The organism is Paenibacillus cymbidii, from assembly GCF_004764705.1.
GTDB classification, from domain to species: Bacteria; Bacillota; Bacilli; order Paenibacillales; family NBRC-103111; genus Paenibacillus_AN; species Paenibacillus_AN cymbidii.
The window spans coordinates 1-56,841 of sequence record NZ_SHLX01000039.1; the positions used below are offsets into that span (position 1 = coordinate 1).

The 56,841-nt window shown below is 59.6% G+C and carries 57 protein-coding genes (1 of these 57 only partly in view); 9 read left to right on the forward strand and 48 right to left on the reverse strand.

All coding sequences use genetic code 11. The annotated features are described in order from the left end of the window. Both EXY20_RS39590 and EXY20_RS33735 read right to left on the reverse strand, forming a co-directional pair. On the reverse strand, positions 1-241 hold a 241-nt coding region (locus EXY20_RS39590), incomplete at its 3' end, for a hypothetical protein (RefSeq protein WP_207671376.1). A 214-nt stretch (positions 242-455) separates the two neighbouring features. Next, positions 456-1,325: a nucleotidyltransferase-like protein gene (locus EXY20_RS33735; RefSeq protein WP_135556836.1), complete on the reverse strand. Its 870-nt coding sequence runs from the start codon at positions 1,323-1,325 to the stop codon at positions 456-458. Positions 1,326-1,432: 107 nt separating this feature from the next. On the opposite strand from EXY20_RS33735, the gene EXY20_RS33740 reads away from it, so the two are divergent. Further along, on the forward strand, positions 1,433-1,816 hold the full coding sequence (locus tag EXY20_RS33740; protein ID WP_135556837.1) for a DUF2614 family zinc ribbon-containing protein: 384 nt from the start codon (positions 1,433-1,435) through the stop codon (positions 1,814-1,816). Between the two features lie 71 nt (positions 1,817-1,887). Here EXY20_RS33740 and EXY20_RS33745 read toward each other — a convergent pair whose 3' ends face one another. From EXY20_RS33745 to sigY, 17 genes are all read right to left on the reverse strand, one after another. Continuing rightward, positions 1,888-3,648 carry a glycosyl hydrolase family 18 protein gene (locus EXY20_RS33745; protein WP_135556838.1) on the reverse strand — a complete coding sequence of 587 codons (1,761 nt, stop codon included), beginning with the start codon at positions 3,646-3,648 and terminating at the stop codon, positions 1,888-1,890. 142 nt (positions 3,649-3,790) lie between these two features. After that, positions 3,791-4,225, reverse strand: coding sequence for a Fur family transcriptional regulator (locus EXY20_RS33750; RefSeq protein WP_135556839.1), 435 nt, complete (start codon positions 4,223-4,225; stop codon positions 3,791-3,793). Between the two features lie 139 nt (positions 4,226-4,364). Then, complete coding sequence (locus tag EXY20_RS33755) at positions 4,365-5,609, reverse strand: DUF4097 family beta strand repeat-containing protein (protein ID WP_135556840.1); 1,245 nt, start codon at positions 5,607-5,609, stop codon at positions 4,365-4,367. Positions 5,610-5,645: 36 nt separating this feature from the next. Beyond that, positions 5,646-6,284 carry a hypothetical protein gene (locus EXY20_RS33760; protein WP_135556841.1) on the reverse strand — a complete coding sequence of 213 codons (639 nt, stop codon included), beginning with the start codon at positions 6,282-6,284 and terminating at the stop codon, positions 5,646-5,648. A 29-nt stretch (positions 6,285-6,313) separates the two neighbouring features. After that, positions 6,314-6,739, reverse strand: coding sequence for an anti-sigma factor (locus EXY20_RS33765; protein WP_135556842.1), 426 nt, complete (start codon positions 6,737-6,739; stop codon positions 6,314-6,316). After that, a complete protein-coding gene (locus EXY20_RS33770; protein ID WP_135556843.1) occupies positions 6,666-7,292 on the reverse strand; it encodes an RNA polymerase sigma factor in 627 nt (208 codons plus the stop codon). The genes EXY20_RS33765 and EXY20_RS33770 overlap by 74 nt, the downstream gene beginning before the upstream one ends. Positions 7,293-7,425: 133 nt before the next feature. Continuing rightward, positions 7,426-8,115, reverse strand: coding sequence for an MgtC/SapB family protein (locus EXY20_RS33775; RefSeq protein WP_235886327.1), 690 nt, complete (start codon positions 8,113-8,115; stop codon positions 7,426-7,428). 215 nt (positions 8,116-8,330) lie between these two features. After that, on the reverse strand, positions 8,331-9,779 hold the full coding sequence (gene gatB / locus EXY20_RS33780; protein WP_135556844.1) for an Asp-tRNA(Asn)/Glu-tRNA(Gln) amidotransferase subunit GatB: 1,449 nt from the start codon (positions 9,777-9,779) through the stop codon (positions 8,331-8,333). After that, positions 9,776-11,248 (reverse strand): Asp-tRNA(Asn)/Glu-tRNA(Gln) amidotransferase subunit GatA, encoded by a 1,473-nt coding sequence (gene gatA / locus EXY20_RS33785; RefSeq protein ID WP_135556845.1) that lies wholly within the window; start codon positions 11,246-11,248, stop codon positions 9,776-9,778. The genes gatB and gatA overlap by 4 nt, the downstream gene beginning before the upstream one ends. A gap of 78 nt (positions 11,249-11,326) precedes the next feature. Then, positions 11,327-11,614, reverse strand: a complete 288-nt coding sequence (gene gatC / locus EXY20_RS33790) for an Asp-tRNA(Asn)/Glu-tRNA(Gln) amidotransferase subunit GatC (protein ID WP_135556846.1) — start codon at positions 11,612-11,614, stop codon at positions 11,327-11,329. Positions 11,615-11,768: 154 nt separating this feature from the next. After that, positions 11,769-12,146, reverse strand: a complete 378-nt coding sequence (locus EXY20_RS33795) for an ATPase (protein WP_135556847.1) — start codon at positions 12,144-12,146, stop codon at positions 11,769-11,771. A 206-nt stretch (positions 12,147-12,352) separates the two neighbouring features. Next, positions 12,353-13,135 carry an ABC transporter permease gene (locus EXY20_RS33800; RefSeq protein WP_135556848.1) on the reverse strand — a complete coding sequence of 261 codons (783 nt, stop codon included), beginning with the start codon at positions 13,133-13,135 and terminating at the stop codon, positions 12,353-12,355. Continuing rightward, entirely contained in the window at positions 13,132-14,040 is a 909-nt protein-coding gene (locus tag EXY20_RS33805) for an ABC transporter ATP-binding protein (RefSeq protein WP_135556849.1), read from the reverse strand. Before EXY20_RS33805 ends, EXY20_RS33800 begins: the two co-directional genes overlap by 4 nt. Next, positions 14,040-14,228 carry a PLD nuclease N-terminal domain-containing protein gene (locus EXY20_RS33810; RefSeq protein ID WP_235886332.1) on the reverse strand — a complete coding sequence of 63 codons (189 nt, stop codon included), beginning with the start codon at positions 14,226-14,228 and terminating at the stop codon, positions 14,040-14,042. Before EXY20_RS33810 ends, EXY20_RS33805 begins: the two co-directional genes overlap by 1 nt. Before the next feature lie 78 nt (positions 14,229-14,306). After that, entirely contained in the window at positions 14,307-14,525 is a 219-nt protein-coding gene (locus tag EXY20_RS33815) for a sigmaY antisigma factor component (RefSeq protein WP_328592615.1), read from the reverse strand. Next, positions 14,522-14,881, reverse strand: coding sequence for a DUF5345 family protein (locus EXY20_RS33820; RefSeq protein ID WP_135556851.1), 360 nt, complete (start codon positions 14,879-14,881; stop codon positions 14,522-14,524). Before EXY20_RS33820 ends, EXY20_RS33815 begins: the two co-directional genes overlap by 4 nt. Beyond that, on the reverse strand, positions 14,868-15,431 hold the full coding sequence (gene sigY / locus EXY20_RS33825) for an RNA polymerase sigma factor SigY (RefSeq protein WP_135556852.1): 564 nt from the start codon (positions 15,429-15,431) through the stop codon (positions 14,868-14,870). Before sigY ends, EXY20_RS33820 begins: the two co-directional genes overlap by 14 nt. A 206-nt stretch (positions 15,432-15,637) precedes the next feature. Between sigY and EXY20_RS33830 the strand changes: the two genes are divergently transcribed. Continuing rightward, on the forward strand, positions 15,638-15,910 hold the full coding sequence (locus EXY20_RS33830; protein ID WP_135556853.1) for a type II toxin-antitoxin system Phd/YefM family antitoxin: 273 nt from the start codon (positions 15,638-15,640) through the stop codon (positions 15,908-15,910). Further along, positions 15,894-16,214 (forward strand): type II toxin-antitoxin system RelE/ParE family toxin, encoded by a 321-nt coding sequence (locus tag EXY20_RS33835; protein WP_135556854.1) that lies wholly within the window; start codon positions 15,894-15,896, stop codon positions 16,212-16,214. Before EXY20_RS33830 ends, EXY20_RS33835 begins: the two co-directional genes overlap by 17 nt. 31 nt (positions 16,215-16,245) lie before the next feature. On the opposite strand, the gene EXY20_RS33840 is transcribed toward EXY20_RS33835, so the two are convergent. The 7 genes from EXY20_RS33840 to EXY20_RS33875 all read right to left on the reverse strand — a co-directional run bounded on the left by EXY20_RS33840 (position 16,246) and on the right by EXY20_RS33875 (position 25,824). Next, a complete protein-coding gene (locus EXY20_RS33840; RefSeq protein ID WP_135556855.1) occupies positions 16,246-17,229 on the reverse strand; it encodes a diaminopimelate dehydrogenase in 984 nt (327 codons plus the stop codon). Between the two features lie 233 nt (positions 17,230-17,462). Then, positions 17,463-18,335 (reverse strand): ROK family protein, encoded by an 873-nt coding sequence (locus EXY20_RS33850; protein ID WP_135556856.1) that lies wholly within the window; start codon positions 18,333-18,335, stop codon positions 17,463-17,465. 92 nt (positions 18,336-18,427) lie between these two features. Further along, entirely contained in the window at positions 18,428-20,647 is a 2,220-nt protein-coding gene (locus tag EXY20_RS33855; protein WP_135556857.1) for a helix-turn-helix domain-containing protein, read from the reverse strand. Between the two features lie 177 nt (positions 20,648-20,824). Then, on the reverse strand, positions 20,825-22,507 hold the full coding sequence (locus EXY20_RS33860) for an extracellular solute-binding protein (protein ID WP_135556858.1): 1,683 nt from the start codon (positions 22,505-22,507) through the stop codon (positions 20,825-20,827). 171 nt (positions 22,508-22,678) lie between these two features. Next, positions 22,679-23,554, reverse strand: a complete 876-nt coding sequence (locus EXY20_RS33865) for a carbohydrate ABC transporter permease (protein WP_135556859.1) — start codon at positions 23,552-23,554, stop codon at positions 22,679-22,681. 19 nt (positions 23,555-23,573) lie between these two features. Beyond that, entirely contained in the window at positions 23,574-24,506 is a 933-nt protein-coding gene (locus EXY20_RS33870; RefSeq protein WP_135556860.1) for an ABC transporter permease, read from the reverse strand. Positions 24,507-24,693: 187 nt separating this feature from the next. Next, positions 24,694-25,824, reverse strand: a complete 1,131-nt coding sequence (locus tag EXY20_RS33875) for a glycoside hydrolase family 88 protein (protein ID WP_135556861.1) — start codon at positions 25,822-25,824, stop codon at positions 24,694-24,696. A gap of 938 nt (positions 25,825-26,762) precedes the next feature. Between EXY20_RS33875 and EXY20_RS33880 the strand changes: the two genes are divergently transcribed. Both EXY20_RS33880 and EXY20_RS33885 read left to right on the forward strand, forming a co-directional pair. Further along, positions 26,763-27,542, forward strand: a complete 780-nt coding sequence (locus EXY20_RS33880; protein WP_135556862.1) for an ankyrin repeat domain-containing protein — start codon at positions 26,763-26,765, stop codon at positions 27,540-27,542. Between the two features lie 123 nt (positions 27,543-27,665). Continuing rightward, complete coding sequence (locus EXY20_RS33885) at positions 27,666-28,526, forward strand: AraC family transcriptional regulator (protein WP_207671378.1); 861 nt, start codon at positions 27,666-27,668, stop codon at positions 28,524-28,526. Positions 28,527-28,620: 94 nt separating this feature from the next. Here EXY20_RS33885 and EXY20_RS33890 read toward each other — a convergent pair whose 3' ends face one another. From EXY20_RS33890 to EXY20_RS33925, 10 genes are all read right to left on the reverse strand, one after another. Continuing rightward, positions 28,621-29,817, reverse strand: coding sequence for a M24 family metallopeptidase (locus EXY20_RS33890; RefSeq protein ID WP_135556902.1), 1,197 nt, complete (start codon positions 29,815-29,817; stop codon positions 28,621-28,623). 104 nt (positions 29,818-29,921) lie between these two features. Beyond that, the gene (locus EXY20_RS33895; protein WP_135556863.1) at positions 29,922-30,404 is read right to left on the reverse strand and encodes a hypothetical protein; all 483 of its coding nucleotides are present in this window, start codon (positions 30,402-30,404) and stop codon (positions 29,922-29,924) included. Positions 30,405-30,866: 462 nt separating this feature from the next. Then, positions 30,867-31,295 carry a hypothetical protein gene (locus tag EXY20_RS33900; RefSeq protein WP_135556864.1) on the reverse strand — a complete coding sequence of 143 codons (429 nt, stop codon included), beginning with the start codon at positions 31,293-31,295 and terminating at the stop codon, positions 30,867-30,869. 33 nt (positions 31,296-31,328) lie between these two features. Then, on the reverse strand, positions 31,329-31,475 hold the full coding sequence (locus EXY20_RS39325) for a hypothetical protein (protein ID WP_167859712.1): 147 nt from the start codon (positions 31,473-31,475) through the stop codon (positions 31,329-31,331). A gap of 20 nt (positions 31,476-31,495) precedes the next feature. Next, positions 31,496-31,648, reverse strand: a complete 153-nt coding sequence (locus EXY20_RS39330; RefSeq protein WP_167859713.1) for a hypothetical protein — start codon at positions 31,646-31,648, stop codon at positions 31,496-31,498. A gap of 38 nt (positions 31,649-31,686) precedes the next feature. After that, positions 31,687-32,577: a hypothetical protein gene (locus EXY20_RS33905; RefSeq protein ID WP_135556865.1), complete on the reverse strand. Its 891-nt coding sequence runs from the start codon at positions 32,575-32,577 to the stop codon at positions 31,687-31,689. A 47-nt stretch (positions 32,578-32,624) separates the two neighbouring features. Further along, entirely contained in the window at positions 32,625-33,593 is a 969-nt protein-coding gene (locus EXY20_RS33910; RefSeq protein ID WP_135556866.1) for a type II secretion system F family protein, read from the reverse strand. Positions 33,594-33,597: 4 nt separating this feature from the next. Further along, positions 33,598-35,064 (reverse strand): ATPase, T2SS/T4P/T4SS family, encoded by a 1,467-nt coding sequence (locus tag EXY20_RS33915; RefSeq protein ID WP_235886329.1) that lies wholly within the window; start codon positions 35,062-35,064, stop codon positions 33,598-33,600. Positions 35,065-35,080: 16 nt separating this feature from the next. Continuing rightward, on the reverse strand, positions 35,081-35,938 hold the full coding sequence (locus EXY20_RS33920) for an AAA family ATPase (RefSeq protein WP_135556867.1): 858 nt from the start codon (positions 35,936-35,938) through the stop codon (positions 35,081-35,083). A gap of 47 nt (positions 35,939-35,985) precedes the next feature. Further along, on the reverse strand, positions 35,986-36,699 hold the full coding sequence (locus EXY20_RS33925) for a CpaB family protein (RefSeq protein ID WP_235886330.1): 714 nt from the start codon (positions 36,697-36,699) through the stop codon (positions 35,986-35,988). 330 nt (positions 36,700-37,029) lie between these two features. On the opposite strand from EXY20_RS33925, the gene EXY20_RS33930 reads away from it, so the two are divergent. Further along, the gene (locus EXY20_RS33930; protein WP_135556868.1) at positions 37,030-37,893 is read left to right on the forward strand and encodes a helix-turn-helix domain-containing protein; all 864 of its coding nucleotides are present in this window, start codon (positions 37,030-37,032) and stop codon (positions 37,891-37,893) included. 60 nt (positions 37,894-37,953) lie between these two features. On the opposite strand, the gene EXY20_RS33935 is transcribed toward EXY20_RS33930, so the two are convergent. The 3 genes from EXY20_RS33935 to EXY20_RS33945 all read right to left on the reverse strand — a co-directional run bounded on the left by EXY20_RS33935 (position 37,954) and on the right by EXY20_RS33945 (position 39,637). Then, positions 37,954-38,256, reverse strand: a complete 303-nt coding sequence (locus EXY20_RS33935) for a hypothetical protein (protein WP_135556869.1) — start codon at positions 38,254-38,256, stop codon at positions 37,954-37,956. A gap of 172 nt (positions 38,257-38,428) precedes the next feature. Next, positions 38,429-39,052 carry an MBL fold metallo-hydrolase gene (locus EXY20_RS33940; protein ID WP_135556870.1) on the reverse strand — a complete coding sequence of 208 codons (624 nt, stop codon included), beginning with the start codon at positions 39,050-39,052 and terminating at the stop codon, positions 38,429-38,431. A gap of 18 nt (positions 39,053-39,070) precedes the next feature. Beyond that, positions 39,071-39,637, reverse strand: coding sequence for a thioredoxin family protein (locus EXY20_RS33945; protein WP_135556871.1), 567 nt, complete (start codon positions 39,635-39,637; stop codon positions 39,071-39,073). A gap of 470 nt (positions 39,638-40,107) precedes the next feature. Between EXY20_RS33945 and EXY20_RS33960 the strand changes: the two genes are divergently transcribed. Continuing rightward, positions 40,108-41,499, forward strand: coding sequence for a C40 family peptidase (locus EXY20_RS33960; protein ID WP_207671379.1), 1,392 nt, complete (start codon positions 40,108-40,110; stop codon positions 41,497-41,499). A gap of 130 nt (positions 41,500-41,629) precedes the next feature. Here the strand turns inward: EXY20_RS33960 and EXY20_RS33965 are convergent, their stop codons facing one another. Both EXY20_RS33965 and ilvD read right to left on the reverse strand, forming a co-directional pair. Beyond that, positions 41,630-42,955 carry an FAD-dependent oxidoreductase gene (locus tag EXY20_RS33965; protein ID WP_135556872.1) on the reverse strand — a complete coding sequence of 442 codons (1,326 nt, stop codon included), beginning with the start codon at positions 42,953-42,955 and terminating at the stop codon, positions 41,630-41,632. 26 nt (positions 42,956-42,981) lie between these two features. Beyond that, complete coding sequence (gene ilvD, locus EXY20_RS33970; protein WP_135556873.1) at positions 42,982-44,694, reverse strand: dihydroxy-acid dehydratase; 1,713 nt, start codon at positions 44,692-44,694, stop codon at positions 42,982-42,984. Positions 44,695-44,857: 163 nt separating this feature from the next. Between ilvD and EXY20_RS33975 the strand changes: the two genes are divergently transcribed. Next, complete coding sequence (locus EXY20_RS33975; protein ID WP_135556874.1) at positions 44,858-45,481, forward strand: cupin domain-containing protein; 624 nt, start codon at positions 44,858-44,860, stop codon at positions 45,479-45,481. A gap of 571 nt (positions 45,482-46,052) precedes the next feature. Here EXY20_RS33975 and EXY20_RS33980 read toward each other — a convergent pair. From EXY20_RS33980 to EXY20_RS33990, 3 genes are all read right to left on the reverse strand, one after another. Continuing rightward, positions 46,053-47,375, reverse strand: coding sequence for a hypothetical protein (locus EXY20_RS33980; protein ID WP_135556875.1), 1,323 nt, complete (start codon positions 47,373-47,375; stop codon positions 46,053-46,055). Further along, complete coding sequence (locus EXY20_RS33985; RefSeq protein WP_135556876.1) at positions 47,372-48,574, reverse strand: DegT/DnrJ/EryC1/StrS family aminotransferase; 1,203 nt, start codon at positions 48,572-48,574, stop codon at positions 47,372-47,374. The genes EXY20_RS33980 and EXY20_RS33985 overlap by 4 nt, the downstream gene beginning before the upstream one ends. Before the next feature lie 71 nt (positions 48,575-48,645). Continuing rightward, positions 48,646-50,376 carry a polysaccharide deacetylase family protein gene (locus EXY20_RS33990; RefSeq protein ID WP_135556877.1) on the reverse strand — a complete coding sequence of 577 codons (1,731 nt, stop codon included), beginning with the start codon at positions 50,374-50,376 and terminating at the stop codon, positions 48,646-48,648. A 181-nt stretch (positions 50,377-50,557) separates the two neighbouring features. Here EXY20_RS33990 and EXY20_RS33995 point away from each other — a divergent pair, with 181 nt between their 5' ends. Continuing rightward, the gene (locus EXY20_RS33995; protein ID WP_135556878.1) at positions 50,558-51,949 is read left to right on the forward strand and encodes an extracellular solute-binding protein; all 1,392 of its coding nucleotides are present in this window, start codon (positions 50,558-50,560) and stop codon (positions 51,947-51,949) included. A 38-nt stretch (positions 51,950-51,987) separates the two neighbouring features. Here EXY20_RS33995 and EXY20_RS34000 read toward each other — a convergent pair whose 3' ends face one another. The 4 genes from EXY20_RS34000 to EXY20_RS34015 all read right to left on the reverse strand — a co-directional run. Continuing rightward, positions 51,988-52,878, reverse strand: coding sequence for a carbohydrate ABC transporter permease (locus EXY20_RS34000; RefSeq protein ID WP_135556879.1), 891 nt, complete (start codon positions 52,876-52,878; stop codon positions 51,988-51,990). Positions 52,879-52,890: 12 nt separating this feature from the next. After that, entirely contained in the window at positions 52,891-53,793 is a 903-nt protein-coding gene (locus EXY20_RS34005) for an ABC transporter permease (protein ID WP_135556880.1), read from the reverse strand. A 73-nt stretch (positions 53,794-53,866) separates the two neighbouring features. Continuing rightward, positions 53,867-55,492, reverse strand: a complete 1,626-nt coding sequence (locus EXY20_RS34010; RefSeq protein ID WP_135556881.1) for a type 2 periplasmic-binding domain-containing protein — start codon at positions 55,490-55,492, stop codon at positions 53,867-53,869. Positions 55,493-56,197: 705 nt separating this feature from the next. Further along, a protein-coding gene (locus tag EXY20_RS34015; protein WP_167859714.1) for a hemoblobin-interacting domain-containing protein crosses the window boundary here: on the reverse strand, positions 56,198-56,841 show its end. It continues 1,846 nt past the right edge of the window; only the last 644 of its 2,490 coding nucleotides appear in the window; its start codon lies beyond the right edge, outside the window; its stop codon occupies positions 56,198-56,200.

Here is a 56,841-nt window from a genome sequence, read left to right on the forward strand (position 1 = left end):
CCTGAGCCAGGATCAAACTCTCCATAAAGGTAGTTCGAACTTGCTCTTCAAACACTAGCTTACGATCCGAAGATCGTTGTTGCTTGCTCACTCGTTGTTCAGTTTTCAAAGGGCAATGATAAAGCTTGGTGTCGCCCGAAAAGTCAAGCCGCGCAAGACATTGTCGTGATGTTGCCATCTTGTCGCGAAGCGTCTTGCCGGTGGGCTTTCGTTTAACGGCGACTTTTATATCATACCACATCGCCGATCACGATTGCAAGCTTTATTTTTTTCTTCTTCTTTCGTCCGCCGCGCTTCCGGACAAGCCTTCCAAGCGGCGAGTACTAATGTATCACAGACCCGGAACCGAAGTCAAGATAAAAAACGATGTTTTTTTGCTGCCAATCCATGTGCTTCGTTGTAGCCTTATTGTCCCCAGACCAGATTCCTTTACTCATCGAAATAGGACATCAGGATCAACAGGCCGCATAACGGATTTCCAGGTCGCACATCTGCCCGTCCGCCAAAATCGTCTCTTCGCGCAGCAGCCCCTTTTTGACCAATTTGTTCAAAAGCAAGGGAGTTCTCCCCTGTACTCCTTCCAAATCGGGATGAGCGCTTAATTCGTCGACTCCCCACGACTGCTCGCGACCGCCGATAATGCGGAGCAACGGGGCGCAGCATACGCTCATTTTGGACATGACGGAAAACTCCGCGGCGAGCAGGACGAGCTCGATGCGCTGTTTGAGCGTTTCGCCGCTCATCGTCAGTTCTTCGTACAGCTTGTACACGCCGACATTATGCTGCCGCACCTGCCGCCACACCGTAATTTCCGGCTGCACGCCCTGTTCGATAATGACGATGCGCGCCCAATGATGAAGGGCCTTCAAGATGCTGTTGTAGCCGTCCAGCAGCTGATCTTCCTGCAGGCACAGCTTCGCTTCCGTATAACTGCACAGGAACGAGGAAAACTCCAGCAGAAGCAACCGTTCCCTCAGCTCGGAGGGAAATTCCAGCAGCCGATGCCGCAAATCCTCCAGAAACATCGTCTTGTCCACCATAATATCGCCTCGCAGTATCCATTGGATCACGCTTCGGTTCTCACCGCCGGCAATCCAACCTTCGAGCGCCAAGCGGTCCACCCATCTTTCTTGTATACGACTACCTTCTTTTATATAATGAAATAGGTTCGGGGCCGGGCAATCGCCTTGCGTCACGACCAGAACCACCATGTCAAAACCGTCATCGATCGGAACAAATGACGTCCCGTCGCGGTAGACGACAGCGGATTGCACCCGTTCGTCGTTTCGCCATCTGCCCGCCAGCTCGTCCAGCAAAAGTTTCATCGCCGCCTCCGAGTAATTCGGCTTAAGTTTGCAACTATAGTGTTCGACGCCGGCGTTTTCGTTTCCTGCCGCTTCTGAAGAATATGCAAGGGAAAGTAGGGAAAATCATGCTTTTGAAATCGAGCAAAGTCAATGAGTTTCGCCTGTGGGGGCTGCTGCTTACCATGTTCGGCCTGCTGCTGATGGTGCTTGGCATGGCCGGCATCGTCTTCGATTGGGGATCCGTCGGCAAAGTGATCGCCGCCATCTGCCTCATTCTTGGGCTGATTAGCGTCATGGCCAGCATGGCGATCTACTTCTGGGCAGGCATGCTGTCGACAAGCGCGGTGTCGCTCGAATGTCCGGAATGCGGCCGGATGACCAAGGTGCTCGGCAAAACGGACCGCTGCATGTTCTGCAAAACGATTCTGACATTCGATCCGAAACTGGCGAACGCATCGGCATCGGACACACACGCACACGGACAGGAAAACAACTCGACCGGCGTCTGACGGCCTCAATGAAAAGGCACTCCCGGATCCAATACGATCCCGGAGTGCCTTTGTTGTTGATGGTTCCGTTATTAAGGCAGCTTCTCCAGCGTGTCCTTGATGAGCGTCCAAATATCCGGCGTTTCGAAGGTGCGACTCCAGGAAGCGATGCCGGCCAAACGAAGCTTCTTGACCAGTTCCGTCCGACTTTTCATCGAAACGGCGTCCTCGATCCAGATCTTCATCGTTTTGTCGCCTTCCTTGTACTCCACATAGTTCTGACCGGTCGCGGCGTCGAAAACAGGCGTCAGTTTTTTCTCCTTCAGCAGATTCTGCACGGCCTCCATGCCAACCGCCTTGGAGGTGACCGACGTCTTCCCGTCCTTCGTCTGCTCCGTCCAGATGCGAGTGTAGTACGGAACGCCGAGCACCAGCTTGGAGGCGGGGACGTCGTCTTTTTCCATAATTGCGGTGATGCCCTTCTCGACCCAAGGCAGCGATGCGACCGAACCGGCCGTCGGGCTGGTCGACCAGTGCTCGTCGTACGTCATGACAATCATGTAATCGACGACTTCGCCAAGCGCACGGCGATCGAGGAACAAGGAATACACTTCCGAACCATCGCGCACGGTGACGTCGATCGATACGACAACGCCCGCCTCATGCAGGAACGGTGTCAGTTCTCGCACGAACTGCACGACATTCGTTTTATCCTTCAGGTACACGTTCTCGAAATCGATGTTGATGCCTTGCAACTGGTACATCTGCACGTAGCTGACGAGCTGCTTGATCATTTTCATACGTTTGTCGTAGCTGGACAACGCGTCGGTTGTGATTTTCGGATCGAAGCCGTTGCTGAACAGCGCCCATAACTGATAGCCTTGCTCGTGCGCCCATTTGACGAACGAGGCGTCGGCCAAATTTTTCAGGTTGCCGTCTCCGTCCGCCAAATGGAACCATTGCGGGCTGATGACATTGAGTCCGGGCATGGCCGGAATTTGTTTGGTGTCCGGATTTTTCGTGACGACCTGCTGCCAGGTCAGGTTGATTTTGCCCCCGAGCGGCTTCCACGGCACAAAGGCCGGCTTCGTCTCCTGCTTCGGGATCGTTTCGATCTGATCGAGCGCCACGTCCGTTTTTTTGGCATAACCCATCAAACCGTTCGTGCGCTGGATGCGATACCAGGCACCGGTATCTTCCCAGATCATGACCTTCTCGCCCTGCGGCAAGTCGGCGGCGATCGTCGCCTTGATCGACGGCTCCGTACGCATGGCGGCCTTGCGCTGCGGGTGCTGCTTGTCCGCTTTCACAACGCCCCACGGAATCGCATCGCCTTCGCGGGCGAGCAGCACCGCTCCCGTCTCGGCCGACTCGCGGATGTCGACGCGGTACGTATCGCGCAGCGGCTCAATCGGCACATAAACCGTATCTCCAATCTTCTCCACCGGGAAACGAAGCGCAAACGGCTTTTCGTTCACCGTAGCGGACAACTGGTTCGACGGAAGACGAATTACTTTATCCTGCGTCGTCACGATGACCGAGCGGCTCGCTTCGTCATAGGCGATCGCCGGATCGATCAGTTCCTTGATCAACGGCAACGGCAGTTTGATCGCTTCCGCCGATCCGGAGGCCGGCAAATCTTTTCTCTCGCCTTGGTAATAGATCGCTTGTTTCAATGAGGACGGGTCTTGCACGGCATGTTCGCTATTCGGCCAATATTCGCGCCAATACCAGCCGATACCAGCAGCGAGCGCAAGCAGCAGCGCCACAACCAGCAGAAACAGGGCAACGGCAACAACGGGTCTCCGCCTGCGCGGCGGGCGGGCCAAAGCAGTCTGGTAGTCGGTTCTCATGGTACACTCCTAAAACTCCCAAATGATTTCTCGGCGCAACACGGCGCCAAACAAACGAAAGGCGCGTCAAACGCTCGGTGTCACCCAATGTTCAACACGCCTTTTATACGATTCTATTCTATCAAATGTTCCACTATTCCGGTTAGTGTTGGGAAATAGCGCGACACGATCGGCACGTGCCATACACTTCGAGCCGATGACTGGTGACGGCGAAGCCGGTTTCGTTCTCGGCGGCCGATTCGATATGGAACAGCGGCGGGTAGGAAAAGTCTTCGATCTTGCCGCAGCGCTCGCAACGGGCGTGATAGTGGGTCGACATATCGGCGTCAAAATGGCTGCACTGGTCGCCGTATGTCAGCTCGCGCACCAGACCGGCGTCGATAAACACCTTCAAATTGTTGTACACCGTCGCCACGCTCATACTTGAAAACCGGTTCTCCAGCGCGCGATAAATATCGTCGGCGGTGGGGTGGGATTTCGTCCCTTGCAAATAGGACAAAATGGCAAAACGCTGCGGCGTCATGCGTATCCCGTTCCGTTTCAACTTATCCAGCGCCTGTTCCAATCTTGCTTCCACGACTGCATTCACCGCCAATGACTCTGACTTCTGCCTGATTTCCTCTTGACTACCCCCATTGTAAGTGCGTGTCGTTCGATTTGTCAACGGCGACAGGCCCGATTTGGCCCGGGCCGCCGCACTGTGCATCCAAAAGGCGTCAATTCGCCTTGTTCACTTCAATCGAGCTGTTGGTGGTATGCAATTTGATTTCGTAGGTGCCGGCGCCGATCGTGCCTTCGATGCTCGATTTCTGCATGCGCAGCGGCAGCTCGGTATCGACGCCGCCCGAGGACGTCTGCCCCTTCACCGTATAATCGCCATGCTCCGGCAACCCGACCGCAATCGAGCCGTTGCTCGTGGACAAATCCCAGTTGCCGCCAACCGTGCGGCTTACCGCTTCGATGCGGCCGTTCGACGTATCGGCGACGACGGCTTTGGCCGCCTGCTGAACGGTAACCTTGCCGTTCGACGTATCGATGTCGAGATTGCCGGCGATGTCGTTCGCCTCAATCGAGCCGTTCGTCGTGCGCAGCGTCGTGTCGCCTCCGATCGTGTACAGCACGATTTTGCCGTTGCTCGTCTTCGCCTGAACCCCGCCGCCGATGTCGCTCGCTTCGATCCGCCCGTTGCTGGACTCGAGCTGCAGGCTGCCCTCGATGCGCTGCGCTTCGATCGCACCGTTCGTCGTATGCAGCCCCATCAGCTTCACGCCCTTGATGTCTTCGGCGTCGACGGCGCCGTTGCGGGTCGCCAAGCCGACTTCCGCGTCAAGCTTGGCAGGCAGTGTCACGTACAGATGGAGCGTCGGCTTCTGGCGGATGCCGAACCGGTTGGCATATTCGTCCGCAACGGCCGTTATCGTCATTTCGCCGCCGGAGAAGGCTGTATCGAATCGGACGCTGTCCGCCACCTTGGCCGCGTTGTCCTGGCTCTTCGTATTGACCCAGACGGTGGCGCCGATCATAATCGTGTCGACGTCGGCTTGGCGGACGGTCAAGTCGCCGCTCAAATTTTGCAGCGAGATGCGGCCCGCGCCGGTTTCGACCGGTACGGCTGCCGCCTCGCGCTCGAACTTGTGCCCTCTCTCTCCGCCGTTCAGAAACGGCAGCCCGTCCAGATGAAGCGCGCTGAGCGATAAACCGCCCGACTGCGTGCTGACGACGACGACAGCCGAAATGATGACCGCAATAAATACGCCGCCCAAATCAAGCCGGACCTGCCGCTCGTCGTTGCGCTTCAGCGCCGTTACCAACAAATATTCGACGCCGAGCGAAATGAGTACGAGCGGCCACCATGAGGCCAAATGATGCAAATAGTCGCCGCCCGTCACCTGGTCGTACAACAGCAAGCCGCCCATCGCTACCAAAATCAGCGCGGCCGTATATTTTCCCACCTTGATCATGGTTGTCCCTCTTTCTTCTATCCGCGGCTTTCCGAATTATTTGCGCCGGTCCAGCCAGAACATGACGACGCCTGCGGCAATCAGCAGAATCGCGCCGACATAAGCCCCGCCGTGCGTAAACAAACCGATGACCCACACCGGCTTCGTAGTGAACAGAAACACGACAAGTCCGAAGCCGATCAGGAACAAGCCGAAATGGTTGCCGTTGATCGGCTGCACCGGCATTTGCCACGGCTGGCCGGTTTGCTGCGCTTGCCACAAGCTGGCGTTGATCGCGTCCGCCGATTGCAGCGCATCGAACAGGCTGTAGAAATAAATGACCGGAAGCAGCAAGCTGATCAGCACGATGATCGGCATCGTGTTGTCGCCCTCCGCATTGATGGCGAAGTAAGGAATCGCCGCGATATTGACGAAAAACAGCATCATCATAAACAGCCCTTTGGGCATCAGACCGAGGTAGAAATGGCCGGTTCCCGGCATGAACAAACTCAGCAAGCCGGTGACGAACTTGCTCTTGCGCATGCGCGGCGCGTACGGCGGCACGCCTGCTGCAGGCGCATGCGCCTGCATCGGCGCCGACGGGTAACTGCGGATGCGTTCTTCCAGAAACGGATCGGCCGGGCGCGATGCCGGCTGCGAATCATGCGATTGCGGTTGCGATTGTATGGGCTCCAACGAAATGACCTCCTTATTCGATTCGAAATTTACAAAGCGCGCAGCGATTCCCGCAGCAGCTCGAGCAGACGGTCCGCTCCGTCGCCCGACATCGCGGCGCCAAGGACGGCGATGCCGCGAAACAGGGCAAAGTGGACGAACAAGTAGGTGACGGCGAGCGCGATCCCCATGTTGACAAATTCCGGCGAAATCAGCCGCCGCGGCGGCTTGGCCGCTCCCGCTTCGCCCGGCGCGCTCCCGTACGCGGCCTGCAGCACGCGTTCCGCGAAGCCGGCCGAAGGACGCTCCTCCGGCATCGACTCCAGCGCGGCCACCAGGCTGCGCCGCCGCTCCAGCTCCTGTCGGCAAGCCTCGCAGCCGGCAACATGCAGCCGTATCGCCTCATCGGCCGCGATCGCCGGATCCTGGAACAAATAACGGTCCAGCTCCCGCGCTTTCGGGTGTTGGCGTTTCATCTCCGTGCACCTCCTGCCACTTCGTCTTCAGCATCGATCTGCCGCGGTACAGGCGAGTTTCCACCGTCTTCACCGGCAAGCCGCAAATGGCACCGATTTCTTCGTACGACAGTTGCCGGTAATGATACAAATAAAGCACCAGCCGATATTTCTCCGGCAGCCGGGCCAGCAGCTCCTGGACGGATACTTGCCGCTCCTTGCGCAGGACGGCGGCTTCCGGTTCCTCGCGGCGATCGCCCAGCCATTCCTTGACCCGGTCCAGCAGGACGGTTCCCGGCCTGCGCCGCTGCCGGCGCATGTAGTCGGCCGCGGTATTGGCGGCGATCCGGTACAGCCACGTCGTAAACCGCGCTTCGCCGCGATAACCGGCAATCGTCCGGTACAGGCGGAGAAACACTTCCTGGGCGATGTCCTCGGCCGTCTCGCGCCGCTGCACGACTTGCTGCGCGATGCCGTACACGAACGTCTGGTGCTTCTCGACCAGCTGCCGGAAGGCGTCGGGATCGCCTTGGCGGACCCGAGCGACAAGCTCCTCATCCGGAGCAAGCTCCATCCCGATGCCTCCTTTCGCTTCGCTTGCCAGGCTCTATTCCTTTAGACGTCGATTTCAACTCGAACCCTTCACTTTTCGTAAAAAAAAGAGCCCGGAAACCGCCGGCAACGATGGCCGCGTTCCGGACTCCCGGTTATTCCACTTTTACTTCGGCAACGCCGCCGAGCGACCGCACTTCCTCCACAATGGCCACGATCGCAGCCCGCTTCGAAAAACGCAGCGAAAACGTCACCTGCAGCTTGCCGAAATCGACGAATTCCTCTTCTTCCAGCGAAAATTTGCGAATTTCGACGCCGTGCTTCTCCATGATCGCCGACAGGCTGGAAACCGCTTGTTCCCGGCTGCGCATCACGACGCGCATCATATAGATGCGTTTGTCTTTGAAGAATCGTTTCTCGACGGTATTCAGGAACCACAAGCTGACGATGACGAGCAGCGTTGTCAGGATGGCCGCAAAATAAAATCCGGCGCCTACCGCCAGGCCGATGCCGGCGACAACGAGCAGGCTGGCTGCCGTCGTCAGCCCCTTGACCGTCAGCCCGTCGCGCATGATCGTACCCGCCCCGATGAAACCGATGCCCGGCAGCACCTGCGCCGCGAGCCTCGCCGGGTCCATCCGCGCAATATCGCTGTTGGCGAACGCTGCAAAGCCGTAAATCGACAGCAGCATAATCAGCGCCGAACCGAGGCACACCAATATGTTCGTCCGAAAGCCGGCGGCGTGGTTCGCGCGTTCCCGCTCGAAGCCGATCAAACCGCCAAGAACAAGCGCAAGCATCAGCCGCGCGGTCATATGAATCCAATCAATGTGCCACGGATCCAACCGTAGTCTCCCCCCCCAGGCGAAACATTATCGGTTCAAGAGGTTGTTCAAAAAATCGACTTTGATCACGAAGCATAATCGGGAAGCGTATTCGGCATCGAATCTTGCGTTCACCCTCGAAGTCCGTTGCTCATTTAGGTTTTGCCTAAACTCCGCTACTCCTTCTTCGGGTTCTCGCAACCTTCTCGGTGCTGAAAAGCCGACTTTTTGAACTCTCAATTCAATTGCTCCAGGATCAGTTTATTCAGCAGACCCGGGTTTGCTTTCCCTTTCGTTTCTTTCATCGCCTGGCCGACGAGGAAGCCGACCGCCTTCTCTTTGCCGGCCTTGTAGTCGGCTACCGACTGCGGATTGTTCGCGATGATTTGCTCCACGATGGCGGCAATCGCCCCTTCGTCGCTGATCTGCACAAGTCCTTGCTCTTCGACGATTTGTTGTGGCGGTTTGCCGCTTTCTAGCATCGCCTTGAACACGGTTTTGGCGATTTTGCCGCTGATGGTGCCTTTCTCGAGCAGGCCGATCATTTCGCCCAAGCCTTGCCCGGTGATGCGCACGTCGGCCAGTTCGAGCCCGTTTGCGTTCAGGTAGCCGAGCAAATCGCCCATGATCCAGTTGGCGGCCGTCTTGGCGTCCTTCGTAAACCGCAAGCTCTCCTCGAAAAAGTTGGCCATCGCCATCGTCGACGTGAGGATGCCCGCATCGTAGGCCGTCAGGCCGTAATCGCGCTGATAGCGCGCGATGCGCGAATCCGGCAGCTCGGGGATGGTCGCACGGACGCGTGCCTTCCACTCGTCGTCGATGTGCATGCGCACGAGGTCCGGGTCGGGGAAGTAGCGGTAGTCGTGCGCTTCCTCCTTGCTGCGCATGGAGAATGTGCGGCCCTGGGCTTCGTCCCAGCGACGCGTTTCCTGCACGACCTTGCCGCCGCCGTCCAAAACTTCGGCCTGGCGAATCTCTTCGTATTCGAGCCCGCGCTGCACGCCGCGGAACGAGTTCATGTTCTTCAGTTCGGCCCGCGTGCCGAACTTCTCCTGCCCCCACGGGCGGATGCTGACGTTGGCGTCGCAGCGCATCGAGCCTTCCTCCATCTTGACGTCGGAGACGTCGCAATAGAGCATGATCGCCCGCAGCTTCTCCAGGTAAGCGCGCGCCTCCTCCGGCGAACGCAAGTCCGGTTCGGAAACGATTTCGAGCAGCGGCGTACCGACGCGGTTGAAGTCGACCAGCGACGCGTAGCCGCCGTCAACGTGCGTCAGCTTGCCCGCGTCTTCTTCCAGGTGGAGCCGGGTGATGCCGATCCGTTTCGTTTCGCCGTTTACTTCGATGTCGATCCAGCCATACTCGCCGATCGGCTGGTCGAATTGCGAAATTTGGTACGCTTTGGGCGAGTCGGGGTAAAAGTAGTTTTTGCGGTCGAATTTGCTTTCCGTCGCAACGGTGCAATTGAGCGCCATCGCCGCTTTCATCGCGTATTCGACGGCCTGGCGGTTCACCACCGGCAGCACGCCCGGATGGCCCAGGCAGATCGGGCACGTATTCGTATTCGGCGGCGCGCCGAAAGAAGTGGCGCAGCCGCAAAAAATTTTTGACTTCGTGTGCAGCTCGACGTGAACTTCGAGGCCGATGACGGTTTCGTAACGTTTGCCTGTTGTGCTCGCGGTCATGCGTTCGCTCCTTCCAGCTGCGGACGTTGCTTGTGATGCTCCGTTTGCTGCTCGAACGCGTGAGCGACGCGCAGCACGGTGCTTTCGTCCAGCGGCTTGCCGATGATCTGCAGCCCGACGGGCAGGCCGTCCACGAGACCGCACGGGACGCTGATGCCGGGAAGGCCGGCAAGGTTGAGCGGAATCGTCAAGATATCGTTCAAATACATCGTCAGCGGATCGTCGACCTGCGAGCCGATCTTGAATGCCGGCGTCGGCGCCGTTGGTCCGATAATGACGTCATAGGATGAGAATACGTCTTCGAAATCGCGCTTGATCAAAGTGCGCACTTTCTGCGCTTTCAAATAATAAGCGTCGTAATAACCCGAGCTGAGCGCGTACGTGCCGAGCATGATGCGGCGCTTCACTTCCGCGCCGAAGCCCTGGCTGCGCGACTTGCGGTACAGGTCGATCAAGTTGTCCGGATTGTCCGCCCGCACGCCATAGCGCACGCCGTCGAACCGCGCGAGGTTGGAGGACGCTTCCGAGGAAGCGAGCAAATAGTACGTCGCCACCGCGTACTCCGTATGCGGCATCGACACTTCCTCCCAGGTTGCGCCAAGGCCTTCCAGCACCTTGAGCGCGGCCAGCACGGATTCGCGAACGCGCGGGTCGACGCCTGCGCCGATATATTCCTGCGGCACGGCGATGCGCAAGCCGCGCACGTCGCCGGACAGCGCGCTGACGTAGTCGGGAATGTCGACGTTCGCGGATGTCGAGTCGTACGGGTCGTGGCCGGCGATCGCCTGCAGCACGTAGGCCGCGTCTTCGACGCTTCGCGTCAGCGGGCCGATCTGGTCGAGCGACGACGCGAAAGCGACGAGGCCGAAGCGCGAAACGAGGCCGTAAGTCGGCTTGAGCCCAACGATGCCGCAGTAGGCGGCCGGCTGGCGGATCGAGCCGCCGGTGTCGGAGCCGAGCGCGAAGTACACTTCGCCGGCCGCGACAGCCGCGGCGGAACCGCCGCTCGAGCCGCCCGGCACGTAATCCGTGTTCCACGGATTGTAGGTCGGGTGGAAGCCGGAGTTTTCGTTGGAGCCGCCCATGGCGAATTCGTCCATGTTCAGCTTGCCGACGGTGATCGCTTGCGCGTTCTTCAGCTTCTTGACGACGGTAGCGTCATAAACGGAAGTGAAATTGGCGAGAAATTGGCTCGCACATGTGGTCGGCAGCCCTTCCGTGGCGATGTTGTCCTTAATGCCGGCAGGCAGGCCGAACAGCAAACCGCGTTCGCCGCCTGCCGCCAGTTGGCTGTCGAGCCGTACGGCTTCCTCCCGCGCTTGCGTTTCGTTAAGCGACAAAAAAGCCCGTACTTTGCCGTCCACTTCGCCGATACGCCGGTAGGCGGCGTCGACGAGATCGGTTACGGCAAGCTCGCGGCTGGCAAGTCGTCCGTGAATATCCTGCAAGGTGAGATCGAATAACGACAATGGTGCTCCTCCTGACTGGATGCCCTGGCGGGCCCTTACTGGTTGGTGGATTCAATTAACCCAAAACGTTTCGTTGCTTTATTCCAGCACTGCAGGCACTTTGATCTGCCCGTCCTCTTCGTCCGGCGCATTCAGCAGCACTTTCCCGAGCGGCAGCGAAGGGCGCGTTTCGTCCTCGCGCATGACGTTCAGCACCGGTACGGCATGGCTGGTCGGCTCGATGTTCTCCGTGTCGAGTCCGTTCAGTTGCTCGGCGTATTTCAGAATGGCGTTCAGTTGGTCCATGTAAGTCGTCTTTTCCTGTTCGGTCAATTCGAGCCTGGCCAGCGCCGCCACATGCTCGACGTCCTTGATCGTAATGCTCATTGTCGCTACCCCGCCTCGCTTGCGCAATAGTGATGGGCCCGAGGGGCCCAAATGATGCTATCTATTATAGCCTACCTGTATTTTGAACTCAATCGCGCATTGAAGCAAAAAACCGGGTTCCCGCAGGAGCCCGGCCATGAATGGCATGATGGCGTCAAATCCACGCTTTCAAATTCACCTGCTTGATGAAGTCTTCCCGGCTCTGCACTTCTTTGCTCGTTTCCTGCGCTTCCGGCTCCTGCTCCCCGTTCATAATGAAACGGAACAACTGCTCGTTGCGCGTGGCCAATGCATAGTCGATCAGCGCTTCCCGTTCGATCCGCGCCGCTTCCTGCTCCAGCAGCCTCTCTTCGAGCTCGATGTCGGCGGCCGGCACGTAGAAATGTTTATTCAGCTTCGGCATGCGCACCACATAGTCAAATGCGTTGTCGGCATTGCGATCGTATGCGATGATAAAACCGTAATCGCCGATCGGCAAATTCTGTTCGAAGCTGTCGCCTGTAACGATAATCCGTTGTCCCAGTTTCAACATGGGGATCCCTCCTGATGCCTGTCATCGCGACCACGGCGCGAACCGCGGCTGCAATCGGGACGGCTTCCGGCGCTTGTCCCAGAAACTCTACGAACAAGCTCTATCAATCCGCCGATATTGCTATTATCGTACTAAAAAAATCGCGCGGTGTCTATTCGAAGCGCACCTGCGCCAAGTTTTCGCCGCAAGGCGTACGGCACGGGTGCTCAGACGGAGCCGTCGTCCCCCCGCTTCAGCAGGATGGAGCCGACGGCAAGCATCAGCGTTATCGCGACTACGGCGATGATCGCGGCGAAAGCGGGCCGGCCAGTCGCATGACCGGAGGCGATCCAGGAGGAAGCGTGGCGCTGCAGCTCCGCCGGACTCCAGGCCATGTAGCGGTGAAACAGGTTGCCCGCCAGGCTCAGCAAACCCGCGATGGCGATCGTGGCGAAAGCGATGCCGGCCGAACTGCGAATCCGCGTGCCCAGCAGGAACGGCCAAGTGAGCACGAAGACGAGCCACAACGCATACGCGGCAAAAGCGGTCAACGCGTCCGAAACGTCGACCGGGCCGAACAGCACCCCCGTGTAATACCAGGCGCCTCCGTAACCGCAAGCGAATGCTGCGAGAAGCAGCGTCTGCACGCCCGCCCACTTGGCGGTCATATACGTTGCATGCGGCACCGGCTTGACCAGGATGAGCGCCGCTACGCCGCTCTGCCTCTCCCCCGACACCGTCGCCATAAAAGCGAGCGCCAGCACCAACAGGCCGATCGTGCCGAATTGGGACAACGTTTTGACCATTACGTCTTCCGGGGACGGAATCGGCAGCTCGAACACCGCTCCTTCCGGCAGGCCGCCCATATTTTTGATGATCTCCGGCGTGTAGTAAGCCGTAATCGGCTGCATGACGCCGAGCGCGACAAAAACGAGCGGCACCCACAGCCACTTGGCATTGCGCCGCATCTCCAGCATTTCTTTCACGTATATCGCGATCCAGCGGCTCATGGCGCCACCGCCTTCAGGAACAGCTCCTCAAGCGTCGAATAACCGGCTTCGAATTTGCGCACGCCGATGCCGCGTTTCGCCAGGTCGGCGAGCAGCGCTTTGCTCCCTTGCGCCAGATCGCCGACTTCGATCTCGGCGCTCATGCCCGACGCTTCCGCCGCCGTCACGAGCGGCAGCTCGCGCTTCACCGCCTCCGCCCATCGTGCGAGCGGCTCGTCCGCATGCACAGTGACGACGGACCGCCGATAGCGCTCGCGCAATTCGTCCAGGCTGCCGCGCACGGCGATTTCTCCTTGACGCATAATCAGCACGTCATCGCATACGTCTTCGGCGTCGTGAAGCACATGCGTTGAAAACAGCATCGTCGTCTCCCCTTTCAACCGCCGCAGCATGTCCAGCACCTCGCGCCGGCCGAGCGGGTCGAGCGCGGACACCGGCTCGTCGAGCAGCAGCAGCTTCGGCCGGTGGATCATTGCCTGGGCGATGCCGAGACGCTGCTTCATCCCGCCCGAATAGCCGCCGATGCGGCGGGCGCCCGCCTGGGACAGCCCGACCTGCTCCAGCAGCTCCCGGGAACGGCCGCTTACGTCCCGCTTGTTCATCCCTGCCAGCTTGCCGACATAAGCGAGAAATTCCAGGCCGGTCATCCAGTTGTGAAACGCGGGCATTTGCGGCAAATAGCCGATGTACGGGCGAATGTCCGTCACCGGCTCGCCTGCGAAGCGAATCGTGCCGGCTGTCGGCACCAGCAGCCCGGCGAGCATGCGCAGCGTCGAGGTTTTGCCCGCACCGTTCGGCCCAAGCAACGACACGCAGCGCCCGTCGCCGATCGCAAACGTCAGACCGCGCACCGCTTCTACCGTCCCGTAGCGTTTGCTCAAGCCTTGCACCGCGAGCAGCGTCATCAGCCGTTCCTCCTGCCGAAGACGAAATAGGCGATCGGGCCGAACAGGCTGATGAACACGATCAGCAGCACCCACATCCATTTGGGGCCGTTGGTCCGCTCCTGGCGCAAGCAGCTGACGAGCGCAAACACCAGCAGCAGCAATTGCAAAACAATCAAGGGAGCAATGATCTCCCAATTAACGGACAACCCATTCGAATCGTTCATCGCACGTTCTCCTTTCGTAATGGACAACAGATGCAGACGGCCATACGGCCGGATACGGCTTCATTTTCGGCTGCGGCGAAAAGCTTTTCTCACGACGACCGCATACACCAGGAGCGGCATCGGAAACTGGATTAGTCCCCACAATCCCCAAAGCCACGGATAGCTTTCGCGCTTGCGCGCGTCAATGAACAGCCAGGCGCTTTGCGAAAGCAGCACGGCGGCGATCAGCAGCCAGAACCAGATCGGCATGTCCGTCACGTTCGGCTCACTGCGGTTCATTCCTTCACCCGCTTCCGGTACAGGCGGGCGACTAGCAGCGGCGCCAGCGTCACCGCCGCAGCCTGCAAAGCAAGCAGTGCCGCCGGCGTTGCGGCGTACAAGCCGAACATCGCGGCCAGCACGCAAACCGCCAGCAGCGCGAACAGCAGCAGATCGCGGAGAAACCTGCGTCTGAGCACGCGGTCGTGCTCCTCCAGCAGCGCAAGCGTGATCGCCGGATCGGGAGGCGTCGGGGCTTGCTCGCGATCCAGCCATTCGAGCGCCGCCTGCACGGCTTCGGTTACGTCGGCGTCGCGCGGTTCATGTGCCGGTTGGTTTCCGGCCGGCACCGTTTTGTCCCGGTCACGTTTCCCCATCGTTCGTCAGCTCCTTTCGCAAGCTTGAGATGCCATAGTGCACGCGCGATTTGACAGTACCGGCGGGCGTCCCGATCATCACGGCAATTTCCTCGTAGGAGTAGCCGTAGTAGTGCTTCAGCACGATCGGCAGCCGCGTGTCGTCCGGCAGCGCCGCCAGCGCGTCGAGCGCAACCGGCCAGTCGCCGCCGGCGTTTGCCGCTTGCCAGCGCATCCCGCGCTGCGCCTGCTGCTGCCGCCGTTCCTGCTCCTGCCATTTGGATTCCCGCCGCTTCTTCCTTCCCGCATCGATGTAGAGCCGGGTAGCAATCGTCATCAGCCACGAGGAAAACTTCGCCTGGTTCTGGTAGAGGCCGATCTTCTCCATCGCTTTCAGCATCGTATCTTGCGCCAAATCTTCGGCGGCATGCGGGTTCATCGTCAGCTTCAGCAAATATTTGTACAGAAAGGAGTAATGCCGGTGCAGCAAATGGGCCAGCGCCGCGCGATTTCCCCGTTTCGCCAAAGCAATCAGTTGCGTATCGTCCCGTTCCTCGTGCGGCCCTTGCATAGCGGTACCTCTTTTCCCGGCGAAGATGCCTATAGTACGCTTGGACGAGCCGATTCGTTCAATGGGCGGCAAAAAAATGTCGGTACATGCCGCTTTCCACTGCATCTTCGGAGCGCAGCCGGTTGGTACAGCGGAGAATGGCAATGCTGTTTATTTTAATGATATAATGTAGTCAGAATAATGTCATTCAGAAAGGATTGAGAGGAATGAATATTAAACCATCCACTACAATTCGCCAGGACTATAACGGGTTTTCGAAATATTGCCATGAACTTGACGAGCCAGTGGTGTTAACCCGGAACGGAGAAGCTGATTTGGTCGTTATGAGCCATGAAGCTTATCGACGGATGGAGGCTCGCATGAAGCTCCAAACTAAGCTGTTGGTTGCAGAAAAGCAGGTTGCCGAAGGAGCGGAGCTGCTTGATCACGACCAAGTAATCGCGAGGATGCGGAGGAAAATAAATGCCGCCAAAGAATAAAATCAGCTATTCCCCGGCGGCAGTAGACGATATGGACGAAATCTTTTCGTTCATATCCCAGGATAATGTTGTTGCTGCAGAAAGATTGTTGGAAAAGTTGGATCAACAAATCAAAAGCTTGGCAAACTTCCCGAATATGGGCTCCGTATTATCGGAAGAGAAATATACGCTGATACAACGAGGTTACCGATTTATTGTGGTGAACCCCTATCTGGTGTTTTATCAAATCGTTGATGACACGGTGATCATATATCGTATCTTGCACGGACGCAGAGATTACCTTCGAGAGTTGTTTGACTTTTGATTAGAGAATTATAGCACCCGCTCCACGTGCACTAAAGCAGTTCGCGACGAAGTTGATCCGCCGACTTCGGCGAAAGATAGCCGATCGGAAGGTCGAAAATCGTTTTGGCGCCTTTAACGCCGTCCCGGCTCATCCGGTAGCCGGCTCTCGCGCATGCGACAAGCACGCTTGAAGTAAACTCGGGATTGCTTCCGAGCGTCAGGCCGAATTCGACGATTTGTTTCGTTCCTTCCCCCGTCACCCCGCTGCGGATCACAAAGCCGCCGTGCGGCATGCCGCTGTGATTCGCGCGCAGCTCATCCTCCGTGATGAAAGTAACGGTCGTATCGTAGTCGGAGAAATAGTTGGGCATCGTAACGATAGCAGAAGTAATGTCGTCTTTGTTTGCGCCTTCTTCGGCAACAACGAAACATTGTCTCACATGCTTCTCGCGCGTATCAAGCTCCGGCGTTTCGCCGGAACGGATGCGGCCGATGGCCGCTTGCACGGGAATCGTATATTGAACGCCTGCCTTGACGCCCGGCACGCGGCGGATCGCGTCCGAATGACCCTGGCTGACGCCTTTGCCCCAGAACGTGTAGTTATGGCCTTCCGGAAGAATCGCTTCCGCCAGCAAGCGGTTCAGCGAGAACAGGCCGGGATCCCAACCGGTCGATATGATGCTGAGCTTGCCGCCTTCTTGCGCCGCGGCGTTGACCGCGTCATAAAAGGCCGGAATTTTCGCATGCGTATCGTAGCTGTCCACGGTATTGAACATACGAGCCATCCGCGGCGTTTGCTCCGGAAGATCCGTCGCCGAACCGCCGCATAGAATCATCACATCGATGATGCCTATGTACTGCTCTGCAGCGGAAATATGCTCGAAACGGACGCCGGGCGCGCCAATCATTTGCTCAGGCTGCCTGCGGGTGAAAATGGCCTCCAGTTCCATATCCGGGTTTTGCGCGATTGCTTTTTCTACCCCTTTGCCCAGGTTCCCATAGCCTACGATTCCAATCTTGATCGCTTTTTGCACGGTCAGAACCTCCAAGTTCGAATCATCGTTGCGATTTCATCGTTCTCATCAAGTATAAAGACTTGCGACGAAAAGTAAACCAAGCGTTGAAAGGCGCCTTTGCGGTACAACTGGCGAAGGAATGGGGAGCCGGGACGATCATCGGCACGGCAAGCGAAAGCGCGCCAAAAAGCTCCTGCCGGCACAAACCTGGCAGGAGCGAGGTTCTGCTTGCTCCTTGACGGCTTATCGCGCTACAATGCCGCGCCTTTGGCGAGCAGCAGCGAACCGACGAGGCCGGCTTTGTCGCCGAGTCCCGGCGGCACGATGTAGGAATCGATGCCGCCGGTGATTTCGTCGCGCTGCACATAACCTTTCAGCATGTCCAGCGTGATCTGCCGCACGAGCGGGAACATGTGGCGCTGGTGCATCACCCCGCCGCCGAGAATGATTTTTTTGGGCGACAAGATCAGCACAAGATTGACCACCGCCTGCGCCAAATAGTAGGCTTCCATCTCCCAGACGCGCGCGTCGTCCGCCAGCTCCGCGCCTTTGCGCCCCCAGCGCGCCTCGATTGCCGGTCCCGCCGCCATTCCTTCCAGACAGTCGGCATGGTACGGGCACTTGCCTTCGTAACGATCCTCCGGATGGCGCTTCACGAGGATGTGCCCCATCTCGGGATGAAGCAAGCCGTGCAGCAGCTTGCCTTCGGCGACCACACCCGCGCCGATGCCGGTGCCGATCGTCATGTAAACGCAGCTGTCGAGCCCGGCCGCCGCGCCGAACGTCGCTTCCCCAAGCGCCGCCGCGTTGACGTCCGTATCGAAGCCGACCGGCACGCCAAGCTCCCGCTGCATCGCCTGCAGCAGGTTAAAATTCGCCCACGCCAGCTTCGGCGTTGTCGTGATCGATCCATACGCCGGGCTGTTCCGGTTCAGCTCGACCGGGCCGAAGCTGCCGATGCCAAGCGCCTCGATCGCCTTCCCGCGGAAAAAACCGAGCATCGCCGCCACCGTTTCCTCCGGCGTTGTCGTCGGGAAGCTCGCCCGCTCCTCGATGCGCCCGGTTTCGTCGCCGATGCCGCATACCATTTTCGTGCCGCCTGCTTCTATCGCTCCAAGTCTCATGCAACTGTCTCTCCTGTCCGTAATCGTATCTCTACTATTGTAGACAGGGCGGCGAAGCTTGTCTACGCCTTTTACGCGGTGCGCAGCCGCGCTCACTGGTACGTTTTGCGATAGTCGCCGGGGGTGGTGCCGACGGTTTTTTTGAACGCGCGAATGAACGACATCTGGTGCAGGTAGCCAATGCGCTCGGAAATTTCCTGGATCTGCAGCGTCGTCTCGCGCAGCAGCCGTTTGGCATGCTCCATACGGATCTGGCACAAATAAACGACGAACTTCTCGCCGAATTCCTCCTTGAACAGCGTGCTCAGGCTGGACGCGTTCATATGGAATTGATCGCTGAGGCCGGCAAGGGACAAGTCGGGATCGCTGTAATGCTCCTCTATGTACGCCTTCACCTTCTGCACGACGGCCTGGTTGCCTTTGCTTTCGCGAATCGCTTCCATCTGCCGCGCGCAAGCGGCCAACTGGCTGGCGTAGAACGATTCCAGCTCATCCAGCGTTTCGAGCTCGTCGGCCCGCTGCTCCCACGGATCGCGGAACTGGCGGTTCCACAGCTCCTGGTATTCCGGCGGCAGCTCCATCATTTCGCGATAAAAATAGTAATTCATGTAGTTCAGAATGCCGCCGATCTCTTCCTTCGGCAGCAGCATCCGCTTCAGGCCGGCGAACAGCAGCCCGAGCTGCTCCAACCAGCCGTCGCTGCCGACGCGAAACGCCTGGGCGATCGTACGCACGTACTGCAAATAAATGTACAGGTCGTCGTGCGACAGCAGCTCAATTTCCCAATGGCCGATGACCCGGTTGCTGCCGAGCGCCGACTTGTAGTCGAGCGCCCGCGCGGCCGTTTCGCAAGAGGAACTGATTCCGGCGATATCGCGGACCGTCGTGCCGATGCCGAACGTGACCGTCAACTGCAGGTTGTTCTGGATCCAGGCGCGCACCTGGTCAGCCTGCTCCAGCAAACGACTGTCGGCATGAAGCGGCTGCTCCTCCTCCAAATAAAGCACATACAGCCGGTGATTCGTCAACCATTCCTGCCAAATGTGCAAGCCTGACGCTTTGGCCGTTTCGTCGACGACCTTGTTCAGAATGTATTTGAACAGCCCTTGATCCTTGCGGGAGTGCCGGCCGATAAAGTCGGCGTATTTGTCGATTTCGACGATGGCGGCGCTGGCGCAACCGAAGCCGCAAAGCCCGAGCTCGCCCAGCTCGGGGAGCAGCTCCGCCGCGTCGACGGCGCGGCTGCCTTCCGCCAGCTCGCGGAACAGGCGCAGTCTGCGGTATTCGCGGTTGGCCCGGCTTTGCTGCTCGTAGTCGCTCGTCATTTCCATCATGCTGCTTAACGCGCGATCGATGTAACCGAGCTCGTCGACCGACGGCTCGCGGATGACCGGCCCGGCGGACCGCTGCTGGTTGTACTTCTGGATGCGCGACAGCATCGTTTCGATCGGCCGGTAGTTGCGGCGCGTCACGAAGATAACCCAGCCGATGCCGGCGATCATGGCGGCGAAACCGACGATGAACCAGCCGTTCGTCACATACAGCAGCAGTTGGCCGGCCCCGAGCGGTTTTAAGCTTCCATAATATTTCCATCCCGTATAGTCCGACACGTGTTCGATATCGTACCCGCGCGGCTCCGCCTGGGCCGCCTCGTACAAAACGCTGCCGCTGCCGTCCTTGACGGCGATCCGGTTCACTTCCGACTTGCCGTTGCTTTCGAAAAACTCCCGCACGGCGCCGACCCGAACGTTGATCACGAGCATGGCCATGCTTTTTCCTGTCAGCGGGATGCCTTTCGCCATCGAAATCACCTGGTTTTCTTCGATCGCGTCCGCCAGCGTGCGAAATTTGCGCGGCGCGCTCCAGCCGGCCATCGCCTTCGGATCGCCGATGAACCGCTCGATAAAAGCGCGATCGGCAAACTGCTCGATCGGCAGCTTCGTTTTGTCGCTGACGATCGTGCCGTCGCCGGTGCGGTAAATATAAACGGAATCGATCAGGCTGCTCGTCGCCATCATGCTCTGCAGCAGCTGGGACAGCTCGATAATAAACGCGGGATCGCTGTCCATGCCGGCGAACGAAGTCAGCTTGGAGTTGCGCGCGATCGACTCGATCATCATCATTTCCGTGGCGCGGAGGTACAGGTCCATGCTGTTTTGCAGGTTCTGCACATAAACGCGGCTCGATTTCATCGCTTCCTTGCGGGACAAGTCGTTCAACTGCACGATGCCGATAAAAGCGAACAAACAGACGATAAGAACCAGCACCGGCAGGAACGACAGCAACGAACGATGAAACCAGTTTCTTCTCATGGCGAAATCTCCTTAAAGATTTTGCAATACTTTCCCGAATCCCATCCCGAGCAAAAACTTGCCTCGGAAGCATACGCTTAGCGGAAAAATGGACGAAAGCGGCGTTACCCTTATCATGACCGACGATCCGCCGGTAAAGCAAGAAGCAAGGCGAGGGAGAGCTCGCCTTGCGCAGACTTATTTTTTCAAATAGTTGTAGTAATCCTTCGTCAGGATGACGTCCTTCTTGTTGTCGGTGTACGCCTTCGCGTAGAAGTCGTCGACCTTCTTGCCGCCCGCCTTCTCCCACGCGTCCTTCGCGTCCTTCATCGCCTGGTCGACCGAATAGCCCGTTCCGCCTACGATCGCCTTCGTATAAATGTTCGTGATCGTGTTGACGGCGGTATTGTTGATGACGACCAGATCGTCGGTCAGGGTGACCGGCAGCACAACGGCCGGACTGGTCGGGCGATCCGCCGAAATGTACGCGTCGCGGCCTTGCTGGATCAGATCGAGATATGCCTTGTCGAGCGGTTTGGAAGCGTCAAGCGTGTTCGAGAACTCGACGCACTTGCCCATCAGCCCGGTTTGCGACAGCATCTGGAAGTCGCCGTTCCAGGAAAGCTCCTTTTTGTTCTTCTCCGCGTCGATCGGCTTCGGACAGCCGTCTGCGCCCATCTTGTAATGCACGCCCTCGAAGCCGTACGCCAGCGTCTTCTGCACCTCGTCGCTCATCATCCAGTCGACGTATTTCATGACGGCTTCGACGTTTTTGGCCGTGGCGTTGATCGCCGCCGTGAACTGCATGTAGCCGCCGCCCGCCGGCGAGAACTGGCCGAATTCCGACTTCGGCAACGGCAGAATCGCCACCTTCGCGTTCGGATCGTTCTTCATCAGCGTCTGGTATGCGCTGTAGCCGGCGCTGCCTTCCAGACCGCCCGTGCCCCAAATGCCGAGCTTGCCGTTGACGAAATCCTGCTGCGCCTTGGCGCCGTTCTTGTCGGCGAAAATATCCTTGTCGACCACGCCGGCGTCGTACAGTTGCTTTTTCAACGCGATATTCGCTTTAGGCTGCTCCCAGGTGCGCACGTATTGATCGTTCTGGAGGAAGTACGACGAGATCGACATCGGCTCCGTACTCGATTGCCCGAGCCCGAAGAAGTAATCGATATCGAAGAACGTCGAGCCGAACGTGTCCTTTTTGCCGTTGCCGTCCGGGTCCTGATCGGCGAACGCCTGGGCCACCTTCACGTACTCTTCGGTCGTCTTCGGCATCTGCAGATTCAACTTGTCTAGCCAGTCCTTGCGAATCATCAGGAAATGGTTCGTCGTAAACGGCGTCAGCCGGGCGATAAAAAACGTTTTGCCGTTGTACCGGGTCAGCTTCTGCAGGTTGGGATTGCCGTCAAGCACCTTCTTGTAGGTCGTCGAATATTTGGCAATGGCGTCGTCCAGCGGGATAATTTGCCCCTTGGCGGCCAAATCTTTCATGTACGGGTTCGAAAATTCGAGAATAAGGTCGGGCGCCTGATTGGAGGCGAACAGCACGTTCCATTTCTCCGACGAATTGTTCCGCGGCACCGAAATGAAATCGACCTGCACCGGAGCGTTTTCGTTGATCCACTTGGTCCAGCGATTGTCGGTAATCGTGCCTTCCCCTTCGGGCACGTTGTTGCGGTCGTAAATCGACACGCTGATTTTCGGTTTGGGGCCTTTCGTTGCGACTGGCGTCACGCTCGCCGCAGCGCTCGTCGAAGCGCCGGCGGAAGGGCTTGCCGCGCCCTTCTCCTCCTTGTTGCTGCAAGCCGACAGCAGCAGGCTGCCGGCAGCCATAACGAGCAGCGATGATGTGAGCGCTTGTTTCCCGAGCTTCTTGTTCATGTTCGGTACACTCCCCTGAATGTTAATTCTAGTGTAACAGGCGATAAGTCGGTCACGCTATTGCCAAAATCGCACCATCGAAACCAATCGAAATTGTGACAGTCGGGCTTGCCGCTTGGCGGCCTCACCACCTTTCCTTTTTGCCCAAAAAAACCATTTCCGCTTCGCTCCTTACCCTTTGACCGCGCCGATCATGACGCCTTTGACGAAATACTTTTGCAGGAACGGGTAAACGATCACCATCGGCAGCGTCATCATGATCACGCCCGCCGCCTTCAAGCCTTCCGGCGACAAGTTGGCCGCTTCTGCCGGCTGCTGGTTGGTCATTTCCTGCATCAGGCTCTGGTTCTGGATCATCTGCTGCACCATCACCGTCAGATTGACCTTCCTTGCGTCGTTCAAATAAATCAGCACGCTCATGAACGAATTCCAATGGGCAACGCCGTAAAACAGCGACAGCGCGGCAAGCACGGGAACCGACAGCGGCAGGACGATCTGGGCGATCAGGCGCCATTCCGAGCAGCCGTCGATGCGCGACGCTTCCTCCAGCTCCTCGGGCAGCCCTTCGAAGAAGCTGCGCAGCACCATCAGATTCCAGACGCTGATCAGGCCCGGCAGCCACAGCGCGCCGTACGTATTGACGAGCCCCAGGCTTCTGACCAGCAAATAGTTCGGGATCAGCCCGGCGCTGAACAGCATCGTAAAGATGATCGCGAACGAATAAAACCGGCGGCCGATAAAATAACGCTTCGACAGCGGATACGCCGCCAGCACGGTGAATACCATGTTCAGCGCGGTGCCGACCGTCGTGATGACGACGCTGTTGCGAAAATCTCTCAGAATCGGCGTGCCGTTGATCAGCGCCTTGTAGCTGACGAAATCGATGTTCACCGGCCAGAAGCTGACGATGCCGGACATGAGAGCGACGCGGTCGCTGAGCGATAGCGCGAAAATATGGATCAGCGGCAGGATGCAGCTGGCGCCGATCATGAGCAGCGCGGCGGCGTTGACGAAGTGGAAGGCGCGATTGTCTTTGGCGGTTCTCATGTTGGTGCGATACTCCTCCTCACCACAAGCCTTGGCCGAACCGGCGGGCAATGGCGTTCGCCGCGATGACGAATACCAGGCCGACGATCGATTCGAACAGCCCCATCGCCGAAGCGAGGCTGAACTGGGCTTGTTGAATGCCGATTTTGTACATAAAGGTGCTGATGACTTCGGAAATTTCCGCTACCGCGTTGTTCTGCAGCACGTACACCTGGTCGAAGCCTACTTCCATCAGGTGGCCGATTTTCAGAATAAGCATGATAACGATCGTCGGCAAAATGCCGGGAATCGTAATGCGCCGAATTTGCTGCCATTTGTTCGCGCCGTCGATGTTCGCCGCCTCGTACAGGCTCGGATCGATCGACGTCAGCGCGGCCAAATAAATGATCGCCGACCAGCCGGCTTCCTTCCAGACACCGGACGCGACGTAGATCGACACCCAGGAAGCGTCCTTGTACAGGAACGGATACGTGCTGCCGGTCGCCCATTCCATCACGTGGTTGATCGTGCCCGTGCTCTGGGAGAATACGGTGACGATGATGCCGCCGATGATGACCCAGTTCAGAAAATGCGGCAAATACACGAACGTCTGGATCGTACGCCGGAAAAAAGCCCGGCGCGCTTCGTTCAGCATAAGCGCCAGCAGAATCGGGATCGGGAAGCCGATTGCGATGCTGAGCCCGCTGAGCAGAAACGTGTTGCGGATGATGACGAGCATGGCGTGGTTGTCCGCGATCATCTTGAACATGTCCAGCCCGACCCAGGGGCTGCCCCAGATGCCTTTGATGAAGCTGTACTTCTTGAACGCGATCACCAGGCCAAGCATCGGCACGTACTTGAAAATCAGGAAGAAGGCGATGACCGGCAGGAACATGATGTAGAGCGGAATGTTTTGCCGCAGCAGCCGTTTCGAAATTCGGGCCGCCGGCGCCGCGGGTTGCGTTTTTCCCATCGGTGTCTCCTCTCGTTTGGCGGCTTGCTGCTTGCCGCTTGTTGCATGGGCTCATCGTAGGGCATGGCGGCGGCGCGGCGCAATATACACGATTTTGCCGGGTTAACAGGCTTGCCGCTGCCGGTTTCGCGCCGGGCGATAGACCGATTTTTGGGCGATATACATGGCGTGGTGGCCGAGTATGCGATTATCGCTGCGGCTGGGGCGACCAGAAGGAAGAGTGGCCGCGCAGCTTGGCGAGCGCTTCCATATAGAAGAAGTCGCCGTAAATCAGCGGCCGGTCGACATTCTGGCCCATCGGCAGGTTGCCCGTGCCGTGGAGCAAAATCGCTTCCTCGTCGTCACCCGCACGGTAGCGGTCGGTTAACGAGCGGAGGATGGCAGTGGCTTGCTCACGGTATTCGGCTTGTTTATCGCCGTGGACAGCGGCGGCCAGGTCGAGCAGTCCGCTGGCGGCGATGGCGGCGGCGCTTGAGTCTTTGGGCGCTTGTTCTTGCGCGGCCGCGGGCAGGCGAAAATCCCAATAGGGGATGCGATCCTCCGGCAAGTTGGCGAGGAAAAAAGCTGCCGCCCGTTCGGAGGCGTCGCGGAATTCGGCGCGGCCTGTGTGCGCGTGGCTGAGCGCCGCGCCGTAGATCGCCCAGGCCGCGCCGCGCGCCCAGGCCGAACCGTCGGCGTAGCCTTGCCCGCCGAGCGTGCCGAGCCGTTCGCCCGTCTCCGGGTCGAAGCGGACGATATGGTGCGCCGAGCCGTCCGGGCGGATGAAGTGGCGGACCGCCGTTTCGGCGTGGGCAGTCGCGATATGGCGGAAGCGCGGATCGTCCGCGTGTTTGGCCGCCCAATGCAGCAGCGGCAAATTCATCAAACAGTCAATGATCGCCCAGCCGGTCCGTTCCGGATGGTTCCAGGCGCGGATGAACCGGCCGTTGATGTTGAAGCGGCCCGCCAGGTGGCTGGCGGCCGTCATCGCCCGGCGCGCGGACGCGGCGCTGCCGGTGATTTGCCAATTGGCAAGCGATGTCAGCGTCCACATGAAGCCCATGTCGTGGTCGAGCCGGCCGACATCGGCCAGCACCTCGTCCATCCGCTCCTCGCACGCTTCCGCCAGCTGCTTCAGCCGCGGCTCACCTCCGTCGCGGTAAAGCAGCCACAACAGGCCCGGCCAGAATCCGGCCGTCCAGTAGGAGGGCGCCGTTACCTGGTAGCGGCCGTCGTGCGAGCCGTGCGGGAATTCCGCTCCGATGCGCCGGCTCGTGCGGGCGGCAATTTTGCGGGCCGCCGCGTCCCAGGCGTCCTGGATCCATGCTTCCGTATGCATAAGTTCATACACTCCCGTCAATTGTTGTGGTGAAGCGCCGCTTTTGGCGTTGGCGCCCCACTACCATAGGGCATCGCTTGCGTGCGAGCAATAGACATCATTTTGCGCGATATACAGGTTCGCTTTCGCGGCTATTTACGGGGTTGGGCCAGAGCTAGGCGTGGCGCCCCAGGACGAAATAGGCCATGAAAAATGGCTTATTGGCCCCGTTTCGAGCACCTCGTCGAAAATAGCCAATGAAATCGCCGGCTATTTGAGCCAAATGGCCCCAAGCAGGCAGATTTTTCGCGAATAGCCAGCGAAAACACTGGCTATTTTGCGACGGCTGCCCCTTTTGGGCGAAATAGGCGATAAAAGGTGGCTTATTTTGAACCAGTAGCTGCTCTCGCATCAATCCCGCGCACCGCACCAGTAGCTACTCTCCCACCAGCCCCGCGCACCGCACCAGTAGCTACTCTCGCATCAGTCCCGCGTACCGCACCAGTAGCTTCTCTCCCACCAGTCCCGCGCCCCGCATCAGTAGCTACTCTCGCACCTGTCCCGCACACCGCACCAGCAGCTACTCTCCCACCAATCCCGCACACCGCACCAGTAGCTTCTCTCCCACCACCCCCGCACACCGCACCAGTAGCTTCTCTCCCACCAGTCCCGCACACCGCACCAGTAGCTTCTCTCCCACCAGTCCCGCACACCGCACCAGCAGCTACTCTCCCACCAGTCCCGCGCCCCGCACCAGTAGCTTCTCTCCCACCTGTCCCGCACACCGCACCAGTAGTTTCTCTCCCACCAGTCCCGCACACCGCACCAGCAGCTACTCTCCCACCAATCCCGCACACCGCACCAGTAGCTACTCTCACTAGCCCCACGCCCCGCGCCGGCATGTTATACTTTTAGCGAAACAGAAAAACGGACAATCTTGACAAGGAGAGGTGATCGTTATGTTTCTTTCGGCCCGTGAGCCGCTGGCGCTCGCCGTTGTTGCGGCCATCCGCGCCGGCGATGTTACGGCGTTGCGGCAGCTTCTCGCCCAACATCCGGTACTGGCCGAGGCGCGAATCGTCGACGATGCGACGGGTGCCGGAGGCGTGTCCCGCACGCTGCTGCATATGGCCGCCGACTGGCCCGGCCACTACCCGCACGTCGCGGTGACAATAGCCGCGCTGGTTGCAGCCGGCGCCGATGCGAACGCGCGCTTTGCTGGCGGAGCGCATACGGAGACACCGCTTCATTGGGCCGCCAGCAACGGCGATGTTGCGGCGCTCGACGCGCTGCTCGCTGCCGGCGCCGATCCCGAGGCGGACGGCGCGGTCATCGCCGGCGGGACGCCGCTGGACGACGCGGTGGCGTTCGGGCAATGGCAAGCGGCACAGCGTCTGGTGGAGCGTGGCGCAACGTTTGCGCTTTGGCACGCGGCTGCGCTTGGGCAATTGGCCGATGTGGAGGCGCATTTTCGCGGAAAAACGCTTTCGCGGCGATTTCCGTGGGGCGTTCGCCACGGCGCAGCGCCGGATGAAACGACCGTCGCTTTCTGGTGCGCTTGCCACGGCGGGCAGCGGGAATGCGCCGTTTATTTGCTCGAGCGGGGAGCGGAATTGAACTGGATTTCCACTTGGGACGGCTTGACTCCGCTGGACGCGGCGCAACGCAGCGAGGCCCGCGAGCTTGCGACGTGGCTCCGCCTCCAAGGAGCCTTGTCGGCCAAAGGTCGGCGAGGCTAAGCGGCGAATGGCGGGGCGGGCCGTTCGCTGCTCCCGGGAGAGAAGCTGTTCGCAAAAAGCAGGCAATGACAGGATCGACCAAAACGGCCGTGATACGATAAGAGTCGGGAAAGGTGATGCGATTTGGAAGCGCTCATGCGGATGAAAGAGGCGCTGGATTGGCTGGAGCGGCGCATGGAGGAAAGGCTCGATATTGAGGAAATGGCCCGGACGGCAACCATGTCGCCGTTTCATTTCCAGCGCATGTTCCACATGCTGACCGGCGTCACGATCGCCGAATACGTACGCAGGCGCAAGCTGACGCTGGCGGCGCAGGAACTGGCCGCCACGTCAGGCAAAGTGCTGGACGTTGCGCTCAAATACGGCTATGATACGCCGGAATCGTTCGCCAAAGCGTTCCGCCGCCTGCACGGCATCTCGCCGTCCGAAGCGCGGCAGCCGGGCGTCAGCCTGAAAGCTTATCCGCGCATCTCCTTCCACCTATCGTTGAAGGGAGACAAAGAAATGGATTATCGCATGGAGGATAAGGCGGCGTTCCCCGTCATCGGCCGGTCGCGTCGTATGACTTGCGAGGGAGGGAGCAACTTGCGGGATATTCCCGCCTTCTGGGGCGAATGCGAGCAGGACGGTACGCTGGCGGCATTGGGAGCGGCCAGCCGCACCGGCACTTTGTTGGGCGTTTGTCTGGATATGCAGCCGGGGCAAGGGGATTTTACGTACCTGATCGGCTGCGAAAGCGAAGCCTCCGCCGCACCGGCAGGTTGCGAGACGCGAACGATTGCCGCCTATACGTGGGCGATCTTTGCCGCTGTGGGAACGCTTCCCGAATCGATCCAGTCGACGATCGGCCGCATTTACCAGGAGTGGTTTTCGGCTACCGGCTACGAGCATGCCGGCGGCCCGGAGCTGGAGGTATATCCGCCGGGCGATACCACGGCGACTGATTACCGCTGCGAGGTGTGGGTCCCGGTTGTGAAGAAGTAGCGCCGCCCGCGTCGGGAACCGGTGCAAGCGAAGCAAAGCACAAGGCGGAACAACGGTTAACGGTTGTTCCGCCTTGTCGCGATGCGGAGCGGCGCTATTCCGCGACGCGAATCAGCCCTTCGCGCGAGTTGGTCAGCTTCTCGAAGCCGTCCGCGGTGATCAGGTAGCTGTTTTCGATGCCAACGACTCCGCGTCCGGGGAACGTAAATTTCGGTTCGACCGCCACGACCATGCCGGGTTCGAGCGGGTAGCGGAAGCCGCGCGCCAGCACCGGCAGCTCGTCGATTTCGAGGCCGATGCCATGGCCGAGAAATTTGACCTGGTCGCGGCCGAAGCCCATAAAATGCTGCGACAACCCCGCTTCCTTCGCCAGCTCAAGCGCCCGCGCGTACATATCCTCGCATATGGTGCCCGGCTTCAAAGCGCGTTCGGCGTCGCGGATGATCGCTTCGGAAACTTCGTACGCGCGCGCCAAATCGTCTGGCAACTCGCCGATGACGAGCGTGCGCGTCTGGTCAATCACGTACCCGTCGATGCAGCAGCCGATATCGAGCAGAACCGGCTCGCCGCGCCCGATCGGCCTGCGGCCCGCACTTTGCGGCACCGCAGGGCCAAGCCCTTCCCCGCCGGCCGGACCGTCAAAATACGTCGGCTTGGCCGCCGCAGCGCCAGCCGCCACGACGCCGGTGATCGTCTCCTGGTTGTAACCGCGCATGCGCATCGTACCGCCGTGCCCGTTCAGCCGCAGCGTCAGCTCGACCATGGCCAGCAGCTCGAATTCGGCCATGCCGGGACGCACATGGGCGGCCGCCTTCTCCAGCGCGAGGTCGGCAACGCGAGCGGCGGCACGGATGTGCGCCAGCTCGTCCGGCGACTTGATCATGCGCGTTTCGCGAACCGGCAGCGAGCCGTCCGTCCATTTGACGCCGGCGATGCCGTCTTGCAGCCGCTGAAACAGCTGCACCGGCAGCACGTCGTACGGCGTGGCGAACAGCGGCTCGCGTCCGTCCGCGAACAACGCCGGATACGCTTCACGCAGCCTGTCGCCGAGCGTGCGCAGCGAGCCGAGCTCTTCCACGAGCACGGACGCTTCTTCCTGTGCGCGGACGACGCTGCGGCGAACGTAAAACACAGGCTCCCCATCGATCGGGATCACAAGAAATCCGGTTTGCATCGTCCCGGAAAAATAGTACAAGTCGACATTTTGCGTCACCACGACAACGTCGATCGATTGCGCCGCCATTTTGTCCCGCAGCCGTTCGATGCGCGCCGCATGATTGCTTCCCGCCATAACCATCCTTCGGTTGTCCTCCTCGCCTTGAACGCAAGCCGTCCGAATGACGGCGATTCTTTCCTTCATCATACAAGAAGGAGGGGGCCGTTTCAAAAGGTTTGTCAGCGCACCAGTTCCGCCGCGCCTTTGACATTCCAGACGATTGGAGGCAGCAAAGAAAACAGCCGCGGATATTCCACGCGGGCGACAAGCGCAACGCCGGGCTGCCGCAGCTGCGCGGTGAAGCCGTAAGCGCCGTTCGAATAGGTATACGGAAACGTCGTCGTTTCATTCACGACATCGAAGGCGAGCACGTCGACGCGCGTGCGCAGGAAGCTTCCGGGCAGCGGCGCATTGCTTTCGTCGAGCTGCAGGTTCGCGCGCAAATACGTCAGCGCCGCCGCTTCCGCAGCAGCCGGGTCGATGGCGACGATGCCGGCGCTCAGCTTCGCGGCGTCGACTTGCTGCGCCCCGGCATGCGCCGCGTAATTGACGGCGCGTTTGGCGCGGAACAGCGCCTGCATAGCCATCTCCCGCTCCGCCTGCAGCGCAAAAACGAGCGTAAATACCGCCAACACCAGCATGTAAACAACCAGCTTGTACAACGCAAACCCCTTCCTGCGTCAACCTATGGCAGGTTTCCGTCCAATGCGCTCACTTGTCGCGTTACCCTGACGCAACCTACCGCATCCATCTTCGGCTCCAACTTTACACAATAACCTGCTGAACCAGCACCAACCAGCTTCATGAAACGAGCCTCCAGTATAGCAGCTTTAACTACTTCGAAATTCGGCTAATTTGCTCCGGCCTGGGCAACGGCGGCGATTTAAGCCGGGTTTTCCGGCTTATTTGCCCCAGCCCAGGCAACAGCGGCGATATAAGCCGGATTTTCTGGCTTATTTGCTCCGGTCCAGGCAGCCGGCGGCGATTTAAGCCGGGTTTTCCGGCTTATTTGCTCCGGCCCAGGTAGCAATAGCGATTTAAAGCGGATTTTCCGGCTTAAATGTACGGTAAGATCAACATATTGGAGAAAAATCAACGAGGCCACCCCACTGACACGCCCCGCGCTACTGCGGCACGTATTCGCTCATTTTCATCCCGATCGCCTGCATCCGGCCTCCTGCGGGCGGCGGCGCAATGCCGACGAGCCGGTCGATTTCGAACAGCCTGTCGTACGGATACGTCGCCACCAGCCTGATCCCCGTGCCGCGCAGGACGGGAGCGGCCGGATTCGTGCCGGAAACGCCGCTCGTCGTCGTCACGGCAAATGCGACGCCCGCGCCGTCGAAGCCGCGATCCGCCAGACGCTGCCGCGCTTCGGCCAACATCGCCGCATCGATATAGCCTTTGGCTCCGCTCGCCCCCGTCTCCAGCAAATAGTCGACTTCCTGCTGCAAAATCGCCTGCCGCATTATGACCACGTGCTTGTAAATCGGCGAAAACATCAGCCAGCACAACAGCGCCGCAAACAGCACGAACAGCACGATTTGCTTCATGCCTTAGCCGCTCCTCCTCCCCGCCGTTTATGCTTATGGATCGATTTGCTGCAGGTTTGCGCCGATCCGCGGTCCGCTTTCCCTGGCAGCGGGCCAAACGCCTGCCGGCGAAACGAGCGTTGCCGCCAGCAGCAGCACGGCGACGAGCAACAATAACACGGATACCGTCAACTGCCTCATGCGATGCACCTCCCGATTCGTTACGGCGCAAGCAGCGTACCGATTTCCGTATTGATTGCCGTGCCTTTGGCTTCGATCATCGCCTTGGAACCGGTCGACGGCGCGGCGATAATCGTCGTAAACATCACCACAACGACAATTAGTAACATGACTGTCATTAAAATATTGCGCATCAGGCTCACCTCCTTTTCCGCCGATTGGCATCCGTGCATCAATTCAACGAATGAAACAGCTTCTGCCCTTCTTCCACCCATGGGTAGATGAACAAACGAAACGTGTTCGTAATCGGCAGCCCGGCGACGACAAACAGCAGGTAGGACGTCGTCTCCTTGCGGCTTTCTTTCAGCAAGTCGAGCTTGCCCTTGTAGTCGTGGATACGCTGCCGCAGCAGCTCATAATAAGCGTCCGCCTCGTTGCGACGCAGCGCGTCGAGCGTTTCGCCGAAGCTTATCGCTTCGTCCGTGCCGAGCCGGCGCTTGAAGGCGGCGATCGCCTCACCCGGGTCGTGATACCACTCGTTCAGCATCAGCGCCAGCTCGGCGCGGATCGTACGCGCGCGCGGCATGCAGCGCATCAGCTTGGCGTGCAGGTTCAGGCGCGAGCCGTGGTAGTACAGCAGTTGGTGGCTGAGTACGTAAATTTCCTGGACGATGCGGCGGCTGCGCTGCTTGCGGGCCGTTTCGAGCAGCACGCGGTCGGCCAGCAGCAGCAACAGGGCGATGGCCACCGCCAGCCAGCCGTAGATGCGCAGCGCAAACCATTGCGGCGGGAAGCTGCCGCCGAGCGCGTACAACAAGGCGGCGGCGGACAGCACCGCCACAATCGCCGCCCGTTTGGCGATCAGGTAACGAAGCGGATGAACGGCCACACCCGCTCCCGCCAGCAACTGCTCCCTTGCCGCAAGCCGTTCGCCCCGCCAGTCGCCCGCCAGCAACCCGCCGAACCACGCCGGAGGCGCCTTTAACCACCCTCCGCCCCCTTTGCCCGGCCAACCCCGCAACCTTCTGCGGCGGTAAGGCAACAACTGCAGCGCGCCGTAAAAAGCGGCAAAACCAAGCGCGAACAATGTCAGCCGCACGATACTATCGAGCGCTTGTCCCATCGGCCTCATCCTTTCTTCCAGCCTTATCACGCGCTTGTAGGGATTGCTCACATTCTCCGCATGGACAAATACAGTCCCATCAGGAACGAGCCGAATATCAGCAGCAGCGCGTCCAGAATCATGCCCCGCCCTTTGGCGTCCAGCACGTAGTACAAGTAGGCGTTATGCGGGTTGATTTTAAAATTGACGAACAGAAACAAGGCCAGAAAAAAGATCGGCGAAAAGCTGGCAATCCGGATTTCGAGCAGCTTGTTCCGCTCCGTCTGGTCCGCGAGCTGCGCCTTGCGCATGTCCGCGATCAACTCGCGCAAATTGTCCGCTACGTCGTTGCCTTCCTGCAGCGCAATGCGCAAAATGCCGGCCAAATAGTCGGCCCATTGGTGACCGAGCGTAAACGTGAACACCCGCAAACATTCCTCGACCTCCCGGTCGGCCGCCAAATTGCGCTGCAGCTGGGCAAACACGGGCTGGAGCGGATACGCGACACGCCGCTCGGCAAGTACGGCGCTCAAGACGTTGCGGACGTTTTTGTGCGGGGACATCACGTACGCCTGGTACAACACCTCCACCACCGGCAAAAACTCCAACCGGGTGCGCAGCTGCAAGCCGACAAGCTTCAGCCGCAGCCACAGGTAGGGCAAACAAGCGACGATCCCGCTCAGCACGACCACCCCTTTGACACTGGCAAAAAACAACGCGCCGCCCGCAAAGCCGCCGAAAAACAGCAGCAGGCTGATCGTCATAAAAACAGGGAGCGTCAGCCGGTTGCGCGATGCCTCGAGCAACACGGTCAAGTGGCGCTGCAGCGGCAGGCTGCGGCCGACCAAGGCGGCAAGCCGGTGCCCGAGCCGTCGTCGCTGCACATGCAGCAGGCGAAGGCGGGCGGCCCGGCGGCCCAGCGCAAGCATAAGCAGGCCGCGCAGCCAAATGTAGCAAAGCGCCAGCAGCAGCAAGGAGGCAGCGAGGCCGGCCAGCGCAAACAGCAACGAATCGCCGGACAGCAGCAGCTTCGGCATCGGCTTAACGCCCCCGATCGGCGCCGTCCGCCCCGATCGCGCCAACCAGCTTCCCGTCCGCCTGCAGCTTGCGCAGCCCTTCCGGATCGTACCTGCGCAGCCGTCGCAACGCGGCATCCGTCAGCCTGCCCGGGTACGTCCATCCGGGTCCGTCGTAATCGTAAACGGCAATATCCCTCACCTTCACTTCCTCCTCTTCGAATACGAATTCGCCAATGCGCACAATCACCCGGCGGCCGTCCACGATCGCCATTTCGATGCCGATCTGGGCGACATAGGTCGCGATCCGCTTGACCAGCCGCGCCGGGTTCATCGCCCGGCCGTCCAACATGCACATGTCCGCTATCGCTTCCGGCACGTCTTCGAGCTCATTGACATGCACGGTCGTCATGCTCCCCTCATGCCCGCGGGTGCAGGCGCGCACATAAACGCTGGCGTCGGCGTCGCGAATTTCGGCGTGGCAGATGCGTTTCGGCGATTGCCGCAGCGCCAGCTTGAACGCCATCTTCCCGTCATGCTGCGGATCGTCTTCGACCGCTTCATACTCGACGACGTTCTTCTCGGGGAAGTCCCGCTTCAGCATCAGCTCGAAACGCGATTCGATCGTGACGATACGTTCGCCGGCCGGCATTTCCGCGATCATCGCTTTGAGCAGGTTCGTTTTGCCGGCGTTCGTCGGGCCGATCACGACAAGATTAAAATAGCTGCGCACGAAACAGACCAACATGTCCCGCATCGCCCGGCTCATCGTGCCAAGCTCCGGCGCGCATAACGCATCCAGCGAATAATGCTTCATCGTGTAAAAACGAATCGTCAGCGTCGGCTCCGACGTAAAACCGAAGCCGGTCATCGTCACCCGCGAGCCGTCGAGCAGCGCCACTTCCGCCCAGCGCTTGCGCGGATTGAACGTGTCGTTGTTGAACAGGACAAGATTGATCTGGATGCGCATCAAGTCGCCGGCCTCGCGCATCCGGTAAACCGAAGGCCGGGCAACGCCGCCCCGCACCTCGAAAATATCCGACCCGACAACCTGAATTTCTTCCAATCCTTCGCGGTTTTTCAGGATCAACTCGAGCACGTTCAAACCGACCACTTCCGCAAAAATAGCTTCCGCCATCGTACCGTACAACCGGCCGACCGGCAGTTCGTTCGTTATGCGCCGCCTGGCAAGCAAATCCTCGATGACGGCCATAATGACGCCGCGCGCTTCCTCATAACCGAGCACGGCGCGGTTCAGCGCGTCGTTGTACTGCTGGCGCTCTTCCTCCGTTGTGCCGCGCGGCGACGACAGCTCGCGCCGGATGTCATCCACCAGGCGGTCGAACGCTTCCTCCTGCGCCGGGCCAACCGTTTCGTATCGGAACGGCTTGTCCTGCACCGCAGCAGCCGGGTTGCCTGCCCCCGCGCCGCTCCGCTCCCCGCGCTGCAGCCGGCCGATATAAGAAAGGACCGAAAAGCGCTGCTCCTCCACTGGCGCGTCCCCCCTCTCAGCTGCTCGCCCCCGCGCCGATCAGCCGCCGGAGCCAAAGCTGTGCCCGCGGCGCCTCGCGCTTCGTCAGTCCGCACCGCTCCATCAGCCGGTCCACCGCCGGCTGCAGTTGGGCGCGGAACGGATGCCTGGCGTCATAAAGCGCCATCGCGCTGCCGTGATTGAGCAGCCGCACCGCCTCCGGACAGCGCGAGATGCCGGCGACGACGCGCATGCCGCACTCTTTGCCGATATCGCCCGGCTTGAAGCCCCCCGCATACGCAGGCGGCTCCAGTTGATTGACGATCAGCTCGAAGGAACCGAGCGGCAGCCCCAGCATCGAAACGATCGGCTTCAGGCCGCGATCGATATCTTCCTGAAAGTGGGTGATCTCCCCCGAGGTGACGAGCATCCGCGCATCCGCCGCTCTCATCGAGCAAACGGTCGCCGCATTGTCCCAGTAGGCACTGACATCGACAACGCATAAATCAAGGCAACATCTTGCCACCTCCAACAAATGTTCGATATCCTCCGGGCGGTAAAACTCCGCCTGCTCTCGCAACATACTGCCGAACAACACGTGAAGCCCGTTCGTTTCCTTCGGCCGCGTGCAGTATTGCAGCAGCTGCCGGCTGCCCAGGCTTTGCGATTTGAGCGCCGCGCGCAGCTGGTCCAGCGTTGCGAACGGCTCGTCCGCGCCGAGATAGCGGTGCAGCTTCGAGCTTTTCAAATTCAGGCAGATGTAGCCGACTTGTTTGCCCGTCGCCTTCGCCAGCAGCACCGCCGTGCCGAAGGCGATCAGCGTCGTCCCGACATTCGGCGTCGACCCGGCAAACACCAGCAGCTTTCCGAACCCGGTCTCGTGGTTTGTTTCCATTATCCAACCTCCTTCATCATCATTCCCGGCGCAGCGGCAGCCGCCTTCTATCCGGGACTTGCCGCGGTTGCCGATCCAAGCGCAATGACCAGCTTCAATTGTTTCCCCCGGCACGCTTCGTCGATCGCCAGCCATTCTCGTTCGGTCAAGATCAGGCTGAGCTGATCGATGACGCCGTTCGATTCCCGCCGCGATGCGTACAGCTTCTCCTGGTCGCCGTCCGCCTTGGCATACAGGCTCGGGTTCTTCGGGTCGTCGACTTCCATATTGGCTGACGAACGAACCGAAGCGACGACCACTTCGCTGTCGAGCAGCCGCGACGACGCCTCCTTGCCGGAGACGTACACCCGAACGAAGTCGCCGGCGCGGATGGAGCCCGGCATGGACAGCACATACTCCTTCGGGATCGAAAACGTCGCCTCGTCCGCCCCCGGCATCAGCCGCAGCCGGTCCAGCTTCCAGCCGAGCAGCGGCTCGTTTTCCCCGAGCGGCACAAGCGTCTGTTGCCCGACCGCATCCTGCAGACGGGTGAGCATCTGCGTCCGATAAGCGCTGCCGACGATCGGCGCCAGCTTGACCATATCGGCGGTAACAAGCGTGCCCGGCTTGACGAATTGCTTCGGCACGACGACAAGCCGCGTCTTCTCCAGCTCGATCTGCCGCAATTGCAGCGCGTACACGCCGTAAACGAGCAAACCGGACAGCAGCGCCGCCGTCAGGCTGATCCAAACGTTCCTCCTGCGGTTCAACCGTTCCTTCACCCCCTTCGCCTTCCAAAACGCAAAAAAGAACGCAGCCCACGGACGGATATCGTCCGATCAGCTTGCGTTCTTCGCAAACAAAGTCAATTCATTTTTGAGATTAGGGCAATATTACCAAATGAAGAACGATTCGTCAAGCGCCGGTTTTGCATTTTGTCGATTGCCGCCAAGCGGGCGGACGTTGTGTTGAGAAAACCTCAATCGAAGTCTTTCGAAGATGAGCGACCGCGTTCAGAGGTAGGTTTTATCGCCAATTAGAATTTAAGTTTTCCACTGCGTCCGGAAACTTATCAATTCTAATGTGGTAAACTATCGAAAGAAGATAACCCAGTGACGCCGGATGAGGTGAAACCGATGACGGAGCAGCAGCAACAACCAGCCGACGACTTGCCCGAAACGATAAGCCCCGCGCCGGGCATATTGATCGCCGACCATTTTCGCGAATCGTTCGGTTATGCGGTCAAACGGTCGGGCGGCACCAAAGATTGGATCATCACGTTTACGTTGAGCGGGTCCGGCTCTTACCGGATCGGCGATTATCGCCTCGTCTGCGTGCCGGGCGACATCGTCATCCTCAAGCCGGGGACGCCGCACCGTTACGCCGCCGAACCGGCCGGTTGGCGGTTCGTCTGGTCGCACTTCCTGCCCGAGCCCCGGTGGGCCGGTCTGCTGCAGCTGCCCGAACCGCATCCCGGGCTGATTCATCTGAGCATCGAAAGCGCGGCCGTGCGCAGTCGGCTCGAGCGGACGTTCGATCGGCTCATCCACGAGACGAAAGACGAGATGCCGCTCAAAGACCAGCTCGCCATCAACGCCATGGAGGAAATCGTGCTGCTGGTCGCCGGCGAGCATCGCCGCGACGGCTCCCAGGCGCTCGACCCGCGCGTCGAAGAGGTGCTGCGGCTGCTGACCGAACGGCTGAGCGAGCCGCATACGGTCGAAGAGTTGGCGCGCCATGTGGCGCTGTCGCCGTCGCGGCTTGCCCACCTGTTCAAAGCGCAGGTAGGCGACGCCGTGCTCGAAACGCTGCTCAAAACGAGGCTGCGCCACGCTGCGCGCCTGCTCGAGCATACCTCCCGGCTAGTGAGCGAAATTGCCGCCGACGTCGGGTTCGGCAGCCCGTACTATTTTACAAAACAGTTCACGTCTTTCTTCGGCTGCAGCCCTACGGTTTATCGCGAACGCAAACAGTAGCGCCAAACGAAAAACCGCCCCGCCCCCGTTGCCGGGGATGCGGAGCGGCGCTTCGCGGCATCAGATTCTGTGGCCGCGCAGAATGATGATGAGCAGAATGAACAGCACAAGAATGATGCCGGCCGACGAGCCGGGGCGATGCACAGGCGCGCAGCAAGCTGCGTGATGATGCATCATCGGTTTGGGGGCAATGTACACACTGTTCTTTTCCAATTCAAACACGCTGATGTTCGTTGTCGGGTACTGCATCGGCATCGGAGCAGCGGGCAATGGCTGAGCCGGGGCTACCGGGGCCGGCATCGGCATAGGCATAGGCATTGCGGCCGACGGCGAAACTACCGTTTTCGGATATCCATACTCCACTTCGGGCACCTCCCATAGTCGTTGAATACACCAACAGTCTATGGGTTTTGGTCCACGGGCAACACGGTATTCACCCATGTGCGGCAAAATTGGACGTTTGCCCTGCTCACGCCGCCGTCACCATTCGCCAAACGGTGTGCGCTTGGCCATTGCCCGCGGGCCGTTGTCCTCCCTAAAGGAATGGATTGTTTTCGCGCTCGTAACCGACTGTCGTCTTCGGTCCGTGCCCGGGAAACACGGTCACGTTGTCGCCCAGCGGGAACAGCTTGCCGTGAATCGAATCGAGCAGGTCATTGCCGCATCCGCCGGGAAGGTCGGTGCGTCCGACCGACAGCCGGAACAACACGTCGCCGCCGAACAGCTTGTCGCCAAGCAGGAACGACACGCTTCCCGGGGAGTGGCCGGGCGTATGCAGCACGCGGAACGTTTCTCCCAGCAATGACAGCGTCAAACCGTCGTCCAAATCGTACTCCGCCGGATCGGTCGCCACGGACACCCCGAATTCGGGCCAGCGTGCGGAGCCGTTCTTTTTCGGATCGGACAGCCACTCCGCTTCGAGCGGATGCAAATAGACGGGACACTTGGCCAGCTTGCGGATCTCGTCCACGCCGGCAATATGGTCAAAGTGCGCATGCGTCAGCAAAATCGCTTCGATCGTAAGCCCGGGCAACCGGCGCAGCAGCGGCTGCGGGTTCATGCCCGGATCGATAATGACCGCGTGATTCGTTTCCGTATTCGTCAGCAAATAAGCGTTTGTCTGCAGCGGTCCGAGCGCAAACGCATCGATTTTCAGCATGTTCGAATGGCCCTCCAATTAGAACGAGGAGATCAAATCGCGCAATTCCTTCGCGATGACCGCATGGTAGCCGGTGCCTTCGCCGTACTGGCGTCCCATTTCCTGACGCGCGACCTGGATTTTGTCGTTGTAGTCGGGCGCTTCGCGGTCCGGATTCTCCTGCTTGAACTTAGTCATAACCACTTGCACATGCTTAGGACGCGGCCCCCAATGCCCCAGTACGAAGCCGCTTGTATCGGTGAAGATGACGATCGGAATGGCCCGGCCGCCCATCGTCAGAAACTGGTCGATGACATCGTAGTTCTGCTCGATAATCAGCACTTCCACCGGCATGCCGCTGTTCTCCAGCGCGCGGAAGACGACCGGCACGTTGCGCACGACGTCGCCGCACCATTCGGCAGCCACGATCAGGCAGCGCAGATCGTCGCGATTGCGAAGCGAAGCGAAATAAGCGCGGTCTTCCTCGTTCTCCCAGGCAAATTGATCGTACCACTCCTGAAATTTCTCCTTGTTGCGCTCCATGCCGTCCATGAACTGCTGCGGCGTCAAACCTTTGCCGATGACGTGCTGCAAATTTTTGGCCATGAGAAAATATCCTCCCTTATCCACTCGGATATCTAACGAAAGCGACGACTGCTTTTATTGTAGCAAACTGGCCCCGATTCGCCAAACGAACAAGCCTTTTCCCCTCGCCGCAAAAATGAGTCTTCGGTCACCCCCGCAAATTTCCAGCAGTTTTCTGCAACTGCGGTAGCGGTTTTTTTGCCAAAATTTCACTTCGTCCGGGAGTAAAGCCCTTACCCTTTTTTCCGCCTGTTGCCCCAGAACCAACTATGGAAAAAGTTACGTAAACCCGACGTCGAATTGTCAGATTTTACATCTAAAATCGCCCCCGAACGCTGTGCTATCATGGGTTTGTCCATAAGACAACTAGAAAGTTATGGGAGGGAGTCGATGCGTCAAAAGCAGCCGGTTGCCGTCCGTTGCCCGCGTCCCCGTTTGACCGATGCAAAGCATACCGCTCTTCCATCCACATAATCCGGGAGGCCTCATCCATGAACGTCGATCGCGACGCCATCGTTTCACGCATCCGCACTGCCGCCGCACGTTTCGCGCTGTGCACTGCCATTGTCCTGGCGGGCACTTCGCTGCCGCTTTCGTCTGCCGTACCTGCCGCCGCCGCTGCAGCCGTGCCGCAAGCGCAGACGACGGCCCACGTCGTCGCCACCGTAAGCCTGCGCGCCGAACCGAACACGGGCGGCAAACTGATCCGCTATTTGCAAAAAGGCGAAGTCGCGCAAGTGCTGGACATCCCGAACGCTTATTGGCTCCATGTCAAGGACGGCAAAGGCAACATCGGCTACGTCAGCTCGCTGGAAAAATACATAACCTTGCAAACGGTCGCCGCTGCGCCAACTCCGACACCGGCACCGACGGCAAAACCGACACCAACGCCTTCGCCGACTCCGACGCCAACACCAACTCCGACACCAACACCAATGCCAACGCCGACTCCAACACCTGCGCCGACTCCGGCTTTGCAGCCGAACGGCCAAATCGTCGCCAGCGTTTCGTTCCGCACCGGCCCGTCCACCGACGCATCGCGTATCCGCTACTTGCAGAAAGGCGAGCTTGTCACCGTCATCGACAAAGTGAACGCCTACTGGTATAAGGCGATCGACTCGCGCAACGTGACCGGCTACCTGAGCACAAGCGCCAGCTACATCGACACGATGTACGGAGCAACCGACGAAACCGGCGAAGAAGCGTTCCAGGCCGACCCGAACGCCACCGTTATTTCCTCCGTATCGTTCCGCAAAGGACCGTCGACGAACGATGAGCGCATCCGTTATCTTGGCAAAGGCGAACAACTGCTCATCCTGCAAAAAACGAACGACTACTGGTACATGGCGCAAGACAAAAACGGCGTCATCGGCTACGTCAGCACCGGTTCGCAGTATTTGACGACCACCTTTCAGGAACCGTACAAATCGATTCCCACGACGGAAGCGATCGAACAGGTGATTGCCGCCGGGATGAAATACATCGGCACTCCGTACGAATTCGGATCAAGCCGCGCCGACACGACTACGATGGACTGCTCCGACCTGGTGCGCCAAATGTTCCTCGATGCACTTCGCTTCAAGCTGCCGGGCGATTCGCGCAGCCAGGCCGATTTTGTCCGCACGATCGGCCGCACGACCACCGACTGGCACCAGCTCAAACGCGGCGATCTGATGTTTTTCATGACGTATAAAGGTTACAAAGCGGCAGACTACGCCGGCGTCGACAAATCGACCGAACGGGTTACGCACGTCGCCATGTATCTCGGCAACGGCCAAATGTTGCACACGTACTCGAACGAAGCGGGCGGCGTCCGCGTCGACACGATTGCGGGCAAGCCTTGGGAGCTGCGGTTTTTGTTCGGCGGCTCCGTGCTGAAGTAGGCGGATAGTGTTTCCGCAATGGCTAAGAGGCTCGGCAAAGTTGCCGAGCCTTTTTATCTATGGAAACGATGTTATTATGAAAAGCAATCGTCGGACCCTTGCTCGACCGCCGCATACAGCTTCGGTCCCCCTACAGTTTGGCCCCGCGTGCAATCATGAATGCCCGGACCGAGCCGACGTCCACCCGTTTGGGCGATACGCGTTCCGTTACAGCAGTATAAGCGGCATAACCGGCTGCCATTCCTTCTTCAAAGCATTGGGCCGTTACCCGCGCGGAAGCGAGCGCCTCGTGCTCGGCGGAAATGCAGCGGCCTGCCGTTATCAGCTGCTCGACTTTTTGCGGCAGCATCACGTCGAACGGAATTTCGTAATAATCGTCGTCCACATATACGATCTTGACGTCTTTGCCGTGCGCTTCGATCGGCCATGCGCTCCTCGCCACCGCACGTTCGAATTTGCGGGCGTTCATGATGTCGTCGTTCGCAAGCACATACTCGCCGAGTATGGTCCTCGTTTGGCGAATGCCGATTTGAACGGCGCTGTCGATCACGTACGCCTCTGCGAAGCCGGGGACGCGCTGTTGCAAAAAACGGGCGTACTCGCGGATTTGCCGCCTGCCTTCGAATTCGCTCCACGTCAAATCGGCGGCGTTCGTGCCGTTGATCACGCCGTTGCCGGGCCGAGCGATTCTCGTCGCATTAACAAGCGCTTCGCGGCCATGCGGCATCGGCAGCAAATAAATGTGGCGCCTTGGCAGCTCGTACCTGCCCGCCTGCACTTCTTCGTCGATCATCGCCTCCACTTCGGCGGGGCTTACGCGTGCGGCAAGCGTCCAATCCACCTGGCCCATGCGAAAAATCATCGTCGGGAACTGGACGAAGCCGTCCTTGCCGAACATGACGGGCGCCCCCGACTTCGCCGCCACATCGCCGTCCCCGCTGGCGTCGACGAACACGTTGCCCGTGATCGCGCTGCGGCCGTCCTTATTTTCGACGATGATGCCGACGATTCGATCGCCGTCCATGATCGGCTCGACAAACAGGGTATGGAACAGCACATGTACCCCCGCGTTCCGGATCAAGGCGTCGGCGGCTTCCTTCCATACCAGCGGATCGTGTACGCACAGCGCCGTGTGTCCGAACGGGAACGGCTCGGCGATGCCGCCCTTCCTCTTCAGCATATCGACAAACCTGCCGGCAAAACCGTCGACGATACGCTCCAGGGGATGTTTGAGCGATGAGCTGAACAAGCCGCAAATCGTGCCGGACAAGCCGGCGACCGTCATGCCGCCGAAAAAGCCGTAGCGCTCGACGATGAGCGTCTTCATCCCCTGTTCCGCTGCGGTAACCGCAGCCGCTACCCCGGAAGGCCCGCCGCCGATCACGACAACGTCCATTTCGGCGAGCAGCGGAATGTCGCGGGCGGATTCCCGGTATACAGCCACAGTCCTGCTCATCTTGCCTCACCTCCGGTAATAAAAGCTCAAACGCCAGCCCCCGCCTCCGCTTCCCGTTTGCCTTGCGCAGCGCGTTTGCGATTGCCGAGTACGGCACCGCCGGAAATCGGCTGGACCAGCTCGGCGTAGAGGGAAAGCCAGCCCGTCTGAATGGCGTTCTCCTCCGGTCTCCATTCTGCCAATCTGCGCTGCAGCTCTTCCAACGCGACATGAATGTCCAGCCGCAGCTCCACCAGGTCGATGGAAATTCGGTCGCCCTGCATGACAACGGCCAGAGGGCCGCCTTCGGCCGCTTCCGGCATCACCTGTCCGACGACGATGCCGCGGTTCAAGCCGGACAACTCGCCGTCGGTAATGACCGCCACCTCGCGTGCCATGCCGGCGCCGTTAAGCGCGGCAACGAAGCTTGCCGCGAATACGGTGCCCGGCCCGCCCTTCGGACCCATGCCGCGCAGGACGATAATATCGCCGGCCTTGATGTTGCCATTGCCGAGTGCAGCGATCGCCTCATCTTCGGTGCCGAATATGACAGCCGGCCCTTCGAAGCGGTTCAACTCGGGGGCAATCGCCGACAGCTTGACAATGGAGCCGTCCGGCGACAAATTGCCGCGAAGTATTGCGATGCCCGGGCGCTCGCTATGCGGCGTCTCCAACGGGCGGATGACCTCGGCATTGCCGACGTCGGCCGCTCGTATATTTTCGCCGACCGTGCGCCCCGTTGCCGTCATCGCGCCAAGCTTCAGCCGGGATTCCAATCGCTTCATCAACGCGGGAGTTCCGCCAGCCGCCTCCAAGTCCTCCGTCCGGTACGGCCCGTTCGGCCGCACTGTAACGAGCAGCGGAATATCGCGGGCGAGCTGTTCGAACATTTCGATTACCGGCAAATCGAGTTCGGCTTCGGTCGCTACCGCCGCCAGATGGCGAACCGAGTTGACCGACCCGCCCAGCGCCAAATCGACCGCGATAACGTTTTCAAACGCTTCCCTGGTCAATATTTGCCGCGGCCGCAGGTCCTCGTTCACCATCGCGACGATCCGTTCCCCCGCCGCCTGCGCATATTCGTACAGCTTCCGGCTTCCGGCAAGCACCGGCGAATTGCCCGGGAGCGTCATGCCGAGCGCTTCGGCCAAAATATGCATCGTGTTGGCCGTACCCAATCCGGCGCATACGCCCGGCGTCTGGATGGCCGCATCCGCCATCCGCGTCAGCTCGTCCAGCGACATCTTGCCCGATTGTACGGCGCCGATCGACTCATACACGTCGTCGATATCGACTTCCCGGCCGTTGCAGCTGCCGCCGGTCTGATAGCCGCACGTCAGAAGCAGCGTCGGGATGTTCAGCCTGCCTGCCGCCATCAGGTGGGCCGGCGTTGTCTTGTCGCAAGAAGACAAGCAGATCATGCCGTCGAGCAGCGCGCCTTCGACCATAACCTCGATTTCATTGACGATCAGATCGCGGGTCGGCATCAAATAACGCGCCTTTTTGCCCGCGCTCGTCACAAAATCGCTCGAAGCCACCGTTCGCACTTCGAAAGGAAGCCCGCCGGCGTCGCGAATCGCCTGCTGCACGCGTCGCGACACTTCATCGAGATGGATGAAGCAGCTCGATAACGTCGATGACGAGTTGATGACGGCAATTTTCGGTTTCGTAAAATCCGCTTCAGGGATCCCCATGCTTTTCCATTGAGCTCTTCTTACCGCCCACCTGGTCGTTCCAGGTTCAAAATTGCTGCGCAGCATGCCGCCAACCTCCCGAAATTTCGTAAATAACGTAATTTAGCTTTAAATTAACACGACAATTATCGGGAGGTCAACGAAATTTCGTAAATAACGTAATTTCGTTGTGAAAGAACGTCCTACCTTGTATAATGATGGGAAACCATGACGAAGGACCGAAGACCACATGTCGAACGATCCGACCTTGCTGCCGGGTAAAATCCCGCTCGGCAACCGTTTGCGCAAACGTCGCAAGCAGATGAAGCTCACCTTGAAAGAAGTCGCCGAACAGGCTTCTTTGTCGACCTCGTTTCTTAGCGAAATCGAGCGCAATATTACGTCTCCGGCGATTGGCACTTTAAAGCGGATTACTAACATTTTACAAATCAACATCGCCGATTTGTTCAGCGAACCGGACGCTTCCCCCGAATGGCGCGAAAATTCGGCCGCAGCGAATCCGTCCGAGGAAGACGTAACGCGCAAACAACATTGGCGCGAGCTCGTCTACTCTTCGACTTCCAAAATTCGCTGGTTTCTGCTCGTGTCCCATACGCGTGGCAAAATGATGGAACCGCTGGTCGCCATTCTCGAGCCGGGCGCCTACTCCGGCGACCCGGGGTCCGCCCACTCGCAAGGGGAAGAGTTTCTTATGGTGCTGGAGGGACGCATCAAGCTATGGCTGGACAACAAGGAGTACGAGTTGTCCGAAGGGGATAGTTTTTATTTCGACGCGACCATTGTTCACCGTTATATGAATATGGCGGACGGTCCTTCCGTAATGCTGGCGATCGCTTCGCCGCCGAGCTTTTGAAATCGGCGGAGAAGGGTGCGGCTCGAATGGGAGGAGATCAACCGGCGGACAGATGGCGGACAGATGGCGGACAAACGGCGGACAAACAGCGGACAAACGGCGGACATCTGGCGAAACCGGCTCCCGCTGCGCGCAGGGGTTGGTATTCCGATCGCTTCTTGTTTTCCGGATTCTTCGAACGAATAGTCCAAGGTGGAATCCGGAAAACAAAGGCGAACGCTGCCGCTTCTCCATACCAACCCCCGCTCTCCGCTCCCGCCCCTCGCCCCTGGTTGAAACATCGCCAAGCAGACACGTCGCATCAAAGCGCGGTATTCTCCCCGGCGCCAACTAACCCATTTGCTCTCTCGCGACGCGCCGCTCCGCTCAAGCACCTTGTAAATTAGCCCTATTTTATTGCCTATTCCACCAAAAACGGGCCTCTCCTCCAAAATAACCAGCGAAATCACTGGCTATTTCTTTGAAAAGGCCGATTTTGGGGCTTCAGAGTTGAGATAGCCAGTGTTTTCACTGGCTATTTCCGACGAAGCATCCCAAATCGGGCAAATAAGCCATTTTTTATGGGCTATTTTTAATCGCGCAGCAGCTCCGCCAGCGTGTCGCGCACGATCGCCTCCGCTTCGCGCGCGAACGGCGCCGGCATGGCAAAATAGATCGTCGAGGCGACCGGCTCGTAGCCGCCTTCATCAAGCATCGCCGCCGTCACGACGTAGCCGATCATGCCGTTCGTGTACCCAAGAGGCAGCACCGCTCCCGCCGACAGCCGCTTCGCCAGCAAGCCGTAGGCGACGACCGCTTCGGCGTTCATGCCCAGCAGCGACAAGCCGTCCGCGACCGCCAGCACGGTCGCTTCGAACGGCAGCCACGGCTGCAGACCGGCGAATCGCGCCAACTGGATGCGGCACCATTCGCCGTCCACGCCGGGTTGCGCCGCCCCTTGCTCCAGCCGCTCGCGCGCCGGCAGCGGCTGCAGCGGCAGCGGCGCAACCCGGCGCCGCCAGCCGATGCCGCCAGGCCGCGGCGCGACCGGCCGCAACGCGCCGGCCAGCACCCGCTGCGCCGCTTCGGCGAACGCCGCGCCGCAGGCGGCGACTTCCGCGGCCCCGCCGCGGATGACGCGGACGCCGTCGCCCGGGTTGATGTCGCCGCAGGCGCCCTGAAGGAAACCGACGACAGCGCCTCCGCCGAGCTGCCGCTCCAGAAGCTCCGCGGCAACGCCGGGGTATTCGTCGGATAACCGGTTCTCGTCGGTGATCACCGGGTGGCAGGCATAGTGCAGCCACACTGCCACCGTACGCTCCTCCTGCCCGGGCTCATCCGCCATGAAACGAACGACGCTCAACTCATGATCGACCGGGCCGGTTTCCGGCGGCGAACGGAGCAGTCCGCGGCGATTTATGCCAAGCGCAAATTCGCCGCTCCCCCGCAACACGCGCACGGGAACCATCGCGGCGAGCGCTTCGCCGATGCCGGCGAGAACCCGCGCCTCCAGCGTCTCGATATAGGCGGTATCCGGCGCGCCCAAGTACGAGGTGAACGCGAAGCTGGCCATCGGCGCGGAATGCGAATGCGTGCCGTGCAGCAGCACCGCGTCTTCGTCGAGCCCGTACCGCGCCGCGACGAGGCGCTTGAATGCCGGCACACGGTCGCTGCCCCACCAGAGCAGGTCGGCAGACACGACGACCGCGGCACGCCGCGAAGCCGGCTGTTCTCCTCCCGGCTCCGGCGAATCCCCGGCATCCGCCAAAGCGAAGATGCGCGCGTGAATCGGCCGATGGACGCTTGCGTACGGCCCAAGCCCGGAGCGCACGGCGAAGCCGGCAAGCGGCACCGGACGCTCCGGCGTTGCATCGATGCGGCAGGCGCCGAGCAGCAGCAGCGCCTCCCGGCTCATAACGCTTCCGTCACCTTGCGCACGGCCCGGGCGACGTCGTGCATGTCGGCTTCCCCGGCGAGCAGCACGTTCTGCGTCAGCCAGATCGCTTCGTTCTCGCAGGCATTGTCGCAGACCGGACAATCGAACGTCGGCACCGTTCCGGTCAGCTTGCCGATTTCGGCCAGCACGGCCTGGTTGCCGCTCAGCGGCACATAGCCCGAGGCGGCGGGAATGCCTTCCGCCTGCAGATGGCGCACCAGCTCCGCTTTCCCGCCGGCGGCGCGGGCAAGCTCCGGCGCTACGCGGAACATATACAAATGATGCGCATGTTCGGTAATGCGCGGATCGCGCTTCATCGGACACACGCCGGCAACGTCCGCCAGCAGTGCGTCAAGCAGCGACGCGTTGCGTTCGCGCGTCGCCATCTGCTCGCCAAGCCGCGTCATTTGCGCCAGCAGAAGCGCCGCCTGCAGCTCCGTCAGGCGAAAATTCCAGCCGACGTTCTCGTGCTGGTACCAGGCGCCCTCGCGCACGCGCCCGGCGTTGGCGTACGACCAGGCCAGGTCGGCGATGTCCTCGCGGTTCGTGACGATCATGCCGCCTTCGCCGCTGTTGAGGTTTTTGCTCGACTGGAAGCTGAACGTGCCGGCATCGCCGATCGCGCCGACGCCAATGCCGTTCCAGCGCGCGCCCACCGCTTGCGCCGCATCCTCAATTAACGCCAGACCGCGCCTCGCGGCGATTTCGCCCAGCCGATCCATGTTCGCCGGGGCGCCGGCGATATGAACCGCAACGATTGCCTTGGTGCGCGGCGTAATGGCTTCCTCCACGCGCTCCGGATCGAGCAGCAGCGTGTCCGCTTCGACATCCGCAAACACCGGGATCGCGCCGAACAGCAGCGCGCTTGTCGCCGTGGCGACGAACGTGTACGGCGGCATAATCACTTCGTCGCCGGGGCCGACGCCCGCCGCCTTGAGCGCCAGCGTAATTGCGATCGTGCCGTTCGCGACCGACACGGCGTATTTGGCGTCATGCAGCCTGGCAAACGCCTCCTCCACTTCGACCAGCTTGTCGCGGCCGACGCCGCCCCATTTGCCGGAGCGCAGCGCTTCCAGCACGAGGCGCTCCTCCAGTTCGCCGAATACCGGCCACGCCGGAAACGGCGCCGTTCGTACCGGAGCCCCACCGCGTGAAGCCAGCGCTTGAGTCGTACCCATGTTCATTCCCCCTTGCGTATTGTCCTGCCTTGATCACGATCCATTCCCATTCGCTATGCCTGCCTTATCGTCTATATCGTCATTTCCGTGCCGGACGCCCGGGGCATGGCAACCGCCGCCTGCTTGCGGCACCGGTGGCCGAAGCGCACTGCCGTATCGCCGGACGGAGCGGCAAGCGTTTCCTCCGCAATCGGTATCCATACTACCGTACCCGGCGCCGCCTGCTCCGTCAAGACGAAACCCGCGGCATCCATGCCGGCGATCCTCGCCTTCCGGCGCTCGCGGTGCCAGCGGTTCACTTCCGCGCCGGTCATCAGCGCGAAGCCGCGGGCTTTCGCCGTGGCGATCAACAGGCGGAACGCTTCCCGCACTTTCTCCTGGTTATGGATGTGGACCTGGTGAAACAGGAAATGCGCCACGCCGCCGATTCGCTCCACCTGCTCCAGGAACGGCACGATAATGCTGCTGTCGGCCCAGTTGCCGAGGTCCATGTCCTGCGTCAGAAAGCCGATTTCGAGCACATCGTGCAGCCGGTTGCTTTCATTCGCCCACGCCATCGGAAAGTACGGCTGGCACGTGCCGAACAGGAAGCCGACGTTGCCGCGTTTGCTCGGGCCGCGCGTCTGGTCGGACTGCACGCCTTCTTTCTCGCACCAGTCGAACAGCTCGCTCCAGCCTTCGAAGCGCGTGTAATGATTTTTGTTCGACAGCACGGCCGGCAAATCGGCGGCACGCCGCAGCCATTCCAACTGGCGGGCGAAGTCGCGGCCCTCCCAGCTGCCGCCTTGCTCGCGGAGCGAATTGAAGTGAAAGGCAAGCTCGTGGCCGGCCGCTTTCACCTTTTCGTACACGCCGGGACTGTAGCCGGGCTCCAGCATGCACCAGGTCGAACGCACGCCGGTTTCCGCCAGCAGCTCCAGCGCCGCCAGCGCGTGCACGTCCTCGTTGCCGTCGCTGTCGTGCGAAATCATCAACGCATGCTCCGTATCGCCCGGCCACATCCCGACGAACGGCAGCGTCAGGCCGAGCGACAGCGCCGTTGCGATCACGTGCGACACGAGCAGCTCGCGCCACAAATCGGCTTGCGGCACGGCAAAATATGGATTGCCCGTTGCCGTAACAAGGCGGTCGAATTCGTAATCGAATGCAATGGCATCGTCGGCTTTGAGAATGCCGTCATTCACATTGACGCTGCCGTCCGCCGCCGGAATGCCGTCCTCGAGCACAGGCCGGGCGCCCTGCTGCATGCGCACGATCGTCTGCGGGATGTCGACCGACCAGCGGTCGAACGAGCCGGCGCCGACACGGATGCGCTGCAGCAAATCGCCCGCCGCTTCGCCGTGCGGCGTCAAGGCGCGGATCGTTCCCGCCGAAGCGAAGGAAGGCGCGGGTTCGCCGCACGCCGTCCACGGCGCCGCGTGCAAGTAACGCAGCGGCGTCTGCACCGGCACGCCGAACGTTTCGTCCGAAGCGTCCGCATAACCGGACGCAATCGGCGTCTCCCGGCGGAAGCCGAATTGGTCCGCAAGCGCATTCAAGCCGCCGTAAGCGATCAGACGTCCGCCGTCCCGGACATAGTCGTACATAGCGGCCAGCGTGTCTTGATGATCGTCGGCAAGCGCCGCGATGACGATGTCATACTTTCCCCCGCCCCAGCTGCGGGAATCTTCGATCCAGTCATATGTGAAACCGGCGTGCGACATAATTTCGCGGAGATAGATCTGGTAGGCGTTGATGCCGTAGCGCCATTTGCGCGCTGCCGTCGTTTTGTCGAATACGATCCCCAATCGAGCGATTCGCACGTGAGTCAGTCCTTTCCATCGGGTTCAACCCTGCAAATGGGAGCTTTTGCTTGCGAAAAAAACATACCGTTATGGTACTTGTTATCGAATTGAAAACACGATATCCTTAATCAAGAACAAAAACGCAACTGCATGAATATGGCAAAAAAACGGCCAAATTTCGGGAAACGGATGTTGAATCATGAAACGGGAAAACGAATTTCGCTACACCAAGCTGGCTAATGCATTGCGCGAACAAATCGTGTCCGGCTACATCAAGCCGGGCCAATATTTGCTTTCCGAGAACGAGCTGTGCCGCCATTACAACTTGAGCCGCTCCTCCGTGCGCAAGGCGCTGGACATGCTGTTCGAGGAAGGGCTGATCGTCAAACGCGTCGGGCAAGGCACGGTCGTGCGTCCCGACTTTGTGATTCCGAAGCAACAAACGAAGACGCTGCGCATACTCGCCTCTTCGCCCTCCTACTTCGCCGAATACGGCATGCCGTTCGTCGAGCGCGAATTCCGCCGACAATTTCCTCATGTCGACGTGAAAATTTTGCCGATTACGAGCACATCGTTTCATAATATGTTCGAAGCGAGCCGCGAGCTCGGCTTCCAGCCCGATCTGCTGTTCGTCACGGAAAAACAATACCAGGTGTTCAGCCAGGAAAGCCCGAACGATTTCGTCGACCTCGCGCCCGAATTCGAGCCGTCGTACGCCGACATGTACCCGAAGCTGAACGGAGCGTTCCGCAGCGATGGCGACAAAGTCAGCTACGCTGCGCCGGTTTCGTTCTCGCCGGTATTTCTCGTCTGCAACCCGGGCATGTTCGCCCGGTTCGGCGTGCCGCTGCCGCATCCCGCCTGGACGAAGGACGAATTCATCACCGCCGCCAAAATGCTGACCCGCGACACGGACGGCGACGGCATCGCCGATACATGCGGGTTTTCGCTGCCGCTGTCGGTCAGCCGCTGGCCGGCGATCGCCATGCGCAACGGCATCCGCTTCCAGCCGGACGACGATCCGAAGCTGTGGCAACGCACGCTGACGTTCCTGCACGACATTCTGTATCGCTACCGCGTGGCCACGCTCGCGAACCGGACGATTCTCAACTCGGACGCATTCAGCCGGGAGAAGGCCGGCATGGTGCTGACGACCGCCATCGAGCTGACGAACTGGAAGGTGAACGGCCTGCCGTTCACGCCGAAGATCGCGCCGATGCCGTTTGGGGCGGACCCTTCCTCCCTGCTCATCGCCAACGCCTTCATGATTCCGAACAGCGGCGAGGACATCGAGCTGGCCCGGCATTTCCTGCGCATCGCGCTCGACAAACGCACGCAAACCGATATTTGCCGCGATACGTCGTTCCTGTCCGTCTTTCCGCAGGTGAACGAATCGCTGCATACCCCTGACGATATCGTCGCACTCGGCCTGCACGAAAGCGCGATGAAAGCCAGCTATTTCATGCACGAGATCGTGCCCGACATGGACATGTTCACCGAACTGGACCGCGAGATGGACTTGTTCTGGACCGGACTCGAGTCGGCCGATTCGTTCGCCGCCCGCTATCGCGACATTTTGCAGCAGCCGTGACTCTTGCCGCTCGCGAGGCCAGGCCCCGAAAGGGGCCTTTATCCTTTTATGGCGCCGATCAGCATGCCTTTGATGAAATATTTCTGCACGAACGGGTACAGAATCAGAATCGGCGCAATGGCAATCGTCACCGTCGCCATCTTGATCGTCTCCGGCGGCAGCTGCTGGATGGCCGACGTATTCGTCAGGTTCAGCTCCTGGCTGACCGCCTGCGTCGTAATCATGTTGCGCAGCACGACCTGAATCGGGTACAGCGCCCGGTCCTGCAGAAACATGATGCCGTAGAAATACGCATTCCAGTGGTAAACGCCGTAAAACAGCCCCAGCGTGGCGAGAATCGGCAGCGACAGCGGAAGCACAATGCGGCCAAGCGTCTGAAACTCGCCGCAGCCGTCGATGCGCGCCGCTTCCTCCAGCTCCTGGGGCAAATTTTCGAAATACGTTTTCATAATCAGCATATTGAATGTCGACACCGTCGCCGGAACGATCAGCGCCCAGATCGTATCCATCAGCCCGGTAGCGCGCACGACCAGATAGAGCGGAATCAGCCCGCCGGAGAACAGCATCGTAAACACGATCGCGAGCAAAATCCCGGAACGGCCGGGAATGAACTTCTTCGACAGCGGGTAAGCCAGCAGCGTCGTCACGATCAAATTGAGCAGCGTGCCGAGCGTCGTCACCGTAATAGTGATCCGCAGCGCCCGCGGAATGACCGGCGACGAGAAGATCCATTTGTACGCTTCGAGCGTGAACGAATTCGGCCACAGCGTAAATCCGCCGCTGCGCAGCACCTCGGCCAGGGGCGTAACCGACATGACGAATACGTAATAAATCGGAAATACGGTGACAAGCCCGAACAAGCCGAGCAAAATATAGATCGCCCAGTCGACCGTCCGGTCCGCTTTCGATCGGTGTGCGAGTATGGTCATCGTTGCCGCCTCCTACCAGATGCCGTTGCCGCCGATTTTTTTGGCCAGCTTGTTGGCGCCGAGAATCAGCGCGAGTCCGACGACGGACTTGAACATCCCCGTGGCCGCCGCCACGCTGAACTCCAGCTGCTCCAGACCGCGCCGGAACACCCAGGTGTCGATGATGTCGCCCGTTGCATATACGCGTGGGTTGAGGAAAATGTAAATCTGCTCGAAGCCGGCGTCGAGAATATGCCCGATCCGGAGAATCAGCAGCAGCACGAACACCTCGCGAATGCCCGGCAGCGTCACATGCCACAGCTGCCGCCAGCGGCCCGCGCCGTCGACGACCGCCGCCTCGTACAGCTCCTGGTTGATCGTCGCCAGCGCCGCCAAATAAATGATCGCCCCATAGCCGGTATTGCGCCATATATCCGTCAGAATCACGAGCGGCCGAAAGTACTCGCTGTTCGCCATGAAATTGACCGAAGTGCCGCCCAGCTCGCGGATCGTATAGTTGACGATGCCGGACTCCGGCGCAAGGAAAGCGAACACAAGCCCGTAAACGATGACCCAGGACAAAAAGTACGGCCCGTACGTCACGGTCTGAATCAGCCGCTTGAACCAGCGGATGCGGATTTCGTTCAGCATGAGCGCGAACATCAAGTCGGGCAGCATGTTGAACACGATCCGATACACGCTGATGATCAGCGTATTGCGCAGCAGCCGGGGAAAGTCGGGGGAGTCAAACACTTCGCGAAACTGTCTGAACCCCACCCACTCGCTTCCCCAAATGCCTTTGCCGAGGCTGTAATCCTTGAAAGCGATCAGCAGTCCGCCCATCGGCATGTAGTGATACAGCACATAATACAACAAGCCGGGAACCATCATCACGTAAAACCATCGGTATTTCCAAACCGGCTGAAACCAGGTCACGGGTCATCCACCCCTTGCGTCGCATATGGTTTTCGGTCGCGGTGGCCTGACTTCCGGCTAGTTAGCCTCCGTCCTATTTGATGACGCCCGCCGCTTTGATTTGCGCCTCGTATGTGGCAATCATATCGTTCCCTTTGTACTTTGTCATCAGCTCTTCGCGATACTTCGGCCAGTTCGAGGCGTCTTTCTCGTCGAGCACGATCTTCGACTGGTATTCGCGCATTTTGGCGCGGAAGTCGGCGAGATTGAAACCGGCCGGCGGCGCCACGTTCGTGCCGATCGACGGCTGAATTTTGTAGGCTTTGACCGTTTTGACGATCGCGCGGTCGCGGTCCGTCATGCGCGGGTCGATCACTTCGAGCCCCAGCACGTCGAGCGGATCGGTTTGTTTGATGAACGAGCCCCAGATGAGCAGAAAATTGCCCTGCGACGTAATGTCCGCTTGAATCGCGTCCGGCTTGAGCGTAATCGTTTTGCCGCTGCGGGTGTAATGTTTGCCTTCCTGGCCGTAATGGGTAAGCAAATACCCTTCCTCGCTTGCCAACCAGTCGAGTATGGCGGTGATCCGCTTGATTTTCTCCGGATTTTTCTCTGCGGTCGTCTTCGAGAACTGGAACGCATCGTCGGGCAAGTTCGCTTGCGTCGTGCCGGTTGCGGCGAACGGGTTGAACGGTTCCCAGTCGGCGGTTGGCGTAACGGACTTCGTTTTGTTCTGGATACTGGCCGGGTTGCTGTCGAAGGCGAAATTTTTGTCCAGCGACAGCACGACGCCGATTTTGCCTTGCGCCGCCTTGTCGAAATGCTGCGTGCCCTTCGCCAAATACCAGTCGGGATCGACGAGGCCTTCCTTGATCATCGCCTTGATGTCGTTCATGACCGCTTCCATGCGCGGGTCGGTCTGAATGTCGACGAGCTTGTTGTTCTCGACCATGAAGGCGCCGGGCAGTCCGTTCTTGGCGTATTGCGGGAAGTCCGTCGACAGGCCGATGCCGTTGCCGACGGCGCCGAAGCCGTAAGTATCCTTCTTGCCGTTGCCGTCGGGATCGTTGTTCGTAAAGGCGCGCATCACGTTCATCATGTCGTCGTAAGTGACCGGCATCTTCAGATTCAGCTTGTCGAGCCAGTCCTTGCGCACGTAATAAGAGCGCCACACATCGCGAACGAAGCCGACCGGCGCGCGGGCGAACACATTTTCAATCTGGTACCGTTTCAGTTCCGTTTCGTTGATCCATTTAAAATAGTTCGGCATGTTCTGCGGCGTTACGTACGGCGTCATATCGGCCGCCACTTTATCGAGCACGTACTTCTGCGAGTCGGTTCCCGCCGTGATGAAAAAGTCCGGGGCATCGCCGGATGCCATCATCAGGTTCAGCTTGTTCGTCCGGTCCGTGCCCATCGGCATGTAGGTGACGTTAAGCGAAACGTTGAACTTCTCTTCGATCGCCTTCTTGACGAAATCTTTGTCGCCGGCCGGCAAGTTTGCGTCGGCAACCTGCGAGTTGAGGAAAAACTTCAGGTCCAGCTTGTCTTTGTACGGATTGGCGGCGGGCGAGGCCGAGGCGGATGCGGCAGTCGACGGCGAAGGCGACTTCGTGCCGCTGTCCGTAGCCTTGTCGCCCGACTTGCCCGACGAACAGGCGGTGGAAACGACCGTTAACGCGGTTAGCGCCAAAAAAGCGAACTTCATTCTGGCTTGCATGTGAAACCTCCCTTTGGTAGAAGTGATAGCTTCATTCATCCAGCGCGCGCTGTACAGGGCGTCAACATTTCATTAGTTGTACGATACCTGTATGTTTTTAATCATAATCGAAAGCGCTTTCCTTCGTCAACCCCTCCCCGCAAAATGTTCCTGTCGCACCGGCCCGAACATTGTCGTTTGATTGCCGCCTCAGACGGCGAATGGAATTGGCTTCCTATTCGCAAGGTATCAACTCCCCTCTATAAGTTGTATGATACCTGTATTGATATGGTACTATGTTTGATCTCACATCGTCAAGCAATAAAATATGACATCAATTGGAGTTCAGCTGGTAAATCGAAAGAAATAGCTGATTTTAATGTTATTATTACTGACATAAACAGAAGTTTCACTCGACAAATTAACAAATGGACAACACGATAACAGGAAACCCTCCGTTATTTTGCGTCAAAACCGTCCATTCGCCGGAATAAAGGGAAAACCTCCCGTTCATTATCGCCTTTTACCTGAAATTCGGCTATTGGCAACAATATAACAGGAGGTTTTCCTTTATTTTTCCCATTTCGTACAATAACGCGGAAATAACGGGATACTTTCAGGATAAGGTTGCAAGACTGCCGCGCTGCCGACCGTCGTCCAACTGTCGCGGCGCAGCTCCTACCGGCACGACTACCGCCAAGCGCGGTTTACCCGCCGGGCAGCGCGTTACTTTTTGCCGCTGCTTGCAACGATCGTTTGCGTCACCGACGAATCCTCGTAGGCGCTTGACTGCACCACTAGCGGGTACGAGCCCGGCGTTGCGAACGTGCCCTTCTTGATCGTCAGCTTGCCTTTGGCGATCGTGTAAGCCGTACCTTTGGCCATCGGTTCGCCATTGTAGGTCACGGCCGTTACCGTCGTCGGCAGCAGCCCGATCGTATCCTTGAACGTGATGACGATGTCTTTGTCGACCGTGTTATTTTTTGTCGCTGCCGTCAGCGTGACCGCTGCCGCTTTCGGCACATCCATCGAAACCGTCTTCTCGCTCTCATCCGCATCGACCGCGGTGACAATGACGGTTTTGCCCGGCTGCGGCGTCTTCAGCTTGATCGTGAACTTGCCTTCCTTGTCGCCTTTTGCCGTGCCGACTGTCGTCGAGCCGACACGCGCCGTTACCGTCGAGCCTGTTGGCGCCGTTCCCGTAATGACCTTGTCGGCGCCCGCAATCGCGTTCACCGTCAAGGAAACCGCGCCTGCCGCAAGCTGCTGCTTCACAAACGGCTCGCTGCGCTGGCCTGCCAGCACCTTCAAGCCTTTAACCGTGTAATTCTTCAGCGTAGTGCCGTTTGGCGCATACACCGTGACGGTAT

Excerpts from the sequence above, each read along its gene's own strand:
- EXY20_RS33880 (WP_135556862.1), top strand. The coding sequence starts at position 26,763 with ATGTTTCTTTCGGCCCGTGAGCCGCTGGCGCTCGCCGTTGTTGCGGCC.
- EXY20_RS33735 (WP_135556836.1), bottom strand. The coding sequence starts at position 1,325 with ATGAAACTTTTGCTGGACGAGCTGGCGGGCAGATGGCGAAACGACGAA.
- EXY20_RS33850 (WP_135556856.1), bottom strand. The coding sequence starts at position 18,335 with ATGAGACTTGGAGCGATAGAAGCAGGCGGCACGAAAATGGTATGCGGC.
- EXY20_RS33855 (WP_135556857.1), bottom strand. The coding sequence starts at position 20,647 with ATGAGAAGAAACTGGTTTCATCGTTCGTTGCTGTCGTTCCTGCCGGTG.
- sigY (WP_135556852.1), bottom strand. The coding sequence starts at position 15,431 with ATGCAAGGGCCGCACGAGGAACGGGACGATACGCAACTGATTGCTTTG.
- EXY20_RS33995 (WP_135556878.1), top strand. The coding sequence starts at position 50,558 with ATGAAACGGGAAAACGAATTTCGCTACACCAAGCTGGCTAATGCATTG.
- EXY20_RS33860 (WP_135556858.1), bottom strand. The coding sequence starts at position 22,507 with ATGAACAAGAAGCTCGGGAAACAAGCGCTCACATCATCGCTGCTCGTT.
- EXY20_RS33910 (WP_135556866.1), bottom strand. The coding sequence starts at position 33,593 with ATGCCGAAGCTGCTGCTGTCCGGCGATTCGTTGCTGTTTGCGCTGGCC.
- EXY20_RS33835 (WP_135556854.1), top strand. The coding sequence starts at position 15,894 with ATGCCGCCAAAGAATAAAATCAGCTATTCCCCGGCGGCAGTAGACGAT.
- EXY20_RS39325 (WP_167859712.1), bottom strand. The coding sequence starts at position 31,475 with ATGAGGCAGTTGACGGTATCCGTGTTATTGTTGCTCGTCGCCGTGCTG.
- EXY20_RS34010 (WP_135556881.1), bottom strand. The coding sequence starts at position 55,492 with ATGCAAGCCAGAATGAAGTTCGCTTTTTTGGCGCTAACCGCGTTAACG.
- EXY20_RS33975 (WP_135556874.1), top strand. The coding sequence starts at position 44,858 with ATGTCGAACGATCCGACCTTGCTGCCGGGTAAAATCCCGCTCGGCAAC.
- EXY20_RS33905 (WP_135556865.1), bottom strand. The coding sequence starts at position 32,577 with ATGGGACAAGCGCTCGATAGTATCGTGCGGCTGACATTGTTCGCGCTT.
- ilvD (WP_135556873.1), bottom strand. The coding sequence starts at position 44,694 with ATGCTGCGCAGCAATTTTGAACCTGGAACGACCAGGTGGGCGGTAAGA.
- EXY20_RS33920 (WP_135556867.1), bottom strand. The coding sequence starts at position 35,938 with ATGGAAACAAACCACGAGACCGGGTTCGGAAAGCTGCTGGTGTTTGCC.
- EXY20_RS33865 (WP_135556859.1), bottom strand. The coding sequence starts at position 23,554 with ATGAGAACCGCCAAAGACAATCGCGCCTTCCACTTCGTCAACGCCGCC.
- gatC (WP_135556846.1), bottom strand. The coding sequence starts at position 11,614 with ATGAGCATTACGATCAAGGACGTCGAGCATGTGGCGGCGCTGGCCAGG.
- EXY20_RS33945 (WP_135556871.1), bottom strand. The coding sequence starts at position 39,637 with ATGGCCAAAAATTTGCAGCACGTCATCGGCAAAGGTTTGACGCCGCAG.
- EXY20_RS33900 (WP_135556864.1), bottom strand. The coding sequence starts at position 31,295 with ATGAAGCAAATCGTGCTGTTCGTGCTGTTTGCGGCGCTGTTGTGCTGG.
- gatB (WP_135556844.1), bottom strand. The coding sequence starts at position 9,779 with ATGACCGCGAGCACAACAGGCAAACGTTACGAAACCGTCATCGGCCTC.
- EXY20_RS33805 (WP_135556849.1), bottom strand. The coding sequence starts at position 14,040 with ATGACGCTGCTCGCGGTGCAAGGCTTGAGCAAACGCTACGGGACGGTA.
- EXY20_RS33965 (WP_135556872.1), bottom strand. The coding sequence starts at position 42,955 with ATGAGCAGGACTGTGGCTGTATACCGGGAATCCGCCCGCGACATTCCG.
- EXY20_RS33890 (WP_135556902.1), bottom strand. The coding sequence starts at position 29,817 with ATGGCGGGAAGCAATCATGCGGCGCGCATCGAACGGCTGCGGGACAAA.
- EXY20_RS33985 (WP_135556876.1), bottom strand. The coding sequence starts at position 48,574 with ATGGGTACGACTCAAGCGCTGGCTTCACGCGGTGGGGCTCCGGTACGA.
- EXY20_RS33980 (WP_135556875.1), bottom strand. The coding sequence starts at position 47,375 with ATGAGCCGGGAGGCGCTGCTGCTGCTCGGCGCCTGCCGCATCGATGCA.
- EXY20_RS33815 (WP_328592615.1), bottom strand. The coding sequence starts at position 14,525 with ATGAACCGCAGTGAGCCGAACGTGACGGACATGCCGATCTGGTTCTGG.
- EXY20_RS33800 (WP_135556848.1), bottom strand. The coding sequence starts at position 13,135 with ATGAGCCGCTGGATCGCGATATACGTGAAAGAAATGCTGGAGATGCGG.
- EXY20_RS33745 (WP_135556838.1), bottom strand. The coding sequence starts at position 3,648 with ATGAGAACCGACTACCAGACTGCTTTGGCCCGCCCGCCGCGCAGGCGG.
- EXY20_RS33765 (WP_135556842.1), bottom strand. The coding sequence starts at position 6,739 with ATGAAACGCCAACACCCGAAAGCGCGGGAGCTGGACCGTTATTTGTTC.
- EXY20_RS33740 (WP_135556837.1), top strand. The coding sequence starts at position 1,433 with ATGCTTTTGAAATCGAGCAAAGTCAATGAGTTTCGCCTGTGGGGGCTG.
- EXY20_RS33755 (WP_135556840.1), bottom strand. The coding sequence starts at position 5,609 with ATGATCAAGGTGGGAAAATATACGGCCGCGCTGATTTTGGTAGCGATG.
- EXY20_RS33820 (WP_135556851.1), bottom strand. The coding sequence starts at position 14,881 with ATGGGGAAACGTGACCGGGACAAAACGGTGCCGGCCGGAAACCAACCG.
- EXY20_RS39330 (WP_167859713.1), bottom strand. The coding sequence starts at position 31,648 with ATGCGCAATATTTTAATGACAGTCATGTTACTAATTGTCGTTGTGGTG.
- EXY20_RS33795 (WP_135556847.1), bottom strand. The coding sequence starts at position 12,146 with ATGTTGAAACTGGGACAACGGATTATCGTTACAGGCGACAGCTTCGAA.
- EXY20_RS33940 (WP_135556870.1), bottom strand. The coding sequence starts at position 39,052 with ATGCTGAAAATCGATGCGTTTGCGCTCGGACCGCTGCAGACAAACGCT.
- EXY20_RS33770 (WP_135556843.1), bottom strand. The coding sequence starts at position 7,292 with ATGGAGCTTGCTCCGGATGAGGAGCTTGTCGCTCGGGTCCGCCAAGGC.
- EXY20_RS33870 (WP_135556860.1), bottom strand. The coding sequence starts at position 24,506 with ATGGGAAAAACGCAACCCGCGGCGCCGGCGGCCCGAATTTCGAAACGG.
- EXY20_RS33830 (WP_135556853.1), top strand. The coding sequence starts at position 15,638 with ATGAATATTAAACCATCCACTACAATTCGCCAGGACTATAACGGGTTT.
- EXY20_RS33875 (WP_135556861.1), bottom strand. The coding sequence starts at position 25,824 with ATGCATACGGAAGCATGGATCCAGGACGCCTGGGACGCGGCGGCCCGC.
- EXY20_RS33960 (WP_207671379.1), top strand. The coding sequence starts at position 40,108 with ATGAACGTCGATCGCGACGCCATCGTTTCACGCATCCGCACTGCCGCC.
- EXY20_RS34000 (WP_135556879.1), bottom strand. The coding sequence starts at position 52,878 with ATGACCATACTCGCACACCGATCGAAAGCGGACCGGACGGTCGACTGG.